This window comes from Myxococcus sp. CA040A, from assembly GCF_013336725.1.
Classification (GTDB): Bacteria; Myxococcota; Myxococcia; order Myxococcales; family Myxococcaceae; genus Myxococcus; species Myxococcus llanfairpwllgwyngyllgogerychwyrndrobwllllantysiliogogogochensis.
In genome coordinates, this window is the sequence record NZ_JABUMR010000005.1 from 181877 (window position 1) to 238107 (window position 56231).

A 56231-nucleotide genomic window follows, 5' to 3' on the forward strand; every position below is an offset into this window, starting at 1 on the left:
GGCCACGTCGCTGCTCACCGAGGACGCCAAGGACGGACAGGTGAACTGCCTGGACGTCGCCGCCGACTGGGCCGACAAGGCCACCCCGGAGCTGCGCGCGAAGTCGGACATGGTCTTCCTGAAGGACACCCGCGCGGGCAAGGAGGGCGAGTCCGGCCACGTCGTCATCCGGCAGGGCGACAAGGTCCTCGACCCGACGACGAACAAGTCCTACGAGTCGATGGACGCCTTCAAGAAGGCGCAGCCGCACTACCAGGAGGCGGGCAGCCTCTCCGCCAGCAGCGTCAAGCGCATCCTCGACACGAAGCCCGGCTCGCCCGAGCGCGCCGCCGCCCTGGACAAGGCGAAGGTCCCCGCCGAGCTGCAGAAGATGATGGTGGCGGACGAGACCAGCCCTCGCAACCCGCGCGTGGCCGAGCGGGAGCTGGCGCAGACCTCGCTGACGGACGCGAACACCGCCCTGAAGGAGGCCAAGGATGCGGCGCAGAAGGCGGCGACGCTGCCGCCGGGGCCCGAGGCCGACCAGGCGAAGAAGGCGGCCCTGGACGCCGCCACCCGGGCGCTCGAGGCCCAGCGCAACGCGAACGGCGCCGCGAAGGGCGTGGGCGAAAAGCTGCCCTTCCCCGACGCGGACAAGGCCAAGGTGACGAACGCGGTGGACGCGGCCATCCTGCTCTCCCCCGAGGAGCAGACGAAGTTGTTCGGCGCGGCCCTGCCCGCCACCCCCGACGAGGCGATCCGCGCCAAGGCCCAGGAGGTGCTCGACGCCACCAAGGGCTGCTCGCCGAGCGGCCCCGGTGCCGCGGCGCTCCAGGAGGCGCTCGACGGCCCCTATCCCCCGGAGACCAAGAAGAAGCTGCTCGCGGCGCTGGCGCCGGGCCTCGGTGAGATGGCCAAGAAGGCCCTGTCGTTGGACCCGGGGCAGGACGTCCGCCCGATGCTGGATGCCCTGACCGTCGCCGCGAAGGCCGACCCGGCCTTGAAGAACAGCATCATCTCGGGACTGGCGGAGGGCGTCTCGACGAAGGGCCTCCCCGACGAAGCGAAGGAGGCCCTGTCCGGCCTGATTTCGAAGCCCGGAGGCGCGGAGCTGGGCGTCGGCCTCGCCCAGAAGCTGAGCGAGAGCAACAAGACGCTCGCCGTCGCCGACGTGTCCAGGGCAGTCAGCGGAGGCATCGAGACGGAGCGCAAAAACTTCGAGGAGAGGCAGAAGAAGGTCAAGGAGCTCGACGAGGTCCTGGCCAAGCACATCGGCGGGATGGGTGACTCCCTCACCGACACGCAGCGGGATGTGGCCATCCGCGACTTCCGGGAGCGTCACCAGGAGTACGGAGACCTCGAGGCGGCGGCCGGAAAGCTCCAGGGCGTCGTCGATGCGGGCCTGGCCTTCGAGCCCCCTGGCAGCGTGCGCGACCCCAACGCCAAGCGCCCTGAATGGGAGACGAAGCTTCGCAATGAAATCGGCGCGGTCAAGGAGCAGGTGCCCGACTTCATCAACACCAGCTCGGGTCAGGCGTGGCTCCAGAAGGAGCTGAACAAGCAGTTCGAGGGGCAGCCTTCTCCCGCCATGGAGCACTTGTTGGACGTGGCGAAGCTGGGCAAGTTGGGCTCGGACGTGGGGACCAAGATCGCCTCGGCCATGACGAGCGCGATTGGCGAGTTCGTGCTCCGGAAGGCCGCCAACAAGGACATGGAGGGCGCGAAGCGCCTCCTGGGCTCGCTGGAGCAGAAAGCAGCGCTCTTCGGTACGACTCCCGATCAAATGAAGAAGATCTGCGACGGCCTCAAGGCCGTGATGGCCGGCGAGAAGGATGCACAGACGAAGCTCTCGGACGACATCGGCGCAATCCCTGGGGGGCAGGCGCTCCGTGGACTGGGGATGGCTTGCACGCTCGTCCAACTGGTGGAGAGCGGCGGCAAGCTGGATGACGCCAAACTTTCGGAGAAGATCACCACCGCGGGAGACGCGCTGGCCCTCACGGGAGATGGCGCCGCGATGTTCCTCCGGATGACAGGGCCGGCGGCCAACGTCCCGGCGCTGTTGGGGCGGCTCTCCGGCGTCGGTAATGCCGTCGTCGCGGTGGGGGAGGGCTTCAAGGCCATCGAGGCCTTCAATGAGAAGGAATACCTCCAGGCGGGCTCCAAAACCCTCTTGTGCGGAGGGGGCCTCGGACTCGCCATGGCCTCGGTGGTGGCGGTGCCGCTCTGGGGGCTGGCGATCGCGGGCGGGGCCTTCGCGGTGGGCGCCCTCGGTTCCTTCGTCGCGGACGAGCTGAAGGAGGGCAAGGACAAGGACGACGTGAAGAAGTCCCTCGAGGCGGCGGGCGTCAAGGACCCGGTCGCCTCGGTCATGCTCGACGCCGACCCCAAGACGTTGAAGCAGCTCGGCAAGGACCTGAAGCTCCCGCCGGAGCAGGTCCAACAGCTCGCGGTGAAGTACCCCAAGCTGCTCGACACCTCGGCCACCGCGCTCACCAAGATGAAGGACATGATGGAGGCCTACGGACATCAGCCCGCGGAGCTCGTGGCGATGCTCGACGCCTACACGCAGGGGTCCAAGGACCCGGAGCAGGACATCGAGAACTTCGTGCGCAGGTGCCGTACCGACCTGACGAGGCCGATGAAGACCCGCGAGGACTGGGACCGGTTCTTCGACAGAGCCAAGTATCCCAATGGTCCGAACGTGCAGTTGGACAACCTGCGGCGCTACCTGGACACGAAGCCCTAGCGAACGGCTTCACGCGACGACGAGGCCCCACGCCCCGCGTGGGGCCTCCACGAGGAGGGGCCCAGGCTCCCCGCCCAGGCCTGGGCTCCTTCGGTTGTCGTCGCGCCACGCGGCGCTCCGTGGCGGCACGCCGGCATTGGCGCTAGAGAGGCACCTCGGGACGGGAGCACTGCCGGGCAAGACAGGGGACTGACGGCTTCGCGTAGGATGCCCCTGTGAACGAGCCAGAACCGTCTGACTTCGCGACGATGCAAGTCGCGACCCTGCGCGGACTCGCCGAACAGGCATTGCTCGCGCAGCAGGGTGAGGCAACGCTCGACGTCGAGGCGCTGAGCGCGAGGCTGCGAGAAGTCGTTGGGCGGGGCGGGCCTCCCGCGCTGGGCGAGGTCCTGCTGGGACTGCTTCAATCCCGGACGTTGACGCATGTGCGCGACCGCCGTGGACAGTCGTGTCGGAAGCTCGCGGTGGAGGCGCTGCGCTCACTCGATGTTCCCGAGGCACGCGAGGTGCCCGAGGAGGACCTGGCCTTCGCGAATGCCCGGCCTCCACGGCTCCCTCGCTGGCTGGTCCCCATCGCGGCCACGCTCACCGGGCTCGGCGGTGCCGCCGCCCTGGTGCTGGGGCTCATCCTTCCCGTCGTGGTGGATTTCCTCGCCAATCGCTACGGGTTCCCGCCCGTCGCCAATCTGATGGTGGGTCTGCTCGGAAGCGCGACCTTCTGGCGTGCCGTCAAGCTGGTCCTCAACGCGGAGAGCCAACCCGAGGACGTCCGGGCATTGATGCTGCTCGCGGCGGCGAGCGTCGTCCTCTTCTTGCTGGACCTCCCCTACTTCCTCAATGGAGGTCCCGGTCTCCTCATCGCGCCGCTGCTCGCCGGGGTTCCCTCCGCGCTGACGGCGCTGCTCCTCGGGGCCATGGGCGTTCGGCCCGCCTGGCGTTCGTGAGCCTCACCCAGCTTGGAGAAGACCGAGCTGGCGGAGCGGTGGGAGATGCGTTGATAGCGGGCATACGCCTCCACGAGCGCGGTGCGCATGGCCGTGGGCTCCGTGGGCCCATGCCGCGCCACGGTGGTGGCCAGCGCCTCCAGGAGATAGGCCTCCGGTGCCATCAGCGTTCGCGTGAGGGCGACGGGGCTCGCGCCCAGCGTCTTCAGCACCGGGCCAAAGAACTGCTCACTCATGCAGGCCAGGACGACGACGGGCCTTGGCGTGGCACCCGGCGGCGTGTCCACCTGGGGAGGCGCGCGGTCCATCAGCCGGTCATGTCCGGCCCACACCAACAGGTCGGCCTTGCTCGCGCCCGCCGCCGCCCGCAGGAAGTCCTCCAGCGCGGTGTCAATCCGGTCGCCTGCATAGGCATGGAGCCGCAGCCGCACGGGCCGCTCTCCCCTGGCGGCGGTCCGCTCCAGGACGAGCACGCGCAACACCGCGGACTCCGCCGGCCCCGCCTCGCGGCTCACCACCTTGAATCCCGAGGCCCGTGAGAGGAACCGCTCCGCGCCATACATCGCGCCCCAGTAGAGGTTCGTCTCCAGGGCACGAGGCGCGCCCGCCGGTGTACGACCGCACTGAATCAAGGCGTTGTCACACAGCGGGACGAAGACCTCGACCTCCACCGCCGCCACGGGAGGCACGGCGAGCAGGCTCAGCAACACGAGGGTCAGCAAGCAGGGCCTCCAGGGGTGACTCGAAGAGACACCCCCGGCCCTCCCAGCCGTTCCATCGAGCGTGAAGTTCGCCCACGCTCCTACCCGTCCGTCACTGCCACTTGTAGACGAGGCCCTGCGCGTTGAGGCCCCACACGGAGCCATCCCCCGCGGCGGAGATGTTGCGCAGCGCGCCGGGCACCTTCTGCCAGGCCGTCCCACTCCACTGGTAGACCTGGTCCGAGCCGTCCAGCGCCCAGATGTTCTTCACGTTGCCCACGGACACGAACGTCATTCCGGCGGGGATGTTCCAGGTCCACTTCGTGCCGTCCCAGCGGAGCACGCGGTTGGAGTCCGCGGGATTCGTCGCCCACAGCTCGCCATCAGCGCCCACGGAGAGCTGGCTGACGCAGCAGCCCTTCTTCTCCCACGCGGAGCCGGTCCACCGGAACAACGAGCCACCGGTGTCCAGACCCCAGGCCGTGGTCGCGTTGATGGCGGTGACCTGCTTCATGCCCGTGGGCATGTTCCAGGTCCACTTGTTGCCCGTCGCATCCCACTTCAGCACGCGCAGCGAGTCCGGGGGATTGGTGGCCCACAGCGTCCCATCCGAGGCCGTGGAGATGTTCGTCACCGTGCCGCCCATCTTCTGCCAGGTCGCGCCCGTCCACTTCCAATTGAAGCCCGCGGTATCAAGACCCCAGACGGCGTTCGCGCTCCCCACGGAGATCTGCTTGAGCGTCGCGCCCTGGGGGCCCGGCTGCAGCACCCACTGCTGCGTCGGAGACGCCAGCAGGTCACTCCACTTCATGGTGATCTTCGCATCCGACTGGCCCGCGAACGTCACCGTCTTGTCCGTAGTGTTCACGGTGATGCCGTACACGTAACGCGCACCCGGCTTCTCCCACTGCGCGACGACCTTGCCCGCGGCGTCGTACGCGACGATGCCCATGCCGACGCGGTTGTCCGTGTAGCTGAAGGCCCAGATGGTGTAGCCCTTCCACTTGATGACCGGACAGGTGGCGGCGGCCGCTCCGGTGCCAGGCCCCTGCGTACACGTGACCTTCATCCCGGAGGGAATCGCGGGCGCAGGCACGGGAGGAACCAGGACGACCACGGGAGGCGGCACCAGCTCGTCCCAGGTCATGGTGATCTTCGCGTCCGTCTGCCCGGCGAACGTCACCGTCTTGTTCGTGGGGTTCACCGTGATGCCATACACATAACGCGCGCCCGGCTTCTCCCACTTCGCCGCGAGCGCGCCCGTGGCGTCATACGCCGCGATGGTCATCCCGATGCGGTTGTCGCCGTAGCTGAGCGCCCAGTACGTGTAGCCGTCGTACTTGAGCACGGGACACGTGGCGGCCGCGGCCCCCGTGCCGGGTCCCTGCGTACAGGTCACCTTGGTGCCAGCGGGAAGCGCGGGAGGGGGGCTCGGCGGGACCTGCGCGATGGCGGGGAGCGGCTGCGCGACCGCCTGGGAGCTGGCGGTGACAGACATCAAGCCCAGACACAGGGCCGCGAGGTTCGCGAACTTCAATGAGGGGTTCATGGGGGCGTGTCGCTTTCGGGGGGTCGAAGTGACTGCGAACAGCCCGAGAGCAACAAGCAGGCCAGTCAGGCTCCATCCATTCCAGAGGGGCGAGGCCCACCCGATGCACGGGGTCGGGTGTGTCAAAAGTCGCTCCTCGCGCTTCTTGACGTGTCCGTTGACGTGTCAGCGCGGTGGGCCGTCTCGACAGCCCCTGGGTTGACCACATCTGCTTCTCCACGCCCACTCCCCCATGGCCTCACGGGTCATCGTCGGCGATGGTCCAGGGATGGGGCGAGCAGGACTTCGCTCCACGGTGAATCTGGAGAGCGCACCATGTCGCGTATCGTCGAGCTGTGGGATGCGTGGAGCGCGCGCCAGACACACGCGGGCCTTGGCGCGCTCTTCGGCGCGGAGCCACTCTCGCGAGAGCAACTGGAGCGCTACGAGGCCGCGTTCTGGCGGCGCGGGTTCGAGCTGCGGGGCGACCTGCGCGAGCTGCTCGAAGCACGGGGCCTCGTGTGGGTCTCTCCCATCGAACTCGACGACGGTGACGAAGCTCCAGGACTGCGCCTGCTCAGCGCGCCGAGGCTGCTCGACGAACACGACCGCCACCTGGAGCTGGCCGAACTCAACGGCGTGCCCCGTGCCGAGCAGTGGATGTTGTTCACGACGGAGCGAGACCTCGAGCCCGCATGGGCGCTCGATGCCCGCTTCGGAGGGATGAGTGGCCCGAGCGTCGGCCAGTACCATCAAGACCTCGTCTGCACCCAGCCCGTGGGCCCCACCGAACCGCTGCCGCTCGCATCCCCCGACGTCCACTCCTGGCTCGCCGAGAGGCTCCAGGACATCGAGGCCCGGTGGCGGAGCCTGCCGCGCGAGGGGCTCGAACAACGCATGCCCCCTCCCTCAGGCGCGGAGTCCTTCGAGGCACAGCAGGCAGCGGCCCTCACGGCGGCCGAGGCGCGCATCGCCAGAGGAGGGCTCCGCTGGGAGAAACTCGACGTCGACTGGCGCCGCGTCGCGAGCGGCACGCGCGACACCGCGCTGCTCCAGCGGGTCCTCGAAGGCGTGCGGCAGGACCGCCGTCGAGGACGCCCTGGCATTCCCTTCGACCTGATGGCGCAAGGCGTGGCCTGGCCCTGGGACTACCCAGGTCCGGGGCAGCTCGCGGCACGACTCGATGAACCGGAGCGAAGAAAGCTCATGGGCTGGGCCCTCGAACGCGCCGGTGCTCGCTCGCTCGGCGGTGAGGGGCTCCGCTCCGCGCTCGACACGTTGCACTCGGGAAGCCCTGGCTCCAGAGACCTGCTGCGACAGGTCTCGCTCGAAGGGTGGACGGAGCGCGCCATCAACCTCACGACCGCCGGGGGACGCGGTCGGCTCCTCGCGCGTGCCGCGGCACTCGCGATGTCGGACCCGACCGAGAACAACGTGGAGCGCGTACTGACCTTGTGCGCCTGCGTTGGTGCGGGGACGCATGGGGCGTGGAACCTGCTCGATGCATGGGACCACCTCGACGCGGTGCTGAACGGGCGGACCCTGCCAGGCGTCGAGGCACGGCTCACACCAGCAGTCCCTGATTCGGCGCTCGTCACCGAGCTGCGCGCCTGGTTGCTCGCGCACCCCGGTCCCCAGCGCAAACTCGCGGAGGAGCTGGGCACGGAGTGGGCACTCCGGCTGAGCGCCGCGTCACCCGTTGAGCATGAGCCCCTCACCCGCCTCCTCAAGAGCGCGCTCAAGTCCCCGAAGCTCACGGGCGAACTGGCGGCCCTGCTCGCGCGCCTGAACTGAAGCGAGGACAGGGCCTACCCGGAGCGCTACAAGGACCGCCATGCAAGAGCCCCGGCCCCCACGGACCCTCCACCGAGGCGACCTCTACTGGATGGAGTCCGATGAAGCGCGAGGGTCGATTCCCCCCATCCTGCATCCCCACCTGGTGATTCAGGAGGACGTCTTCAACCACTCGCGCATCCACACCGTGGTCGTCTGCGCGGTGACGTCGAACCTGAAGCGCGCGAACGAGCCGGGCAACGTGCTGCTCGACGTGGGTGAAGGCAACCTGCCCAAGCACAGTGTGCTGGTCGTGTCGCAAGTCTCCTCCGTGGAGAAGACGCGACTGGGCGAGTACATCGGCACGCTCTCCGCGCAGCGGGTGGAGCAGGTGCTCGCGGGCCTGCGATTCCAGCAGGCCGCGTTCTTCAACGGCCGATGACTCGCCACACGGACGACAGCCGCGCTCAGGGGCGCTTGCCACCAGCGGGCGCTCGGCGGTCCGCTTGCAGCCAGCGGCTCACTTCGTCCAGGTACTCACGCGGGAGCGCATGACCACTGTCGAAGGTCTTGTGCACCTTGCGACGAGACGGGGCCGCGTCGAACAGCGCACGGCTTTCCGCGACAGGGGCGAAGTCATCCTGGTTCGCCGTCAGCAGCAGCCAGTCCTGGTGAATCCGTGACATGTGTCGCGAGGGAGCAATCTCCTCCATCGTCGGCTCGATGTGGGGCGGCACCATCGTGACGAGGTGGGTGACACGAGGCTCACGCGCCGCGAGCACGAGCCCCACCTGGGCGCCCATGCTGTACCCGGCGACGAGCACCCTGGGCGGCTTGCCCTTCGCCAGCACGGCGGTGAGCAGCGCGTGGGCGTCCTTGATGGTGTCGGCAATCATCGCGATATACGGGCCGGGCTCGCCACGGTGAGCCTGCTTGGCGAGCGCCCCAGGCTTCGCCTCGGGGGTGGCCCGCTCCCCGTGTCGTCGCGCATCCATGAGATAGACGCGGTAGCCGGCCCGCAGCAGCGCGTCCTTCAACACACCGCCATGCGTGGGGGCCGCGTCCGACAGCCAGTCCTCCTTCTTCCGGGTGAGGCCGTGCAGGAGGATGGCCACTGGCGGGTTCGCCGCGCCGCCCTCGGGCTCCAGCACCTGGGTGGGGATGCGTTCTCCGTCCGCGCCCCGCACGTCCAGCGGGGCCCCCGGTTCGGCGGCGTGGGCCAGGGAGGCGGACAGCAGCAGCAGGCACAGCGAGAGCAGGCGAGTCATGTCGGGATTCCTCGAAGTGAGAGGCCCCGCCACCTTGCCAACGCCCACGTCAGCCACGCGTCAACGCCGGCTTGACCTCCGGTTGACGCGGCGACTGATAACCTGGGGCCCTCTCCTTCCAAGGTCCCCTGCCCTCCCGGGCATCCCCATGCGAGTGCTCATCGTCGAAGACAACCGCGACCTCCAGGCGAACATCGCCCGGTTCCTGGGAGCGGACTTCCAGTTGGACTTCGCCACCACGGGGCCGCAGGGACTCACGCTCGCGCTGGGCCATGAATACGACGTCATCGTCCTGGACCTGATGTTGCCGGGTTTGAACGGCATCGAGCTGTGTCAGCGCTACCGGGAGCTCGCGCCCCGGCTGGTCCCCATCCTGATGCTGACCGCGCGGGACACGCTCGAAGACAAGGAGGAGGGCTTTCGCGCGGGCGCGGATGACTACCTCGTGAAGCCGTTCTCCCTGCGCGAGCTGCGCCTGCGCCTCGAGGCCCTGGCGCGACGCCCCGTGCCTCCGAGTGGACGACGGCTGACGGTGGGACAGCTCACCCTGGAGCCGGACACCGGCTACACGCGGCTGGGCGAGCGCACCGTGCGCCTCAACAGGACGGAGGCGCTCATCTTGAAGCTGCTCATGGAGGCCGCGCCCAAGCCTGTCTCCACGGAGAAGCTGGCCCACCAGCTCTGGGGCGACGAGGCCCCGGAATCCAGCGCCCTGCGCACCCATGTCTATGCCCTGCGAGGCGCGCTCGCGGAGCTGGGGATGAGCCCCTCCATCACCACCCGACGCAATGAGGGCTACAGCCTGGATGCGCCCCAAGACTAGGTCGGTCCGAGGCCTCCTGCTGGGCGCCATGACGCTGTCCGCGGTGCTCGCGCTCGTGCTGATGGGAGCGTTCTTCACCGTCTTCAGCTACGACCTGGAGGACGCCATCTTCGGCCGGCTGGTGGCCACCGAGGCAGACCGGCGCCCGGGTGAAGCCAGCGTCGTCCCGTCCGGCATGACGACCTATGTCGGCCACGCCAGCCTGCCACCGTGGATCCAGGAGTCGGTGCCCAAGGACGCTCCACTCAGCGAGCGCGAGGTGTTCACCCGGGACCATGGCCACTTCCATGTCGCGGTGCGCCCGGACGAATCCCAGGGCCCCACGCGCTACGTGGTCTTCAACACGACGGAGCTGACGAGCACCACGCGCCATCTCCAACGGACAGCCAACCTGCTGGTGACCAGCGCCCTGCTGGCCCTACTGGGCGCCGCGCTGCTCTCGCGCATCGTCGCGAGACGACTCAGTCGTCCCCTGGAGCAGCTCGTGTCGCGGGTGCAAGCGGATGCGACCCCGCGCCCGGAAGAAGACGGCGGCATCGCCGAGGTGCGCGCGCTCGCGGCGGCCCTGCGCGACCGGGACACCCGCATCCAGGAGTTGCTGGAGCGCGAGCGGGCCTTCAACCGCGATGCGAGCCACGAGCTGCGCACGCCGCTGGCCGTGGCCCAGGGCGCGGTGGAGATACTGGAGCAGGACCCACCGTCGGACGTGGAGACCTTCGAGCGGCTGCGTCAGGCGGTCCACCACATGGGCCTGCTGACCGAGGGCATCCTCTGGCTGGCCCGCGCGGGCCGCACCGACGAGGACTGCGAGCTGGTGCGCATCTCCCGCGAGATGGCCGCGCTGTACGGCGGCCCCCGCCAGCGCGGCGACGTGGAGCTCGTCATCGAGGCGGAGGGCGAGGTCTTCGTGTCGCTGCCAGGGTCCGTGGCGCGGGTGATGCTGGGCAACCTCATCAAGAACGCGCTCGCCTACACGAGCCAGGGACGCATCGTCATCCACATCTCCCCCGACAGCTGGAGCATCCGCGACACGGGTGTGGGCTTCGGCCGGGTCGAACCCCGACACACGGGCTTCGGCATCGGACTGTCGCTCGTGGAGCGGCTGGCGCGCCGGTTCACCTGGGACATGGCCATCAGTCCCCTGGAGCCGCACGGGACGCAGGTGCGGCTCACATGGCCCCGCGAGACCTGACGGCCGCGCGCGTCAGGCGTCAGTCGTCGCGGACATTCCGGACGTCCGGCTTCTTGCAGCCCGGCGTCATGCACAGCCCGCCGGTGACGGTGCCGCCACCGAAGCCGGGCTGAAGGTCCAGTTGGCTCGCATGGATGCGAATCCGGACGAAGGGATGGCCACAGCCGAGGTCCTGGTCCAGGTCGGTGTCATGCGACTCCAGCACCAGCGGCAGCCCTCGAAGCTGGAGCGCGAGCGGCTTGCCTTTCACCTGTCGGGACACGAAGCGCTCGTGGCGCCATCTGACGAAGCCCTCCGGCAGCGGCCGCTTGACCTCATGCGCGTTCTTGAACTCGAGGAAGACACGCGCACGGGCCCTCGTCGAACGGGCCGGCTTCACGGCGCGGGCGAACAGCGTGGCCCTGTCACACGGCTCGCATTCGTAGAGCCGGAGGGTGCGCGCCTCCGTGTCGGTGTCGAGCGAGGGGATGTGGAACACCCGCGTCGGCTTCACGCGCCGATTGCACTCGGGACAGGCCGCCCGGGCCTTGAGGTCCTCGTCGGAGAGTCGCGCCGGCTGAACGTCCCAGCACCGGGCTCCCGTGAGGCCGAAGGGCGCGGGCAGGCGCCGAGCCTCCTCCGCGCGCTGGAGGATGACCTTCGGCAGGGCCTTCGAGCGCCTCAGCGCCTCGAACTCCCGAACGAGCCAGTCGCCATCCACGTCCTCCACCTCGGGTCGACGGCCATCCACCAGCCACTCGACCACGCCACGGGCCAGGTTCTGGAACGCATCTGGCACACGGTCCTCGGCGTCGGGGTCTCCCGCCTGCTTGAGCGCCGCCGCGAGCGCATGGGTGTTCGACTTCGCCTTCGCGCCCCGCCGCTTCAAGTAGTCCCCGAAACCAACGCCCGAACGAATCGCGCGCTCATCCAGGTACTGCTCGCCGCGCTTCAGCTCCTTCGCGGTGAGCAGGTCCGGAGCGACGTGCTGGAGGGCCGGCAGATACTCGTCGGGCAGCTCCACCCGGTCGCCACCGAAGCGCCGGATGAAGTCCAGGGCATGGGCGATGGCTTCTTGCTGGAAGGAGGCGGGCAGCGAGCTTCCACTGACTTCTCCCGCCGCCATCCAGCCCGGCTCATCGCGGACGACGGCCTTGACCTCCTCGAACAGGTCCCCCTGCTCCCTGGCCAGTCGCTCCAGGACCTTGCGTGCCGAAGGGCGAAGCTGGCGCACCAGGCCCACGCACCACTGCGAGAAGCTCCACTCGCCCGACATCCCCGGGAGGGCGTAGCGCTTCGGCCAGCCCTCGAGTTCGGACAGCAGCTCGACACGGCGCTTCATCTCGCGGCGGCTCAGCAGCTTGACGCCCGCCAAGGGGAGCAGCTCCTCGTGCGTCACCGCCTCGAACGCGTTGCGCGGTCGGAACACGTTCGCCAGGAAGACGTCCCCTTCGGGCAGCGGAATCCTCAGCTCCATCAGCCGGTCGCGCATGGGCCGCAAGCGCTCCAGGTCCTCGGGCCGAGACTCGATGCCGATGGGCGCGGTGAAGTCACGCTCGCAACTCGCGCAGGCCACGGCCTCTGGTGCGACGGGCACACCACACGCGCAGCGCAGGGCGTCTGTCCGGGGAGGAACGTACCGCAGCGCCGCTTCCCGGCGGTGCTTCCGCAAGGTGACGAAGTCGGTCTTCACACGCGGGTCGGAGTGACGCACGGACAGCGCGCGCTTCGTGCCTTCCCAGAGGAAGCACCGCACGTCACCGTCGAGCGCGAAGACCGCCAGCTCTCCCCGCCCACCCTTCCGCACGGCCAGGTCGAGGAGCGCCTCCAGGAACACGCGCTCCGCCGGAACCTCCGCGTCGGCCACGGCATAGCAGAGCTCGATGGGGCTGGAGAGCCATCCCAGGTCGACCAGCGGACGCTGACGCAGCTCTTCGAGGCGCTGGGCGACGGAGCGCTTCTGCCCCTCCAGCCGGCTTCGCAGCCAGGCCGCTTCCTTCCTCGGCGCGTTCTTGAATTCGATGCGGACCGCCAGCCCTGTCAGTCCCTTGATGTTCACGCTCACGCTCCCCGAAGTGAAACGCAGCCGCACGGATTACCCGATGGCAACTGTCACCGTCCATCCAAAGCCACTCACGTGCCGCCATCGCGGCGCGGGAGTGAAACCCCGGGAGGTGCCGTGCGCGTCGCACGAGGCTTCGGCATGGGCGCATGCTGACGACAGCGGCCAGGCCGAGGACCCTGCTCCATCCGCGTCACCACCAGACCCGAGTAGGTGTCCGCGTGCTCCTTCAAGTAGGTCACCAGGTCCACCTCCACCACCTCGCCAGCGAAGTGGTCACCGACAATCCACTTCCCGTTCCCGCTGTAGAGCCCGGTATGCCAGACCCAGACAGGGCGGCCCGACAGCTCGCCCACGGCAGCCTCCGCGGGATTGGCGTCGAACCCCACCAGCCACAGCACGTCACCGGGCAGGAGCCGGGACACCTCGAGCGAAGAGGACGCCATGGGGGACAGGCCCGACACCGAGGCCCCCAACTCCTCCGAGGGCACCGACACCGTGGGCAGCACGGAGAAGGACTTCCAGCCACAGCGCCCCACCCGCTCGGCGGCGTAGAACAACACGCCCTGGCAATCGAGCCCCGCGCCGCCCTCCCGCAGGCGCCCACCCAACACATAGGGCACGCCCAACACCTCTCGCGCGGCGAGCACGAAGCGCTCCGCGAGCCGCACCCGCTCCTCGCGGGGAGTCTCCACCTGGGCATGCACGCGGAGACTCAGCCCCAATCCCATGGCAAGAGCCCACCGAGGAATGAATCCTCTCAGGCTCGCGCCGAATCCCTTGCACTCGAAGGCCATGTCCGGAGCGTGGCACGTCGCGCGGCGGCGCCGCAAAGCGACACACGCGCGGCACATCCCCGGCGCCACGGAAACGCGGGCGGCTTTGACACCGGCTGCCGCTCACGCGTTCCCAGCAACGCGGCTAGAGAAACTTGTCCCAGCCGGTCTTGAACCAGTTCTTCACGGCGTCGGCCCTGTCGCCCCAGCTGTTCCCATGGGGTCCGGCGATGTCGATCATCCCGTTGACGCCTCGGGCCTTCAGGTCCTCGGCGGCCTTCACGGGGTCCTTCGAATCGCCCCACACCGAGATGGTGCCGGCGGCGGGGCTCCCAGCGGGCAGGAAGGTCTTGATGGCCTCGTCGGTCAGCTTGTCGTGACGCACCACGAAGGTGGCGGGCCCGCCCAGCTCTTTCGCCAGGTCGACCATCTTCTGTGCATCCGTCCCCTTCACGTCTCCCCCGGTGGGCGGGTTGATGGCCAGGATGGCATTGGGGAAGCGCTCGCGAATCTTCGGCCCCCACTCCTGCATGTCCTCGAAGCCCAGGTTGAGCATCAACCGGTCCTCGGAGATGCCCACCTTCTCCAGCTCGTCGAGGACGGCCGGCATCTGGTCGGCCTCCTTGATGTCGAGCTTGAGTCCGCGCCCGGACTCCTTCCCCATCGTCAGCCACTCGTTGAGGGTGAGGTTGTCCCCATCCTCGTGGTTCTTGTCGTGGCGCATCTCCGGAGAGTCCTTGTTGATCTCCTTCCGGACGTCACCCTCGAACCAGTTCGCGCCGCTGTTCAGCGCGTCCTCGAACTGCTCCTTCGTGTTGGTGCGATGCGCGTTGCGCGCCTCGGAGAGCGGCTGGGTCCCAGACCAGGTGTTGTCCACTGGTGCGGGGGACTCGGCGGACTTCGCGCTGGCGGTGGTGGCCTGGAAGCTGTCCACCTGGGAGTGGCCCTTGGCGACAGTCGCCGGAGCGACGGCCTTCACTTCGGGCGCCGGGGGCGGAGGAGACGGCTTGGGGAGCGGGACGACCCTGGGACCAATCCGACCGCCGTGCTCAAAAGGCATGGTGCATCCTCCGATTCTCAATTGTCGGGGAATGGCACGAAAAGGTGCTTGGGATGCGCCGCCCCCGCCGCTCACAGGTGAAGGACACCGCTCGCCGGCTGCGCGCGGGCCTTCACAGATGCGGCCGCGATTGCGCCCCGCCACGCCCCTAACCTTCTCCTCGCGCTGAGACGTCCACCCCATTCAGCGCCGGGAGAATCGACGTGTCCCACTTCCTTCCCACCCGCAGGGCCCTCCTCGCCGGCGCCGCGGCGACCACCGCCGGATTGGCGCTCCGGCCCGAACTCGCACGGGCCGCCCCCGCGCCCAGGCGCGCGCCGGGCGAGGACCCCGTCCGCCTCTTCTCCAACGAGAACCGCTACGGCCCTTCTGAAGGCGCGAAGCGAGCCATCCGCGAGTCCCTCCACCTCAGCAGCCGCTACGCCACGACCGACAGCGTCAATGCCCTCAAGCGCCTCATCGCCGAGCAGGAGGGCCTGACGCCCGAGCACGTCCTGCTCACCGCGGGCTCCTTCGAGGCGCTGACGATCATCGCGGCGGAGTACGCCTCCGGTGGGGGCGGCGTCGTGTGCGCGGACCTGACCTTTCCCGTCCTCGCCAACTACGCCGAGCGCGTCGGAGGGAAGGTGCAACGCGTTCCGCTCGACGCCACGCTGACGCATGACCTTGCGGCCATGGAGGCCCGCGTGGGCGCGGGCACCAAGCTCGTCTCGGTGTGCAATCCCAACAACCCCACGGGCACCGTCGTCGACCCGGCCCGCTTGCGCGCCTTCTGCGAGGCGGTGTCTCCCCGCGCCACCGTGCTGGTGGACGAGGTGTATCTGAACTACCTGGAGCCCGCGCCGGGCCAGTCCATGGTGGACCAGGTGCGCGCGGGAAGAAGCGTCATCATCGCCCGCTCCTTCTCCAAGATTTATGGGCTGGCCGGCATGCGCGTGGGCTACGCCCTGGCCCAGCCCCAGGTCGTCCAGCGGCTGTCCGAGCTGCGGATGTCCCTCCCCAACTCCACGTCCATCATGGCCGCGACGGCGAGCCTCCAGGACAAGCCCTTCCTCGCCCGCATGCGCAAGCTCACCGCCGAGTCTCGCGAGGTCACCACCCGCGTCCTGGACGAACTGGGGATGAAGTACATCGCGGGCCACGGCAACTTCCTCTGGATTCCGCTGACCCGGCAGCAACTGGACCTGCCCGTGCGCTTCGCCCCCCATGGCTTCCACCTGATGACGAACCCGAACGTCCCCATCTCCCTGGACGACTCCGCCTTGCGCCTGACGCTGGGCACGGTGGAGGAGATGCGCGCGTTCGGAACGCTCCTGCGCTCCATGCTGAAGACCTGAGAGCAGACAGACAGGCGCACGCATCCCCGAGGCGCTCGCGCGTCGTCGGGCTGGATTCACTCTGGTAGGTTCCCGCGCATGAAACACCGCCTGGCCCCCGCTCCAGCGTTCTGGACCCTGCAGCTCGGGGGCTGGGGGCTCTACGCCATCCTGCTCATCATCACCTTCTATCCGGCCATCAACGCGGATGGCGGCGCGCTGCACCTGGTGGTGGCCAAGGCGCACCGCGCGCTGTACGGCCTGGCGCTCACCAGCGTGATGAGGCTGGCCTACCGGCGCCTCTTTCCAGGCACCTTCCGGCGGCAGACGCTCTGGGCCATGGTCACCAGCGCGGCGTTCGGAGTCCTCTGGACGGTGCTGGGTGAGCTGTGGGCCATCTGGCTCTATCCCACGTACGACTGGCATCGACACCAGATGTCGCTTCCCCGGCTCTCGCTGGAATACGGCGTCACGCTGCTGGGCTGGAGCGGGCTCTACTTCGGAATCAAACACGCCCGAGCCTGGCAGGAGGAGCGCGAGCGCGCCCTGCGAGCGGACACCCTGGCGCAGGAGGCGCGGCTCGCGTCCCTGCGTCACCAGATGCACCCGCACTTCCTGTTCAACGCGCTCACCTCCGTGCGCGCCCTCATCGGGGAGGACCCCGCCCGTGCGCGGCGCATGGTGACGGAGATGGCGGACTTCCTGCGCTTCTCGCTCCAGAAAGGGGACTACCCACATGTCCCGCTGGAGGAGGAGTTGTCCATGGTGCGCAGCTACCTGAGCATCGAGTCGGTGCGCTTCGAGGAGAAGCTGGACGCGAGCCTCTCCGTGGAGCCCGGCACCGAGCAGCTCACCGTGCCCGCGTTCCTCATCCAGCCGCTGGTGGACAACGCGGTGAAGCACGGCCTCGCGTCCGGCGTGCTGCCAGTGCGCGTACGTGTGCGGGTGACGCGGGTGCGGGACGTACTGCGCATCCAGGTGGACAACACCGGCACGTGGGCGCCCGCGGCGCGCGAGCTGGGCCCCCAGGGCACGGGCACCGGGCTCCGCAACGTGCGCGAGCGACTGGCCCACCTCTACGCGGACCGCGCGAAGCTGGAGACGTCGGAGACGGAGGGCTGGGTCCACATCGTCGTCGAGCTCCCCGCCATGGAATGGACCCCGATACTCGCGGAGGAATCGCATGACGCTGCCCCTGCGCGCGTTGCTCGTGGATGACGAGCGGCTCGCCCGAGTCGAGCTGCGCGAGATGCTGTCATCGTCTCCCCATGTGAAGGTCGTGGGCGAGGCGGACAGCGTGAAGTCCGCGCTGGAGCGAATCGAGGAGCTGCGGCCGGAGCTGCTCTTCCTGGACGTGCAGATGCCCGGAGAGGGTGGCTTCGAGCTGCTCGCCCGCCTGCCCGAGCGGCCATTCCAGGTGATTTTCGTCACGGCCCACGACACGCACGCGCTGCGGGCGTTCGAGGTCAACGCGCTGGACTACCTGCTCAAGCCCGTGCATCCGGACCGGCTGGCGCGGGCCGTGGAGCGACTGGTGGAACGGGAGCAGGGTAAACCGGCGCCCGCGCAGGGCCCCACCCGCCAGAAGCTCACCGAGGCGGACGTGTTGTTCCTGGAGAACGGCGCGAAGTCGCGCTTCGTGCGGGTGGAGCAGCTCGTCTGCCTTCGCGGCGCGGGCGACTACGTGGAGCTCGTCACGGCGGACGGCCAGTGCACGCTGTCGCCGCGCCCCTTGAAGGAGTGGGAGCTGCGCCTGCCGGAGCGGACCTTCGCGCGCATCCACCGCTCCGCGCTGGTCAACCTGACCTACGTCGAGCGCGTGGACCGGGGCTTGAGTGGCGGGGGTGACGTCTACCTGCGCGGGCTGGAAGCGCCTCTGCCGCTCAGCCGGAGCCATGCGTCGGCGCTGCGCGAGCGGTTCGGCTGACCGGCTGCGCCCGTGAGCGCGCGGCGACTACCTGCCGCGCTGCTCCTGCTCGCGACAGCGCTCCACGAAGTCCAGCACCTCGCGCGACACGGAGCCCTCCGGCAGCGCGAAGTAGCGCGAGACGATATCCACGGTGGCGATGTACTCCGGCAGGTTGTAGCCGTAGAAGACCAGACGCCCGAGCCGCGAACCCTCTCTGGCGCTCAGGTGCTCGCTCAGCGTGGAGCACGCCAGGTCCACCGACTCACGCAGCGAGAGCCCTCCGGTGCCAGCCCCCAGGGCGACCATGGCCACGGAGAGGTCCGCTTCGTCCAACTGCTCCAGCGTCTCCCACAGCTTCACGCAGGCCGCGCGGATGCGCTGCGAGTCCGGGAACGAGCCCCCGTGAATGCCCTCGCGATAGTCCATCACCGCGACGTGGGCCACCCACTTGGCCGTGGGGTGCGCGCCCGCCTCCGTCACCAGCACCTCGCCTGGCGACATGGGTCCACCGAAGCGCGCATTCAGCGCCGCGAGGATGTGCTCCTGGAAGCCTTCGCCGCACGCCCGGCGGATGGCGCCGGAGACACCCGAGCCGAGCTGGCCATTCGTGTTGGATGCATTGACGAGCACCCGCTCGCGTCCGCTCACCAGACTGCCTTGCACCACTTCGACAGACGACAGCCGTGAGCCCACGTCAGGGCTCTTCAACACCACGTTCGACAAGCGCATGCACGACCTTCCCAGGTCCACTCAAGACAAGCGGGACCCGCCAGAGCACCGGCCGGTCCCGCGAAAAAATTGTAAGGGATTCCGGTGGAGCGGACCTTGGGCCCGCTCTACATCCGGCTCACTCCACGGCGCGCTTCGCCTCGGGGTCGATGACGCGGTTGCCCTTCCACCAGTCATGCTCGCCGTAGCGCTGCTGGGCCCGGTCCACTCCGCCGTAGTTCCCGGTGACGATGTCCGCCAGGTTGGCCAGGGACTCGGAGCCCTCTTTGTAGTACTTGGAATGGTCGCCCATGTTGCTCTTGTCCCCGCGGTCCTTCGCCTCCGCGGTGAACCGGTTGGCGCCGAACTTGTTCTCGGACGGGTCCTGTCCCAGCGGGTCCCCGGGCAGGTTGCTGCCATTGAGCCAGGACACCACGTCCCGGCTGGCCGAGCCGGACCACACGTGGCCGTTGGCGAGCGCGCCGTCGTAGTCCTTCACCGACTTGGCGCTGCCCGCACCGGGGCTGCCGATGAGCACCAGGTCATCCGCCTGGAGGCCGTTCTTGTCGGCGGCGATGGAGGCGGTGGTGCTGCCATAGCTGTGGCCAATGACAGTCAGGTGCGGCTGGTTGCCGTCGCGCGCGGCGCGGATGCCGGCCACGTCGGCGGCCAACAGCTTGGCGCCATTCTCCGCGGCGTTGTCGGACGCCACGTTCTGGAAGCCCGGCGCGTCGTAGCCCATCCAGGCCACCGTCGCGACCTCACCCTGCTGCGTGCCCGAGGCCTTGTGGAGCTTGAGCGCGTCGCTGGTGATGTTGTCCATGTAGCCGCGCACGTCCGAGTTCAGGCCCGGCACGCTCACCGACACATGCTTCGCGGTGTCCAGGTTGCCGGCGACGATGGCCGCACGGCCCTCGCCATTGACGAAGGTCGAGTCATAGACGAGCAGCTGCGCGGAGCCCGCCTCCTTCGCCACCCGGTCCAGCTGCGTCTGCACGGCCCGCGCGTTCTCCAGCTGGCGCTGTTGGTCCTTGGAGGGTGACTTCTCCGCGCTGAGCTGGGCGATTTCATTCTTCAGCTGCGTGCGGTTCGCGGTGTCACGCACGGAGGCCGGCAGGCCATCCATGGAGCCGAGCTTCTTGGGGTCCGAGCTGACCACCTGCGACTGCTCCGTGGGCGACAGCTGCTTCCACCAACCGGCGCGGGCCTTCGGGTCCGCGGGCGCGCTGTCCAGCGGCCCCTTGGCGGCGAGCGGCGCATTCTCCCCGGTGAGCTTCTCCGCCCCCGTCTTGCGAGGCCCCTCGAACGCGGAGACCGTCTCCACCTTCTCCACGGGCTTCGCCTTGGGCTTTTCCTTGGCCGCCGTCTGCTGCTCGGCCGCGACGCGCGCGGCCTCCGCTCGGCGACGGGCGGACTCGGCTGCGCTGCTGTTCACAGAGGAGATACCGGCCATGACAGCGCCTCGTGTTGAAGGGGGGATACCTACATCTTCGCGAATCAGCCGAAAATGTTTCCTGACGCCTAGGAAAAACCGAGGGGCGTGATGTGACGCAGGACGTCACACCTTTCGGCGGCGACCCGGTGTGCCCCGCGTCATGTCGGCGTCTGCCCCGCGCGAACCCGGACGCCAGAAAGCAGAAGGCCCGGGGCCGCTGTTCGCGACCACCGGGCCTTCGTCAACGACCGGGGGCGGGATTACTTCGTGGGGTTGTCCACGCCGTTGTTGGTCCACACGTAGCGCTGAATCCAGTCACCACCGACGCCCAGGCCCGTCTCGCGCTGGCGGTCCTGGACGAGCGCGGGGGGCAGGCCCTTGTCCTGGAAGGACGCGGGCACGCGGGTGCCGGACTCGAGGTGCGAGTTGTTGACGACCTCGTACTGGAGGTTGGGCTTGCCGGTCTTCTCGTCGATGCCGGTGCACGTCACCTGCGTGCGGTAGGAGCCGATGAACCACTCCAGCGAGGTGTACTTCTCCTTGCTCTTCTCGTCGGTGCCCGGGCCCGTGAAGCGGTACAGGGCCTTGTCCTTCTGCGCGTCGGTGGCCTCGGCGGGAGGGAACACGTCGCCGGGCTTCGGGTTCGGGTACATCTTGAAGAACTCTTCGGTGACCTGCTGCTGGTGGGGGCGGCCCGCCAGGTCTTCGGTGTACGCGTTGTCGCGCACGGTGACGCGCTCGGTGCCGTTGTCCGTCTTGTCCCAGGTGCCCAGGTCCTTGGGCTTCTCCTCGAGCAGCCAGGTGCCCCACAGCTTGGGCCAGTCACCCTGCAGCTTCTGCCCCGTCACCGGGTCCGTCGTCCGGGTGATGCCTTCCAGGTCCACCTTGCCCAGCGTCTTCAGGCTCTGGGTGATGGAGGAGTCCTTGCCGACGAGCAGCTCCGACGTCTTGGCCAGGGCATCCATGCCGCCCTCGGCCGCCTTCACCAGCTGGTCGGCGGCGCCGTCCGGCAGCACCTTCGTGACGCCGTGGTAGGCGGTGCGCAGGCCCGTCTGGAACACGTCGCGGGCCAGGTCCTTCGGGTCGGTGATGGCCTTCTTGAACGCGTCCGTGACGGGGTTGTGCTTCACGTCCTCGAACACGTCCTTGGTCGTGTCGACGACGGCCTTCTTCACGTCGTTGGTCGTGTCGACGACCGCCTTCTTCACGTCCGTCGCCTTGTCGACGACCGTGTCCTTCACGTCGTTGACGGTGTTCGTCACCGTCTTCCGAACGTCGTTGAAGCTGGGGATCTTGAAACCCATGTGGGTGGGACCTCGGGGGGTGTGGGCGGCCAGACTTCGGCTGACTCTGGAGTTATCGGCCCTGGAACGTCGATTGTTTCTTGTAGGCTGAGAACCACGCCCCACCCTTGGATTGCCCCTGAATCCAGGGGGTTGCGAGGACCTTCATGCAGCCACACTCCGACTGGCGCCCCCACGCGCTCGATGGCGCCCTCCTCTGGTTCCACCGGATCACCGGCACGAACCTCCGCGTGGACGGACCCCGGACGCGCCACCTGCGGCGAAGGGCGCCCCGGCTGGTCCTCTTCGGCATCACCAACGCGTGCAACCTCGCGTGCACCTTCTGTTCGCGAGAGCGGGAAGCGAAGAGCGAGTGGACGGTGGACTCCGCCTTCGACGTGCTGTCGGGCCTGGCCCGCGCGGGCACGCTGGAGGTCTCGTTCGGTGGCGGCGAGCCCCTCGCCTTTCGTGGCTTCGATGAGCTGGTGCGGCGGCTGTCGAACGAGACGCCGCTCGCCATCCACTTCACCACCAACGGGATGCTGCTCTCCGACGAGCGACTCGCACGACTCGCGCCCCACCTCGGAGAGGTTCGCGTGTCGCTCTACGACGACAACGACTGGGAGGCGTGTGTCGAGCGGCTCGCCCGCGCCGGACAGACGTTCGGCGTGAACATCCTCGCGACCCCGGAGCGACTGCCCACGCTGCCCGCACAGCTCCGGACGCTTCACGCGCTGGGCTGTCGAGATGCCGCGCTCCTGCGCCACGTCGGCGACGACGCGAAGCTCCGACTGAGTCCTTCGGACGAGGCACGCCTCACGGAGGTGCTCGCGGACAGCCCGCTGCGCACGCGCCTGTCGGTCTGCTTCGGAGACACACTGACGGAGGTCCCCCGCCTCTTCGGTGGCGACTGCGGCGCGGGGCTCGACTTCGTCACCCTGACGTCGGACCGACGGCTGAAGGCGTGCTCGTTTCAGGGCGGGGGACTTCCCATCACCTCGGCGGAGGATGTGCTCGCGGGATGGAACGGGCGGCGAGACGTGCTGTCCGCGCCGTCGCCCCTGGCGGGCTGTGCGCGCGCGGGGGCACCTTTGGGAGAGGCGCTGTCCGACGGCGTTCGCGTGTGGCGCGGGTTCTCCGGAAACAACAGCGGAGACTGCGTGCTCGTGGGGCGCTTCGAGACGGCTGAAGAGGCCACGGCCTACCTCGACACGCTCCTGCCAGACTGGAAGTCGGGACGCGCCTACCCGGAGCGATGGAAGGAGCTGCTCGCGGCGGAGGGCATCCCGGTGGGCGCGGAGGAGCGCGTCCCCGATTTGATGGCCTCGCTGGGCCGGGTGGTGATGCTGCACACCGAGATGACGCTGGATGACGACTTCCCCGCGCTGCGGACCCTCTTGTGGAAGCGCAAGGGGCGCATGGTCCACTCGGAGATTCACGGGCACGGCAAATTCGAGCTGGCGACCGCGTTTGGAGTGCGGGACACGGCGACCCTGGGCGCACTGGAGCGCGTGCTGGAAGAGGAAGTGCACGGCTCTTTCATCCGCCATGCGAACCAGCTCCACGGGCTCGTGGGCTACTGGGGCGCCCCTGGCGGCAAGGAGTCCCTCGACACCGTGGTGGCGAGGCTGAAGACACTCGCCCAGGAGAACGGCGCGGTCGTCGCGGCGGAGCTGGTGGAGGTCCCCAAGGACCTGCGCCTCGAACAGCGCCTCGCCTCGCGCGGCCCTCACGCGGGGCGGCTGCGCCTGTGGGTCCTGTTCCAGTCCGCGGAGGTGGCGAGCCGCTATGGGAAGGACCTGAGCGGCGACGTCACGGTGGCGGGCCCGCACGTCCTGCTGGAGGAGGACCACTTCGGACCCCGCCTGGGTTACCTCGCCCAGCGCCAGGGTGGCACCGCGCTCATGCTCACCAGTCAGCGCGTCATCGTGAGGGGCTCCTTCTCGCAGCCGAAGCGCGGCCCGCCCGACGTCGTCCCGCACCTTCGTCCGTACCTGACCCCAGACGACCGCGTGGACTCGACGCCCGGGAACGACAGCCTCTCGGTCCGGGTCAACACGCTGGAACCCGGACGCGTGCTGAAGGCGCTCGTCGAGCTGGAAGCCGTGCTGGGCCTGCACGCCTGGGTTCAGGTGTACTCCGACGACCCGCTCGCGGAGGCACTGCACCGCCTCCGCGAGGACGTGAACGAAGAACTCCGTCGACGGTAGCGACGGCCCTACGCCTGCTCGGCCCGGGGGACTTCTCGCCGCGGGCCCAGGTGCCATCCCTTGGCCCGCTCCTGCTCACGCCAGAGCGCCGCATAGGGCCCCTCGCGACGCACCAGCTCGTCGTGAGTCCCGCTCTCCGCCACGCGTCCGCGCTCCAGCACCACGATGCGGTGCGCGCGACGCACCGTCCGCAGCCGGTGCGCAATCACGACCACCGTCTTGTGCCGGACCAGCTCGTCAATCGCCCGCTGAATCTCCGCCTCCGCGGACGCATCGACCGAAGCCGTGGCCTCGTCGAGCAGGACGATGGGCGCGTCCTTGAGGATGGCCCGCGCGATGGACAGCCGCTGCCGCTCGCCTCCCGAGAGTGAGCCACCGTCCTCGGTGAGCACGGTGTCGTAGCCCTGGGGGAGCGCCTGGATGAAGTCGTGCGCCCTCGCGGCCCTGGCGGCGCGCTCGACGTCCTCCCGGGACGCATCCGCGCGGCCCACGCGCAGGTTGTCGAGCACCGTCCCGGAGAACAGCACCACGTCCTGGAACACCATCGCGATGTGCCGGTGCAGCTCCTCGAAGGGCAAATCCCGGATGTCGACTCCGCCGATGCGAATGGCCCCCTGCCCTCGCGGCACGTCCCACAGCCGCGCGACCAGATGCACCAGTGTCGACTTGCCCGAGCCCGAGGCACCGACAATCGCCGTGAGCGACTGCTCGCGGAACTCGACGGAGACGTCCTTCAGCACGTGCTCCCCTTCGTACGCAAAGGAGACGGCCTCCACCTCCACGTTGAAGCGGGTGACGGGCGCCGCCGGCGAGGAAGGCTCGCTCAGCGGCTTCTCGGCCATGAGCCGGTCCACGCGCTCCAGCGCGCGCTGGGAGCCTCGGAGCATGAGGAGCGCCACGCCCAGCTCGGCCACCTGTCGCGTCACGCCCACGCTCACCACGAGGAACACCAGGAGCGTCCCCGGAGCCAGCGTCCCCTGGAAGGCCAGCGTGCTGCCCACGAACGCCACGACGACGAAGCTCGCCTCGACCAGGAAGCCGAAGACGGACAAGAGCGGCGACGGCGCCACCTCCGCGCGGATGAGCGCGTCACGCAGCCGCTCCATCGCCTTCACGAAGCGCTGGTACACCTCACCGTGTCGGCCGAAGGCGCGGAGCACGGCGATGCCCTGCACGTACTCGACGATGCGCGCGTTCACGTCCGCCGTCGCCTCGAGCACGGAGGTGATTTCCCGCACGAAGAGGGGCGTCGTGGCCGCCAGGACAGCGAGCGCGACGGGCAACATCGCGAGGACGGCGAGCCCCAGCCGCCAGTCGAGGAAGCACAGCCCGAGGCCCACCAGCATCGGCAGGGCGAAGCTGGCGGCGAAGACGCCGATGATGTGCGACCAGATGTCCTCGACAAGCGCCAGGTCCGTCGTGAGCACGCCCATCAGCTCGCCGCTGCGGTGCTGGGTGAAGAAGCCCATGGGCAGCCGCCGCAGGTGGTCCGCCGTGCGGATGCGGGCCTGTCCCATCAGCGCATGGGCCGCGGTGAAGATGTTCGCCATCGCCGACCGGGTGAACACCATCCGCAGGAGCACCGCGAGGACGATGCCGCCCGTCACCTGGCCCGTCAGCTCCAGGGTGAGCCGTCGCTCCAACGCCGCGCGGACGAAGAACAGGACCAGCGCATAGGGCAGCGCCGTCGACACCGCCTCACCGAAGGCGAAGAGGAAGCCGCGCCGCAGCCGCGCGTCCTTCTGGCCCGCCAGCCGCTCTCCGAGCGTGAAGAACTCTCCAATCATGATGCCACCTCCACACCACGCGGGGCTTCTCCCTCGGCACCGCCGAGCGACCAGTCCCGTGCATCCGAGTGACTCGCCCACAGTCGCTGGTAGAGCGCGCAGCGCGAGAGCAGCACCTCATGCGGACCCTGGTCCTGGACCCGCCCTCCGTCGAGCACGACGATGTGGTCGGCGGTGGCGATGGTCGACAGCCGGTGGGCGACGACCACGACGGTCCTCCCCTCGCACAACTCCGACAACGCCTCCTGGATGCGCGCCTCGTTCTCCGGGTCCGCGAACGCGGTCGCCTCGTCGAGCAGGAGCACGGGCGCGGCCTTGAGCAGGGCCCGCGCGATGGACAGCCGCTGCTTCTCTCCACCGGACAGCCGCGCGCCACGCTCACCCAGCATCGTGTCGTACCCCTGGGGCAGCCCGAGGATGAAGTCGTGCGCTCGCGCGGCGCGGCATGCGGCCTCCAGCTCCGCGTCCGTCGCCTCCGCGCGCCCCAGCCGCAGGTTGTCGCGGACGGAGCCATGGAAGAGGAACACGTCCTGGAACACCATGGAGACGCGCGAGAGCAGCGTGTCGAGGGGCAGCTTGCGCACGTCGACGCCTCCCAGCTCCACCGTGCCGCCGTGGGCCTCCCACAGCCTGGGCACGAGCTTCACGAGCGTCGACTTGCCAGCGCCCGAGGGCCCCACGAGCGCGGTCACCTTCCCGGCCGGCGCATCGAACGTGACGCGGTGGAGCACGTCCTTCCCCGCGCTGTCGTAGCGGAAGTCGACCTCGCGGAAGGAGATTCCGTCATGTCGTGGCGACTCGGTGCCCGCGACGTCTTCCAGGTCGGGCGCCAGGAGGATGTCGTGGATGCGCTCGTTGCCCGCTGTGACGCGCTCGACGTTGCCCCACGCGAACATCAGCCGCATCAGCGACATGAGGAGCTGGGGTCCCAGCACCAGGAACAACACCAGCGACTCCAGCGAGAGCCCGCCTCGCACGTACAGCCAGCCCCCCAGGGGTACGAGGACGACGAGGCTGGAGCCGATGAGCGCGCCGAAGGCGCCATAGCCCCGCCCGTTGGTGCGCATGAAGCCCTCCATCCACGCCAGGCCCTCCTCGATGGAGCGCGAGAGGTCCCCGAAGCGGGCAGCGGAGAGGCCAAACGTCTTGATGACCTTGATGCCCCGGAAGTACTCCAGGAGCGACGCGTTCATCCGCTGCTGAATCTCGTTCCACCGCGCATGCGCCTTGCCGACATCGCGCATCGCGAGCGCCATGGCGCCCACGGCCAAGGGAGCGACGGCGATGCTCGCCAGGGCCATCCGCCAGTCCACCCACAGCAGCGCGACAGCCGTGGCGAGCGGAACCACCATGGCGGCCACCGCGTCCGGGAAGTTGTGCGCGACGAACGACTCAATCTGATTCACGTCGTCCATCAGCGTCGTCTTCAGCGAGCCCGTGGACCGACGGCTGAAGAACGACAGTGGCACCGCGCCGAGCTTCCGCGCGATTCGCAGGCGCAGCGCATGGAGGATTCGGAATGCGGCGATGTGCGCGGCCATCGTCGCCCCCGCGACGAACAGGTAGCGCAGCACCAGCGCCCCCACGGCGACGAGCGCCAGCGTGCGGACCTCGTCCAGCTTCGGCGGCTCCGCGTAGATGGCCGTGGCCATGCGCGCGACGATGAAGAACGGCACCAACCCCAGCGCGGCAGCCACCGTCGAGCTGAGCGCCGCGAGCCCCACCAGCGGCCCCTGCAAACCCAGCAGCGACACCAACCCTCGCAGGCCAGGCGGCGGATGACTCGGCGACTCCTCGACGACACTCACGGACGACCTCCCATTGACTTGATTTCGATAATAGTATTCATTATCGACGCCTGACCAGCGGCATCGACGAACCGGGGCACAGGTCCCCACCCGTTACGCGCGGGAGGGCAGGACACCGTGCCGCAGCAGCTTCAGGCAGAGCGCCAGGTACGCGCGTTCCCGCTGAGCGCGGCTGCCCAGGTGACGCAGCCGGTGGGCATGGCGCTCGCTGTAGCTGACCCAGGCCTTCATGAGGCCCGCCATGGCGATGAGGAGCAGCTCCGGGTCCACGTCCTTCGCGACGGCGCGGTTGCGCTGCGCGGCCCGGACCTGGGCGGCTTGTCGTTCGACGAAGTCGTCCTCACCCGGCCACATCTCCAAGTCCCCTTCCAGCGCGGCCCAGGCGGCCAGGCGGGACCACTCCGGACTCGCCCTGAAGAAGCCGACGAGCTGTTGGAGCCCCTCCTCGGTGAGCAGCCCCAGTCCGTCATCATCGGGAGCCGGGGTGTGGGCCCGCGCGGAGTCCTCCACCGCGTGGGCCTTCACGATGGCGTAGAGCGACTCCTTCGTCCCGAAGTGGTGCTGAATCAGGCTCACGGACACGCCCGCCGCGTTGGCGACATCCCGGAAGGACGTCCCGGCGAAGCCACGCTCCGCGAACAGCCGCGTGCCCTCCGTGAGGATCCGCTTCCGGACCCCCTCCGGGTCCCTCGTCAGCACGGGCTTCTTCTTCGCGGCGGCGACCATCGTGAACTTACTGTACGACCAACAAGTTCAACATTCAAGTCTCCGGGCGATAGGGACCGCCAGGGACACCCCAGCCCCAGATGGGCATGGGCCCGTCCAGCGTGACGCTCGCGCCGGGCTGGGAGTTGATGACGGCGAGCCGGGAGCCCCACTCGACGTAGGCGACGAAGGCCGAGCGGAACTCGGGGTCCGCGGGCAGCTCCACCTCGTTGGCGCTGTCGAGCAGCAGGTCAGTCCAGCGTCGCCGCTGCGCCTCCGTCAGGTGCCGTTCCAGGTGGTGACGCAGCATCCCGGGATGTCCGCCATGCGCCTCGCTGTAGGCACGAGGCCCGCCCAGGACTTCACCCAGGAAGAGGGCGACGTGGGACGGGTGTTGCGCGGACATGCGCTCGAAGACGGGGCCGAGCAGCGCGTCGGTGCGCACCCGGGCATAGAAACACTCGGTCAGCCGCGCCAGGGCCTCCGCCCCACCCGCCCACGCGTAGAGCGTGGGCACCGCGGACGCATCACCGCTGTCGCTCACGGCCGGGTCCACGCCGTGTCGACGTCGTAGTGCTTCATCTCCTGGATGTCGGAGACGAACGGCCGCACGAGCACGAAGAACTTCTGGAAGGCCGCGCTGCCCCGGAACCCCTTCATGTGTCCTTCGAGGGAATCCCACTCGATGCGGACCACGAAGTGGTGGGGCTCCTCGGAGCCTCGGCTCACTTCGTAGCGCAGGCAGTGCGGCGAGGCGCGCAGGTGCTCGCCCGCGGCCCGGTAGGCCTCGAGGAACGCGTCGGCGCGCTCGGCCGGGATGTCATAGCGGATGTATTCGACAATCATGGACTGCTCCTTGTTCGATGAGGACTTCGACGGACGGGGTGCGGCGGCAATCCCCGCGACGCCCAGGGCGGCGACGAGGAGGAACAAGCCGACACGACGAGACTTCCCGGACACGGACGACCTCCAGGGCGGGGCCTGGTTTCGAGGGTGCATTCCCGCCCAGCCATGCCACTGTAAGGACGGCGGGAGGACCCCCGCTTTGTCGGCCGTTCCGATTCGTGGGCCTCGCGTTCCAAAGGGAGGGATGGGGATGGAGCCGCTGTCCGCGGTGCTGCGTGGGATGAACCTGAAGGGAAGCATCTACGCGGCCTGGGAGCTGCGGGCCCCCTGGGGCATGGGCCTGCCGGAGGCTCCCTTCGCATCCTTTCACTGGATGGAACAGGGAAGCAGCTGGCTGCGCGCCGGCGAGGACGTCCTGCCCCTGGAGGCCGGCGAGCGGGTGGTCCTCTTCGGCGGCCAGGCGCATCAGCTGCTCTCCTCGCGGGCGGCCTCGGTCACGACTGCTCGTGCGGCACCCACCCGTCGCGGGGGTTCATCACGTCGAGGGCCCGGGTGCGCAATCCCGACGTAGCCGGTTCGTACAAGCGCCAGGGAACACGCGCGTCCCACACTCGCGCCATGAACCTCGCCCAGAAAATCGCGGCCTTTTCCGCCGGTGGCTTCCTGCTCGCGGGCCTGCTCTTCGGCGTCTGGAAATATCTCCAGATTTCCCAGAGCCCCAAGGCCCAGGCCTCGCCCTACGTCGACATCGCCCACCGGGCCGCGCTCCTCTATTCGTTCGCGTGCCTCGTCGTCGAGCGCTTCGTCGTCCTCAGCGCGTTGGATGACACCGTCGAGCTGATCGCCGTCATCGCTCAAATCGGCTTCTTCGCGGTGGGCCTCTCGACCTACGTCATCCACGGCCTCCTGAAAGACACGGACAATCAATTCGAGCGCCCCCACAGGCTCGGGCGTGCAGTGCTGCCTCCCGCGGTGATGGTGGCCTCCATGGTCGCCCTCATCGCGGGGGAACTCGGAGGCTTCGCGGTGCTGTTCTGGGGCGCCGTCACAACCTGATTGTGACAAGCAGGCAGGCGACTCAGGGCTTCCGCCCGTGCTCCAGGCAGGGGCGGGGTCGTCACGGACCTTCAGGATGAGCCCGGAGCCGAGAGGCGTTTCCCTCCGCTGGGGGCTCATTCTTCCGCCCTCGTGGAGTCCTCGCCCCCCCGCGCCTCGAAGAAATTGTCGGGTAGCACTTCGCGCCGCCACCGGAGTTTCATGACAAACTCCGCGACACTTCACGCGCCCAGCCGCCTGCTCAGGGAATTCATGTCATTTCTGGACCGCATCCTCGACCCTCCGAGCTACGGCTACGAGAAGAACGGCGCGCTCTACGTGCCGACCCACCGGGAAATCTTCTCGGAATTCTTCGCGCGGCTGAACATCTTCCGGACGCGGAAGAACTGGCTGGCGCTCATCGGGTGGACCACGACGCTGGGCTTCGGCATCCCACTCGCCCTCTTCTTCACCCACCATTTCAGTTGGTGGCTGCTGCTCGTGGGCTTCGTCTACAGCATGGTGGTCCTGGGCACACACGGCACCATCTGGTTCCACCGGTACTCGACGCACCGGGCCTTCCAGTTCAAGAACGCCTTCTTCCGTGAGCTCTGCCGCAACCTGGTGGTGAAGACGATTTCGGAAGAGGCGTATGTCATTTCCCACCACGTCCACCACGCCAAGGTGGAGACGCCGGGGGACCCCTACAACGCGAAGGCCGGCTGGCTCTATTGCTTCCTGGCGGACGTGAATCACCAGGGCATCCGCAGGGACTTGAGCGCCAAGGACTACTCGCAGCTGTGCAAGCTGATGGAGCACACGGGCGTGCACCTGAACAGCTATGAGCAGTACCAGAAGTGGGGCTCGCTCTGTCACCCCGGCTGGACGGTGGCGCACTTCCTGGCGAACTGGGCGGTCTGGTACGGCGTGTTCTTCCTGCTCGGCGGACACGCCCTGGCGCTGGCCCTCTTCGGCTGGTCCGGCGTGTGGGCCGTGGGCGTGCGGACGTTCAACTATGACGGGCACGGGGGCGGCAAGGACCGTCGGCGCGACGGCGTGGACTTCAACATGAAGGACCAGTCCATCAACCAGCTCTGGCCGGGACTCATCACGGGCGAGTGGCACAACAACCACCACCTCTATCCGCACGGAGCCCGCGCGGGCTTCCTGTCCTACCAGTTCGACCCCGCCTGGCACTTCATCCGCGGGTGGTCCTGGATGGGCGCCATCAGCTCGTACCGGGACTTCAAGCCGGAGTTCATGGAGCGCCACTACCTGCCCTGGGCGGAGAAGCAGAAGGCCAAGGCCGTCGTCGTGGGTGGCTAGAGGTCTCTTCGGAGCGGGGAGAGGCACCGCTATGCCTCCCCTGCTCCCTGCGATACGCTGAAACACGAATGGCGACAGAGAAGGCGCTGCTGCTCATCGCGGATATCGGCGGCTACACCCGGTTCATGAAACACCACCGCTTCAGTCTCGCGCACGCGCAAGACACGGTGGCGCAGTTGCTCGAAGCCGTCATCGACGCCTCCGGCAAGCTCAAGCTCGCGAAGCTCGAAGGGGACGCGGCGTTCTTCTACGCCGTCGGCGACGACTGCAGCGTCCTGGCCCGGCAAATCGCCGACATCCGCCGCGCCTTCCTCGCCCGACGCGAGCGGCTCATCGTCGACCGCATGTGCAAGTGCGAGGGCTGCATGCAGGTCGGCGGCCTGACGCTCAAGTTCGTGGCCCACTCCGGAGAGGTCGCCTTCCAGCGCGTGAAGCACCTCACCGAGCTGGCGGGCGTGGACGTCATCCTCGTGCACCGGATGCTGAAGAACGACGTCCCCGTGTCCGAGTACTTCCTGATGACCGACTCGGTGCACCAGCGGCTCCAGCCGGAGCTGCGCCAGCTCACCCGGGGGCTCGAGCACGAGTTCGAGGGCCTGGGCCGCACTGCCACGCACTACCTGGACCTGAACGAGAGCGCCCAGGAGCTGCCCGCGGCGATTGGCCCCAGCCTGCCCCGCAGGTGGTGGCACAAGCTGACGCAGGAGGCGCGCTCGCTGAAGTACGTGCTCGGCTTCCAGCAGGCCTGCCAGAACTTCCGCAACGTCGAGGTGGTCGACGCCCAGGAGGCCGCGCCCTCCTCCGACGTGCCGCGCTCCTGAACAGAGAGCAGCTCAGGCGGGCGCGCCCGTGGCACTCGACGGGGTCTGCTGACGGATGAACCGCCGGAACTCTCCCGGCGTCCGCGCGTGGACGCGCTGGAAGGCCCGATTGAAGGCCCCGGCGGACTCGTACCCGACGGCGTCAGCGACCTCCGCGAGCCCCAGGTCTCCGTCCCGCAGCAGGCAGCCCGCCTTGTACATCCGCCAGCGCGTCAGGTACTCCAGCGGCGTCTCACCCACCTTCGCCTTGAAGTGCAGCGCGAAGGCGGAGCGCGACATGCCCGCGATGCGGGCGAGCGCCTCGACGGACCAGGGCTGTGCGGGCGCGTGGTGCATGGCCCGCAGCGCGGCCCCGAGCGGTGCGTTCCCCAGCGCCGCCAGCCACCCCAGCTCCCCCGCGCCTCCCGACGTGTAGTGCGCGCGAATCATCTGCACGAAGAGAATCTCCGCCAGCCGGTTGATGACCACGGGTGAGCCGATGGCGGACGTCGCGGTTTTGAGCGCCAGGAGATTGAGCGTGGCCCCCAGCGCGCTGGCCTGCGCCTCGTCACCCCGCACACAGAGGACGCTCGGCAACAGCTCGAAGACCGACTGGCCGCTCCACGCGTCGAACTCGAACAGCCCGGTGATGACCTGGGTCGCCGCGCCGCCACCGCCAAAGCGCAGGAGGTCTCCCGTCTTCGTGCGGATGAGGGCCTCCCCATCCTGGGCGCGCGTGCGCGGCGCATCGCGCACCGTGACGCCCAGCCCGGCCGCGACGACGTAGCAGTCCCCGCCGCGCAGGGGGATGGCCTTGGGCTCCCCTGTCACCTCCAGCCAGCAGCTCCCCCGCGTCACCAATCCGAACTTCGCGTGCGGTGAGCCAGGGAACCGCACGCCCCAGGGCGCGGTCGCCTCCATCCGGCAGTACAGCGCGCTCCGGACCCGCATCGCGGTGAACACGTCGCTGAAAGGGTCGACTCCCGATGGAGCCGCTCCGTCTGGACGATTGGACACTTCATCTGGAGTTCCAGGCACTGAAAGTCCTCCGCTCGGGACGTACTGTACTTCGCGAAAGAGAGGTTCCCACATGATTCTGGTCACTGGCGCGAATGGAACGGTCGGCAGCCTGGTCGTTCAGCAGCTCGTCGAAGCGGGGCAGCGAGTGCGCATCCTGGTGCGCGACACGGCGAAGGCGTCCAAGCACGGCGGCGCCGTGGAGGTCGTCCAAGGAGACCTCGCGAGACCCGAGACACTCGGCGCGGCCTTCGCGGGCATCGAGAAGCTCTTCCTGCTGACGACGGGGCCCGCGCGAATCGAGCTGCACGGGCTCGACGCGGCCAGGGCCGCTGGCGTGCGCCACGTCGTGAAGTTCTCCTCGATGGGTTTTGGTCCGACCCGCGACGCGCTGGCCATCGGCAACTGGCATCGTGACGTGGAGGCGGCGCTGGAGTCCTCCGGGCTCGCGTGGACCGTCCTGCTCGCGGGCGGGTTCAACACCAACGCGCTCGGCTGGGCGCACACCCTCAAGACGCAGGGCACCGCGTTCGCCGCGACGGGAGAAGGAAAGGTGGCGGTGGTGGACCCCAGGGACCTCGCCGCCGTCGCGGTCGCCGCGCTCACCCAACCGGGGCACGAGGGCAAGCGCTACGAGCTGACCGGCCCCCAGGCGCTGAGCTTCGACGAGCAGGTGGCGCTCATCGGCGCGGCGGTGGGAAGGCCCCTGCGCTTCGTCGACGTGCCTCCCTCGGCGGCACGCGACGCGATGTCGCAAGCGGGCATGCCCGCGCCGCTCGTCGAGGGGATGCTGGAGGTAATGGCGACCATCAAGGCCGGCGGCGCCGTGACGGTGTCCCCCGCCATCGAGCAGGTGCTGGGACGCAAGCCCCGCACCTTCGCGGCCTGGGCGAACGAACACGCCGCCGCGTTCAGGTAGCCCCGCGACAGCGGTCCTCCTTGGGCTCGCCGCGCGCATCGCCGCCAGCGAGCCCCCTCACCTCGTCTTCCGGAAGAACCCCCATGCCCCTCGAATCACTCCGTCCCAACGCCCCCATGACGTGGACGCGGCCCCACATCCTCCACCTGCTCCAGTCGGGCCTGCGTGCCTCCGTGCCCACCGTCCTCCTCGCGACGCTCGCCATGGAGGCACGGCCCCATGCGCACGGCCTCTCCTTCTTCCCGGAGCTGCGGTACGCGGTCCTGGCTCCCGTGTATGTCCTCGTCGCGGTACTCGCCGCCTTCGGCCACGGCTGGCTCACCGGGCGAGTCTCCCGGCCCCGTTCGATGCTGGCGACCGCCACACTGGGACTGGCGCTGGTGCTGCTCCTCGGGATGGCGGTGCTGGGCCGTGACGGACTCGCCGTCGCGGCACTCCCCGCCTTCATCACCGTGGCGTTCGCCGTGGCCTGGCTCGCTCCACGCGCGGTCGAACAGCCCTCGCGCTCACGCGTGCGGACAGTCGCCCTCGTGCTCCTCGGCACGCTCGAAGCCGCGGGCGTGGTGACGGCGCTCGCGGGGGAGCACGAACTGCCCCACGGCCCGGAGTCCCTCGTCGGCGAGATTCCTCGCGCGATGTTCGACGCCGAGCACCGGTTCGTCGACCTCCCCAGTGGCGCGCGCATCCACTACGTGGACGAGGGCACGGGCGACACGCTGCTCTTCCTGCACGGCAACCCCTCGTGGTCCTTCCAGTGGAGGGATTTGATTCGAGGACTGCGCGGCTCCTACCGCTGTGTCGCCCTCGACTACCCGGGCTTCGGCCTGTCGACAGCGCCTCCCGGCTTCGGCTTCACGCCCGGCGAGCAGAGTCGCGTCCTGGAGGAGTTCGCGGAGCACCTCGGCCTTCGCGACGTGACGCTGGTCATGCAGGACTGGGGCGGTCCCATCGGCACGCACTTCGCGGCGCGGCGCCCCGAGCTCGTCCAGCGCGTCATCCTGGGAAGCACCTGGGCGTGGAAGACGAGCACGAGCGAGCCCCGGGGGATGTGGTCCGTCATCGCGGGCGGCCCCATTGGCGCGTTCGCGCAGCACCACTTCAACGCCATCGCCTCCTTCGGGCTGAAGGACAGCATCGTCCGGGAGCTTCCTCGCGACGTGCGCGACGTCTACCTGCGGCCCTTCCAGCCACTCGAGCGCCGTGGCATCGCCACTTTCTATCCAGGGCAAATCACGAAGGCGCACACCTTCTTCGAGGAGGTCGAAGCGGGCCTGCCTGCCCTCGTCCACAAGCCGGCGCTCATCTTCTGGGCGCTCGACGACCCCGGCTTTCCTCAGGCGGACCGTGTCCGCTGGGAACAGACGTTTCCGAGCCACCACACCATCGAGCTCGCCAACGCACACCACTTCTTCTTCGAGGACCACGCGGACACGGTCGTCTCCGAGATTCGCGCGTTCATGTCGTCGGAGCTCGCGAGGAACACCACCGTGCCTTGAGGAGTCACACGCTTCATCGAACGAACCAGCGCTCGCGTCGGATGCGGAGTTGAGCGGCCTCGGGTACCTTGCCGAACAGCCTCTCGCCCGACGAGATGCACCAGGGGGATGTTCGTGAAGCTTTATTTCATGCCTGGAACTCGAGCCACCCGCCCGCGAGCGGCTCGTCCTACCCAGGGTCGCGCTTCGCTGAGTCGACCTTGAAGTGGAACCAGGAGGACAGATGATGAACCAGCTCGCATGTGGCCATGCCGCACCTCTCGCGGGACAGTGGTGTGCGCACCTCGCGGAGGACGAGGACGCGGGCTACCACGTCCGCTTCACGGGTCAGGGCGTCCACCACGACCTGCTCTGCGAGGACTGCGCGCGGGTGGCCCTGCCTGGCCAGGAGTTCCGGAGCATCTGCGCGGCCTGCCAGCACGTGAGGTTGGGGAGGACCTCCGCGCTGATGGGCATCATCGGCCGCCCCGGCGTGCGCACGCGGGCGACCGCGCTCCACTTCGAGCACCGGGAGCACTCCCTCCCCGCACTCGCGGGCCAGACGCTTCGCGGCCTCATCGCGCTGGGCACCGAGCCTCGCTCGCAGTGGCTCGCGGTGAACGAGCAGGGCGAGCTGCTTCGCCTCGACCTCGAAGAGGGCTCGCTCACGCGCACAGGCGTCGTGGGCACGGGGACGCTCGACCTCTCCGCCGAGCTGGCGCCGCACGTCTCGCCGTGCGGGCGCTACGTGGCGGTGGTGAACTCGCGCGGCGCGAAGGGCCTCGTCATGGAGCTGGCCTCCGGCAAGGTGACGATGCCGCTGGACCGGGGCTCGTACCATGAGAAGCGCTGCGAGTTTCCCGTGGCCTTCTTTCGCGACGGCACCAGGACGCTGCTGGCGCACGCGACGGCCTGGAACCGACTGGACGTGTCGGACCCGGCCACCGGGGAGCTGCTGACACCGCGAGAGTCCACCCGGCGAGGCAAGCCCGGCGAGCCCCGGACACAACACGAGCTCGACTACTTCCACTGCGGCCTGACGGTGTCTCCGGATGGGAACTGGCTCGTGGACGACGGGTGGGTCTGGCACCCGGTGGGCATCCTGACCGCCTTCTCCCTGCGGCGCTGGGTCCACGAGAACGTCTGGGAGTCCGAGGACGGCCCCTCCCTGAAGCAGTTGCGCGAGTGCTCGTACCACTGGGATGGCCCGCTGTGCTTCGTGGGCCCGCGCACCCTGGCCGTCTGGGGCTTCGGCGGGGATGTCGACACCCTGCTCGACGCCGCGATGCTCTTCGACGTCGAGACCGGGAAGCTGGTGCGCTGGTTCCCGGGACCGCGCGGAGCGTTCAGGTGCGATGGGAACCTGCTGCTCGTGAGCGCGAAGGACACGGGCACCACCGTGTGGGATGTGGAGACGGGCGAGCGGCTCCTCCAAGACTCCACCGTGGTGCCCACGGCGTGGCACCCGGCGGCCCGCCGCTTCCTGACGGTGCTGCCCGACGGCCTGCTCCGGGAGAGCAGCTTGAGCGGCGCGGCCTGGTGACGAGCGCCCCCCGGAAGTCGACGCGGCTCAGGCCGGGAACACCGCCAGCTCCAGCCGCCCCAGACGCTCCGGGTCGAAGATGGATTCGAGGGCGCGGACCTTCCCATCGCTGATGGTGAAGACGAGGACAGAGAGCAGCCGTCCTCCCGGAGCCACGATGAGTCCGACCTTTCCGTTGATGAGCCCCAGTTGAGCGAAGCCGCCCCGGGCCGCGTTGATCTGCGCCTGCCGGGCAACCTCTCTCGCCCCGCGAGCCTCCCTCGGTGCTCCCGCGGGCAGGACCCGCGCATCCGTGCGCGCGACGATTTCGGGGTCCAGCACGGCGAGCAGCGCGTCGAGGTCTCCACTGCGCGCGGCGGAGAGAAAGGCGGCGACGACGTCTCGCTGCGCGGTGAGGCCCCCCTCCGGTGACAGGGCCGCGCCGTGTACGCGACGACGCGCGCGGCTGGCGAGCTGCCGGGTCGCCGTCGCATTGCGCCCGACGATGGGCGCTATCTCGTCGAACGTCAGGGAGAACATGTCGTGCAGCACGAAGGCGATGCGCTCGGGAGGGCTCAGGGCTTCGAGCACCACGAGCAGCGCGAACCCCACCGAGTCCGCCATGAGCGACTCCTGCTCGGGGTTGCCGCTGGCCGCGTGACTGGCGAGCAACTCCACGCCCTTGCTTTCCGCAGGCTCCTCACGGCGCGACTCGCGTGAGCGCAACTGGTCCAGGCACACGCGCGAGACGACCGTGGTCAGCCAGCCCCGCAGGTTCGCGACGTCATGGGTGTCCGCCCGGCTGAAGTGCAACCAGGACTCCTGGACGGCGTCCTCCGCGTCGCTGAGTGAACCCAGCATCCGATAGGCCACGGCTCGCAAGTGGACCCGGTGTGCCTCGAAGCCCTCGGCCCGCAGATTCTTTTCGTCCACCGGTCACACTCTTTCGCTGAGGTCCGTCACCGCGGCGCCGAACGTAACGCAGCCGGAATGACACGCACGCGGATGTTCGGTCCACCCATCAGCCAGGGCCCTGGAGGCCCTTGGAGCGTCCTCACCATGAACTCCCGCATGAAGAACCCCGCGATGGTCGTCCCCGAGGCCATGAATGCACTGCAGGCTCTGGCAGCGGCCACCCACAAGGGCGGCGTGCCGCAGAAGACGCTCGACCTGGTCCACCTGCGCGCCAGTCAAATCAACGGCTGCGGCGTCTGCGTGGACATGCACCCGCGCATGGCCAAGAAGGCCGGGGAAACCGATGACCGCCTCTTCGCGGTGGCCGCCTGGCGCGACACGACCTACTTCACCGACGCCGAGCGCGCCGCGCTGGCACTCACCGAGTGCGTCACCCGGCTCAGCGACCGCTCGGACCCCGTCCCCGACGACGTCTGGAAGGAAGCGGCCCGGCACTACGACGAGACGGCCCTGGGGACCCTGGTGATGTCCATTGGCCTGGTCAACCTCTGGAATCGGCTCAACGCGACGACGCGGCAGGTGGCCAACCCCCACGCCCGCTGGTAGCGCGGCGTCGGCTCGCCGCGCTCCCGGTGGAATCCGAGGTTCAGGAGGCGACCAGGACCTCGGAGAGCGCGGCGCGGACTCGCTTCAGCAAGTCGGCGTGCTCCAGGGGCGCGCGCAGACTTCTCGCCGACACCGTCAACGTCGAGAGGTCGAGCCTCCGGTCTGGCGGAACGGAGAACTGGTCCGACAGCCGCCTCAGCGCGGGACCGAAGTAGTAACCCACGCGCGTAGAGAAGACGCTCGTGGGGGTTGCCTGGCGCGCGTTGCGCCGACAGCCGAGCATGAGCTGATAGGACATGATCCGCTTGGGACCGGTCGGGCGCGGCCCCAGGGTGAGCAGCACCTGCTCACCCCTCTCGTTCGGCGAGGCGAACCGGACCTCGAACTCGATGGCCTTGGCCTTGGTCATCAGCCTGTCGAACGCCAGGCATGCGGAGCCGGGCTTTCCGCCTGGGGGCGGACGGTAGTTCCTGGCGCCCTCCATCTTCGCCTTGTCGGCATGCTCCGGGGGAATCAAGGCCTTCGTGAGGTTGGCGCCGTTGAAGATGGCGCCCTTGAGGTTGCACGACAGGAACCTCGCGTGGCGGAGGTCGGCCTGGGTGAAGTCGCAGTCACGCAGGTCGCACTCCTCGAACTCGACCCGGAACAGCTTCGCGCCCTTGAACGAGGAGCCCTTCAGGTTCCAACCCTGGAGGGTCGTCGCTTCCTTCCACGGAGGAGAACGCGTGAGCCGGGCCTCCGTGAAGTCACTCTTCAGGGCCTTCACGCCGCTCACGAAGCCGGCCTCCACGAGGTTCGTCCGCCGGAACGACGAGCCACTCACGTCGTGGACACCCAAGGAGGCCGAGGCCCAGAACGAAGCCTTCAGCCGCGCACTGGAGAAGTCACCCTTGCGCCGGGCGACCAGGGGCTGCTTCACCAGCTTCGGCTTCTTCGCCGACACCTTCTTCTTTGGGGGCAGTTGCTTCTCTATCCAGGCATCGTAGGCCGTCGTTCCGAAGACGTGCCCCTCCACGAGGTGCTGGAGGTACTTCTCATCCGTCACTTCCACCGAGACGTCGAAGTGATGAAGACGCGCCCAGGCGGCGTCCAGGAAGAGCCCCTTCCCCTTCTGCTCGAGAGGGGAAATCTCGTCGATGATCTTCTGCAGCCGCCCTTCGCCGACCGCGTTGTGCCGCGCGAGGAGGCGAGAGCGCGCCACGAAGCGCGGCGTGTGTTCGGCGTGCCACGCGGCTTCCCAGACAGGGGGGCCGCCCAGCTCCGCATGAAGGGGCGAATCCGCCTTGCTTGATTTCTTCGCCAGGGCGACCCGTTCCCTCGCCACGGCCTTCGGCAAGCCCCTCACCAGAAACCCGGTAGGGTCAGCGCGTCTCCTCGCGTCCAGGAGCAGCATCAAGCCGAAGGCGCGACCTGAAGCGTAGTCCGTCAAGCCGCCACCAAAGCCGGTCAGACAGTGCAGGGTGACTTCCCGCCCCGCTGTCTTTCCCACCCGCACATAGTAGTTATCCGTGGACACGAGGTCCTCCGCTCGAGGCTGCTGTCAGCAACGGCCCTCATCTGCCCACGGAATGTCAGCGATACAAAGCGGTATCTCCGATGTAGGTGCCATTCAGTCACCGGTGCCGTGATGACGCGGCGACTTGTCCGGGCCGTGGGCTCGCCATCAGCCGAGCGCGGGGTAGTCCACGTAGCCTTCCGCGCCCGGTGTGTAGAGCCGCTGGAAGTCAGGGGCCGCGAGTTCGGCATCGCCCTTCATCCGTGCGACGAGGTCAGGGTTGGCGATGAAGGGCCGGCCGAAGGCAATCAAGTCGGCGCGTCCCGCGTCGAGCGCGGCCTGCGCGCGGTCACGGGTGAAGCCCCCGTTGAGGATGATGGGCCCGCCGAAGGAACGTCGGATGGCGTCCGCCGTCGCGGTGAACCCCTTCTCCACGCTCGCGATGAGGTGAACGTAGACCAGGCCGCGCAACTCCCGCGCCAGCACCGTGTACTGCTCCTGGACACCCTCGTGGGCGGGCAGGTCGTTGTAGGTGCTGTAGGGCGAGAGCCGGATGGCCACGCGCTCCGCGCCGATGGCCTCGGACACCGCCCGCACCACCTCCACGACGAAGCGGGCGCGGTTCTCCGCGCTGCCACCGTAGGCATCCTCGCGACGGTTGGTGTGCGGGTGGAGGAACTGCTCCAGCAGGTAGCCATTGGCGCCATGGAACTCGACGCCGTCGAAGCCCGCCGCGATGGCATTGCGCGCCGCCTGGACCAGCTCGTCGCGAGTCGCGCGGAGGTCCGCCTCGCTCATCGCCTCCGGGGACGGATACGGCTGCAGGCCCGCCTGGTCCGTGTACATGGTGCCCTCGGGACGCACGGAGCTCGGCGCGAGGATGCGGGCGTTCGCCGGGAGGTTGTGCGGATGCGCGATGCGCCCCACGTGCATGAGCTGGGCGAAGATGCGCCCGCCCGCCTCGTGGACGCTCCGGGTGATGGCGCGCCACCCGTCGACCTGCTCCGGAGTGAAGAGGCCCGGGATGCGGGCATAGCCCAGCGCGTTCGGAGACGGCGCGATGCCCTCGGTGATGATGAGCCCGGCGGAGGCACGCTGCGTGTAGTACTCGCGCATCAGCGCGTTGGGCAGCGCGCTCGGCGCCCGGCTGCGAGTCATTGGCGCCATCACGACGCGGTTGGTGAGTTCGGTGGGGCCCAGACGGTAGGAAGAAAAGAGGTTCATGAGTCCGCTCCTTGGCGGGGTGACGCCAGGGAATGTGCTCCCGTGGAGCATTGTGGCCAATCGAATGATTTGGGAAGTACTGTCCGGCCATGCGGACAATCCGTCAGGCGGACCCCAACGCCGTCATCGCGTTCCTGGAGGTCGCCGAGCAGGGCAGCTTCCGGGGCGCCGCGCGCAAGCTGGGCATCCCCAAGTCGACGCTCAGCCAGCGGGTGGCGGGGTTGGAAGAACACCTCGGCGCGCGGCTCTTCGCGCGGACCACGCGCAGCCTGACGCTCACCGACATTGGCGCCAGCTACCAGCGCGAGGTCGCCCCGGCCATCGCCGCCTTGCGCGACGCAGAGTCCGTGGTCGGCAAGCTCCAGGCCCATCCGAGCGGGCGCCTGCGAATGACGATGCCCTTCGAGATGGGGCAGAACGTGCTCGACACCCTGCTCGCCGTCTACGCCTCCCGCTATCCCGAGGTGAAGCTGGAAGCGGACCTCACCGACCGGCGCGTGAATCTGGTCGAGGAGGGCTACGACATCGCGGTCCGCGCAGGCACCCTGGACGACTCACGCCTCATCGCCCGGCGCCTGGGCGCGCCCCAGCAGATAGGGGTGTTCGCGAGCCCCGCATACCTGCGTCGCGCGGGCACGCCCAAGGAGCCTCGGGAGCTCGTGAAGCACCGCTGCCTGGCGATGACCGGCTCCAATACGCCGACGACGTGGACCTTCCGGGGAGACAAGAAGCCGCTCTCCGTGTCCATCGTCCCGAGCGTCGCGGTCAACAGCTTCCGGGTGCTGGTCGCCCTGGCCGTAGCCGACGTGGGCCTCGCGCGACTCTCCCAGATTCACTCCGCCGAGGCGGTGGCCGCCGGAACACTCCGTGAAGTGCTCCAGCGCTTCGCGCCACCTCCCGTGCCCCTCTTCGCCGTGTACCCGAGCGCCCGTCACGTGTCGCCGGCCGTGCGCGCGCTGCTGGAGCTGCTCACCGAGCACTTCCAGTCCCATCCCTGGTCACCCACCTCCCGATGACCCACGGGAGGCGTACGGACGTCGTGCGGGAGACGGCGGCTCGTGAACGCGGGCCCCTCCCTTCAGCCCGTATTGGCAGTCCAGGTCAGGCACCCCACCCTCCCGTGCCTTTTTTCGGGCTGGAGAGGAGAAGACATGCGGGCAAGACTTGGGTGGGCCCTGTTGGCGCTGGGACTCGCGGGGTGCGGAGTATCCCCTAGCACCGAAGGGATGCAGCCGGACTCGGATGGGCGTGGCGTCCGGGAATCGGCGTGTCCGGCCGGGGTCGCCTCGCGCCTGAAGGTCATCACACCTCCAGGCACGGGGCCCGTCATCATCAGCGGGCAGCTCTTGGGAACCGAACAGCTCGTCAACGCGAACGGGGTGCTCTACTTCGGCACCAACTTTCACGATGGCAGCGCCGTCCTCTGGCGCACGGATGGAACGTCATCCGGCACCACGGTGGTGAGAGCCTTTCCACCGTCCATGCGAGGCCCGCCTCGTCTGGGCGGACTGGTGGCCGTGGGCGACCGGGTCTTCTTCGAACTCGATGACACGGCCACCGGAAACGAGCTGTGGGTCAGCAATGGAACGGAGAGCGGAACCCGGCTCGTGAAGGAGCTGGTGCCCGGCATGGACGGCGTCTACGTGCATCACCTCACCTCACTCAACGGTCTGCTCGTCTTCGTGCGCACCGTGTCCCTCCCCTCCCCGATGGTGCTGCGACGCGAGGTCTGGCGCTCGGACGGCACCGATGCGGGCACCTTCCGGGTGGTCGTCCTCCCCTCCGATGTCGAGGTGCGCTACACCTCGCTGAAGGTGGGGCAGGCGCTGCACCTGTTCCTGTCCTCGGAGGCCCAGGGCACCACGCTCTGGCGCACCGACGGCACCTCTTCGGGGACGTTCGCCGTGAAGAGGCTGGACGCGCGCAGCACGTACGTCCACCACGTGGGCCATGCGGGAAACCTGGGGCTCTTCGTGCTGGATGACGGCCCCAACGACGAGGTGTGGAAGACGGATGGCACCGCCGCTGGAACCGTCCGGCTGGAGTCGTTCGGCAAGTCCACGGGACTGATTGGCGCGCTGGGCTCGTCCGTCTACCTGACCACGCTGTCCGCGGACACGAAGCGGCTGCACGTCGAGCGCATCTCCCTGAATGGTGGAGGCAAGACGCGCATCATCACCCTGCCCAATCCCTACGCGCACCTGCCGGACGCGACGCCCTACCTCCAGAGGACGACCCTCTCCGGAGGGAAGCTCTACTTCACCGTGGCCATTGGCGGCAGCGGCCCCGCGCCTCGGGACGTGTCGCTGTGGGTGTCGGATGGAACGGCGGCCGGCACCCAGTTGCTCCACCACCCGTTGGACTTGAGCGACGAATCCAACTCACCCCTCTTCGCCACCGGCGAGGGCACCGTCTTCTTCAGTGCATCGCAGGATGGCCTCTACACCGAGCCCTGGTTCACCCGAGGAACCCCGGCGACCACGGGCCGGCTCGCGGACATCAACCCCGGCACCTGGGGCTCTTCACCAGATGGCTTCGCGCGGCTGGGCTCGCGCGTCTACTTCTTCGCGAGCGACGAGACGGGCGAATACCAGCTCTGGTCCACGCCCGTCGGTGCCCACTGTCCCCCAGGTGTGGCCGCCGAGAAGTAGCCACGCACGACGAGGTCTACTCCCGCCTCCGCGCGACGTCGGGCACCAGCCCCAATGCCTTCGAGGTGGCCTGGGCCTCGGCGAGCAGCCACGTCCTGAACGCGACGACGTCCCTCCGGCTCGACAGCGGCCGCGGGTGGACCAGCCAGTAGCCGAAGTCGTTGGGGAGGACCGTCGCGAAGGGCCGCACCAGTCGCCCCGCCTTCAGGTCATCCGCGGCGAGCAGCAATCGCCCGAGCGCCACGCCATCGCCCTGCCTCGCGGCCTGGAGCACCAGCCCGGCATCGTTGAACGCGAAGCCCTTCCCCGTGTCCACGCCTTCGACGCCGGCGGCATCCAGCCAGCGGCGCCACCCGTCCTTCGGCGTGTCATGGAGGAGGCGCACCTTCCCCAGGTCCGACGGCGCGCGCAGCTTCCTGGCGAGGGCCGGGCTGCACACGGGCGCGAGCACCTCCGGCGCGAGTTGCTCCGCCTTCAGTCCCGTCCACCGTCCCAGCCCGGAGCGGATGCCCACGTCGAAGCGGTCGTCGAGGAAGTCCCACAGCTCGGACGCGCTGCTCAGGTGAAGCTCGAGGTCGGGATGGAGCCGGCGAAATCCCTCCAGGCGCGGCAGGAGCCAGGACGAAGCGAACGAGGGCAGCACGGTGAGCCGCAGGGGCCCCTGCTCCGCCTCGTACAGACGCGTGGTCGCTTCCGACAGGCGCTCGAACACGGGCGTCAGCTCGCGCAGGTACGCCTTGCCCTTCGTCGTCAACGTCAGCGCATGTCCCCGGCGCTCGAAGAGGGAGACGCCGAGCCAGTCCTCCAGTTGGCGCACCTGGTGGCTGATGGCCGCCTGGGTGACACGCAACTCCGTGGCGGCGCGGGTGAAGCTCAGGTGCCGCGCCCCGGCCTCGAAGGCACGAAGGGCGCCGAGCGGTGGAATGCGGCGCATGCTCGATGAGCTCCCTTTATCGAGCGCGCGAGGATAGCTCGCTGGGTGCCCGGCTCGAAATGGAGTTTGTGTCCCTGCTCGCGCCCCATCACCACCACGAGGGCGCGTGGGGGCTTTCGCCATGATTCCCGCTGAAGTGTGGGTGATGTTCCTGGGCTACACCGTGCCGATGGTGTTCAGCCCCGGGCCCGGCAACACGGTGCTCGCCACCGCGGGCGGACGCTTCGGCATCCGGGGCTCGCTGCCGTTCTGGACGGGCTTCGAAGCGGCCAATGTCGCCCTCTGCCTGCTCTACGGACTGGGGCTGGGCCGGGTGCTGCAAGGGATTCCCTCGCTGCACCACGTGCTGCGCTGGTGCGGCGTCGTGTACCTGCTCTACCTCGCGTGGGGCTTCTTCCGTGCCTCCAGCTCGCCCTCCGGAGCGGAGGACGAACCGGAGCGGCTCGGCTTCGTCGACGGCCTCCTCACGGTGGCCCTCAACCCCAAGATTCACTCGATGGTCCTGGTGATGTTCTCCCAGTTCCTGAACCCGGCGGGAGCCCTGCTGTCGCAGGCCGCGCAGCTCACCGCGGCCTTCCTCGTCGTCTGCGTGGCGTGCCACTTCCCCTGGATTTACGGAGGGAAGCTCATCCTGGGACGCTTCCGCTCCGAGCGCGCCCTGCGCATCCAGGGGTGGACGTTCGGCGCCTGCATGGTCGCCGTCGCCGCCTATGTGGCCGTCGCCTGAGTCGCTAATCCGACCAGGTCATCACCTCGATGTAGCGGACGGAGTCTCGCGTGTTGTTGACGGACGCCACCACGTAGCCGCCGATGTCCCCGGGGCCCGTGCGGCCGTACGAGTCATGCCACGACGCGACGTAGTAGCGGGCCCCGGTGCCCGCGTGCGCGCTCAGCCAGGCGAGCGCGCCATTGACCTCGGCCGCGCTCGGCGCCTGGCCGAAAATCGTCGAGCCGAGCTTCGCGCTCAGCTCCGCATACGTGACGGGTGCGAAGGTCGACGGCTGCGGACCGAAGTAGCCGTAGTAGGTCCACATGAGCGTCGTCTGGTTCGCCACGCCCTCGTCACCCAACATGCCACCCTCCTGAATCCACGCGTTGCTCGCCAGCCGGCCGCTCGCGCCAAAAATCTGCGCGGGCGTCTGGGCCGGCGAGGCCACGTCCAGCGGTGACGTGGTCGCCGCCCCGTCATTCAGCTCGTGATAGCGGAACAGGTAGTCCCGGGCCGAGGTGTCGATGCCCGTGAGGAACGTGGGGCTGGCCACCTTGCCCGCGAGATAGGTGTACTCGGCGGCGTCCGTCTGTCCGTCGTCGGAGCTGAGGAACGACTCCAGCGCGGTCTTCATCTCCGAGCGAATCACCGTCGTCCCACCCGTGCTTCCACTCGCACGGGCCGCCGTCATCCGCGACTCGAACAAGGGGATGGAATAGGTGCTGCCCCACGCGAAGGCGACGGGGGAGGCGAGGGCTGACAACACACAGAGCGCGGCACGCAGCGAGGAGGGCTTCATGGGTGTGGGACCTTTCTGGCCGTCCGGGCGCCGGACGGGCTAGAGCTGTTATCCGAGCATATCTGACTAGTCTTGGATAAATCCGTATCAGTGGTGCAACACCTGCCACGCGGACACCCAAGACTGGAGTTGTTCATGCTCACTCGAAGAACCGGCTTGCTCCGGTTGGTGTTGTTGACGTTTTCCTCTGTGGCGGTCCTGGGCTCGACGCCGACCTGGGCGCAGACAGTGCTTGACCTGTCGCCGGCGAATCGCAGGGTGCCCATCTCCGGGCTGCCGGACTGGTCCAAGGCGGGCTACCGGGGCGGGCAGAACCTCCCGGGTGAAGGGGACATCAATCCGGACGCCACGTGCCGGGTGACTCCGGCGGAGCTGGCGACGACCTACGGCGTGATTCCCAATGATGGCGTGGACGACACCACGGGTCTGCAGGCCGCCATCGACCACCTGCGCACGGCGTGCACCCCCAGCGCCTCGTACACGAAGCTCTCCCTGCTCTCACTTCCCGCGGGCCAGCTCGACGTGTCCCGACAGTTGGGCGTGGACGCCAGCTACCTCATCATCCGTGGCGCGGGCTCCTCGCCGGTGACGGGCACGAAGCTGGTGTTCCGCCCCGATGTGAACACCCGCTACGACACCCTGACGTCGGACGGTGGCGACTGGGACGAAGACGGCATGACGCACGGGGAGGGCAAGGGCGGCTGGCTGTGGCCCGGACGGGGCCTGTTCCGCGTGCAGTCGCGCGGCGTCCACACCGCGTACGACGAGGACGAGAACGACGACTACCAGACGGCGCCTCCCAACCGGGCGGACATCTTCGAGGGCACCGTGAATGTCCACTGGAAGGTCGGCGTGAAGCTCCGCGTGAAGCCGGGTGACACCGGCTTCGCCGCGCGCGCGGGCGACACCGTGGTGTACCTGGCGGCGAACTCCGCCGCGCTGGCCGTGGGCAGGCTCGTCAACATCCGCGCCGCCAACTCACGGGCCTTCTACGCCGAGCAGCAGGCGCTGCCCACCCAGCACGCTCTGTCCAACCTGCACATGCGTCAGCAGCTCTTCCGCATCGCCGCCGTCGACACGGGCAACAAGACGCTCACCCTGGACAAGCCGCTCGAATACGACGTGCCAGTGACGTCGACCTCGGACGGGTCCACCGCCATCGACGGCTCGGTGTACGACTCCAAGGCGGCCCCGCTCGTCGACCCCATCGTCGGCGTGGGCATCGAGAACCTGTACTTCACGCAGGAGGTGCCGGGAGTGAGCGCCTCGGCCGCGCTCCACAACTACGGCAACCTGGCGCCCGCGTACGAGATGCACGGCATCGTCTTCAAGTGGGCCGCGGACTCGTGGGTGCGGGGCATCCGCGCGGAGATGACGGGCTCGCATCCCATCGTCACGGAGGAGGCGAAGAACCTCCAGATTGTCGACAACGTGCTCGACGGCGCATGGAACAAGGGCAAGGGTGGCAACGGCTACTTCCGAGGCTCCCGCGTCTGGGACTCGCTGTACGCCGGCAACACGTCCCGCAACCTGCGGCACTTCACCTTCCAGTGGTCCGCGTCCGGCAACGTCGTCATCGGCAATGACTTCGACTCCGACCTCAACCTGCACGGCGGCTGGGAGCGACGAAACCTCTTCGAGCGCAACATCAGCACGGTTCCGTACGCGCACCGCTCCGGCAACTGCAGCTCCCACTGCGGAGAGGAAGGCGGCGGCGGCCCGGATGACTCCAACTGGTATCCCATCTGGTGGGGCGCCGGGAAGAAGGCCGTGAAGTGGTCCGGCGCCACGGGGCCGCAGAACGTCTTCTTCAACAACGTCCTGCGCAAGCAGGTGGGCACCGACACGTCCCCCTACGCCGACTTCTATTCGGAGCCCTCGCGCATCTACCAGTTCGGCTGGTCGGGCGCGGCGTACAAGCACCTGGACATCAACGGGACGCCCATCGCCGACTGGGCGCACGCGGAGACGCTCGACTACTCCGGTGGCCATGGCGTGGACACCACGAGGACGGACACCGCGCCCTCGCTGTTCCTCATCAGCGTCGGTGCGCCGCCGCCTCCGGACACCACCCCTCCGAGCGCGCCCTCCAACCTCCGCGTGACGGCGGTGACGTCCACGAGCGTCACCCTGGCCTGGGACGCGGCGACCGACGACCGGGGCGTCTCCGGCTACTCCGTCTGGCTCGGCGGCAACGTGGCCGCCACCACGACGGGCCTGGGCGTGACGTTGCTGGGGTTGAGCCCGGCCACGGCGTACACCTTCACCGCCACCGCGAGGGATGCGGCGGGCAACGTGTCCGCGCCGAGCGCCCCGGTCATCGCGACCACGGCTCCGCCAGCGCCCTCCGGGCTCGTCGCCCACTTCGCCGTGAGCTCTTCCTGGGCCAATGGCTACACGGGCCGCTACACGGTGGAGAACCTGGGCACGGTGAACGTCACCGGGTGGCAGTTGGAGTTCGACCTGCCCGCCGGGACGACGGCGCAGAATCCGTTCTCCTCCACGATGACGCGCAACGGGGACCACTACACGTTCCTTCCCGTCAGCCACAACACCACCATCAAGGCGGGCGCGAGCAAGGAGTTCGGCTTCACGACAGTCGGACTCGGGCAGCCCTTCAACTGCACATTGAACGGCAACCCCTGCGAGTGAGGCGGGCGCGTCGCTGACGCGTGGACAGGGATGGCCCGGTGCTCGTTCAGGCCGGGCCGTTCCTGCTTCATGAGGCCATGCGGCGGAATAATCGCGAGGTGCCCGGGTTGCTGGCCGGCCGCGCGAACACACCCCGCCACCTCGCCTCGGAGTCCTTCGTGAAGCTGTCGCTCCTGCTGCTCACCTGCCTTGTGTCCCTGCCCGCCTTCGCCGAGGAGAAGCCCAAGGACACCGCCGTCGCCCGGCAACAAATCACCGCCGTGGTCGACGACTTCCGCGAGGCCATCATCCAGAAGGACCGGAAGAAGTTCCTCGGCTTGTTCCTGCGCGAGGACGCCACGTGGCAGTCCGTCGATGGAGAGGAGCTCCTGAAGCGCCGCCTCCAGAAGAACCCAAAGGCGACCCGGCTCAAGCTCGATGCACGGCAGAACCCGACGACGTTCATCGATGAAATCGTGGCGGACGCGGAGCGTAGCGAAGAGAAGTTCACCCACGTCCGCATCGACACGGACGGCGCCATCGCCTCGGTCTCCTTCGAGTTCACCTTCCACCTGGGCGAGCGCGTCATCAATCGCGGCCAGGAGAGCTGGCACCTGGTGAATACGGGCACCGGCTGGAAGATTGCCTCCGTCATCTGGTCCAACAACTAAGGCCCCACGCCCGACATGTCCTCCCGCGCCCCGCTCCTCTCGCTTCTCGCCGTCGCGTGCTTCGCCTCCCAGGCGCCAGGCGCCCCCCAGGCCTCCATCGCCGCGAAGCTGGATGCCCATCTCCAGTCCTATGTCGACAAGGAGGGCTTCCGAGGCGCGGTGCTCGTCGCGAAGGACGGGAAGGTGCTTCATCGTGCCGCCTACGGCCTGGCGGACGAGAAGGGCCGGCGCGCAAACCAGGTCGACTCCCAGTTCCTGATTGGCTCGCTGACCAAGTCCTTCACCGCCGTGACGGTCATGCAGTTGGTGGACGCGGGCACGCTGGACCTGAACGTCCCCATCTCCCGCTATCTGCCGAAGCTCCGCGCGGACCTGGGCAAGAGCCTGACGCTCCACCTGCTGCTCAAGCACCAGTCCGGCCTGCCCACGCATCTGGACTCGCTGGTGGAGCGTGAAGCAGAGACGGATGTCTCCTCGGCGGAAATCCTGCGGCTCATCAACACCGCGCGCGTCTCGTTCAAGCCCGGAGCGAAACACGAGTACTCCAACCTGAACTACCACCTCGCGGCCCTCATCATCGAAGCCGTCACGGGCAAGCGCTACGCGGAGGTGCTCCAGGAGAAGACTTTCGGCCCGCTTTCGATGACGGACTCGGGCATCGAGCGGAGCACGAACGTTCCGCCCAAGCGGGCCTTCGGCTACGCGAAGGAGCTGCTGGGCGTTTCGCGCGACGAGAACAACGTCTCCTATGCCCTGGGCTCCGGAGACATCTATTCGACGGTGGATGACCTGTACGCCTGGGACCAGGCGCTCTTCGGTTCGGGGCTGGTGTCCGCTCCGAGCAAGAAGCGGCTCTTCACGGCAGAGAGTCGCGCGCTCGGCTACTACGGCTACGGCTTCCGGATTCAGCAGTACCAGCGGAGCCCCGGCAGCAAGGAGCGCGGCGTGCTGGTGCGGCACGGCGGCTCCATGGATGGGTTCCTCTCCAACCTCCACCACTACACCGAGGACCAGCTGACGGTGATTGTCCTCGGCAACGTGCGGCCCTTTCCCATCCGGGAGCTGACCTTCGAGCTGAAGGAGATTGCCCTGGGACTGGAGCCCAAAAGCCGCTCGCGCGCGGAGCTGGACGAGTAATCCCGCCCTGTCAGGCGCCCTTGTCGACGGGCACGCCCAGTCGCGTGAAGGAGAACACCAGCGACGTCTCGATGCGGCTCACCTCGGGACGGTTGGTGAAGGACTGGTTGGTCAGCACCCGCAGGTGCTCGGTGTCGCGACACACCACGTGCACCAGGAAGTCCGTCGTCCCGCCCAGGCAATAGACGGCCACCGTCTCCGGCAACGAGCGCAGGTGGTCACCGATGTTGCCGAAGGCCTCGCCCACGTGCTGGCGCAGCTGCACGGCGATCAACGCCTGGAGCCCCAACCCCATGGAGCGCACGTTGAGCTCCGCGCGGTAGCCCTGGATGATGCCTTCCGTCTCCAGTCGCTTCACGCGCGCGAGGCAGGAAGAGGGCGCGAGCCCCACCTGCGCGGCGAGCGCCTTGTTGGACAGCCGTGCATTGTTCTGGAGGGCCTCCAGAATCGTGCGATCAATTCGGTCGAGGGGGGTCATCTGGGGTTCCTGGACGAATTTCATTCGATGGATGCGACCCGAAGCTGCCTCTTATTCTGTGTCAATGACACGATACCGAATTGGAGCACTCGTTGTCCTGCTGGCGGGCGCGGCCGTCGCCGCTCCTGAAACCCCTCCCGGCAAGGGCGCCACCCTGCTCGCGCCCTGGTCCGGCCCTCACGGCGGAGCGCCTCCGTTCGACCGGGTGAAGCTGGAGGAGTTCCGTCCCGCGCTCGAGGAAGCGATGGAGCAGGAGCGGCGTGAAGTGGCGCGGGTCGCGGACTCAACCGAGCCGCCCACGTTCGAGAACACCATCGCCGCGCTGGAGGACACGGGCCGGGGATTCACTCGCGTCTTCGAGGTCTACAACGCGTGGTCCTCGTTCGTGAACACACCCGAGTATCAGGTCATCGAGCGCGAGATGGCGCCCCGGCTGGCCGCGTTCTGGGACGAGAGCACCCAGAACCGTCGCCTCTTCCGGCGCATCAAGGCCGTCCACGACTCGGCCGCGAAGGCGAAGCTGACGCCCGAGCAGCGGCGGCTCGTCGCGCATTACCACGACGTCTACGTCCGCTCCGGCGCGAACCTGGGCGCGGCGGCCGGCAAGCGCTTCACCGCGATCAACCAGCAGCTCGCCACGCTCTACACGACGTTCAACCAGAACGTGCTCGCCGACGAGAAGCGCTTCACCCTCCTGGAAACGGAAGCCGACCTGGCGGGCCTGCCGGAGCCGCTGCGCAAGGCCGCCGCCACGGAGGCGGAGGCGCGCGGGAAGAAGGGCCAGTGGGCCGTGGCCAACACGCGCTCGGCGGTGGCGGACTTCCTCACCTATTCGGACCGCCGCGAGCTGCGCGAGAAGGTGTGGCGCAACTACGACAGCCGGGGGGACCACGGAGATTCCCACGACAACAACGGCGTCATCACCCAGATACTCGCCGCGCGCGCCGAGCAGGCGAAGCTCCTGGGCTTCCCCACCCATGCCCATCGGCAGCTCGCGACGTCCATGGTCAAGACGCCCGAGCGCGCGATGCGACTGCTGGAGCAGATGTGGACGCCCGCCGTCGCCCGCGTGCGCGAGGAAGTCGCGGCGATGCAGGAGATTGCCCGGCGCGACGGACAGCCGGAGACCATCGCCCCCTGGGACTACCGCTACTACGCGGAGAAGGTGCGCAAGGCGAAGTACGACCTCGACGACACCGAGGTTAAGCCGTACCTGCGACTCGACTCCCTGCGGGACGGCATGTTCTGGGCCGCCGGCGAGCTGTTCGGCTACACCTTCACTCCCGCGCCGGACGTGCCCGTCTACCACCCGGACGTGAGCGTCTTCGCGGTAAAGGAGCGCACGAGCGGGAAGCCCCTGGGGCTGTTGTACTTCGACCCCTACGCGAGGCCGGGCAAGTACAACGGCGGGCAGACCGAGACGTACCGCGTGCAGGAGCGCTTCCGGAGCGAGGTGACGGGCCTGGTGGCCATCAGCATGCCCTTCGTGAAGCCGGGGCCCGGAGGAGTCGCGCTGCTGGGTTGGCGCGACGCGCTGACGCTCTTCCACGAGTTCGGCCACGCGCTGCACTCCCTGAGCGCGAGCGTGACGTACCCGACGCTCGGAGGTGGCCGCGTGGTGCGCGACTTCGGGGAGTTTCCCGCCGAGCTGTTCGAGCACTGGCTGTCCACTCCGGAGGTGCTCAGCCGGTTCGCCGTGCACCACGTGACGGGCAAGCCGATGCCCGCGGACCTGGTGGCCCGCATCCAGAAGGCCGCGACGTTCAATCAGGGCTTCTACACGGTGGACTACCTGACCTCCGCGCTCGTCGAGATGAAGCTGCACCTCGCGGGTGCCCGCCGCATCAACCCCGACACGTTCGAGCGCGACGTGCTCCGCCAGATTGGCGCGCCGGAAGAGGTCGGCATGCGCAGCCGGTTGCCCCACTTCGGGCATGTCTTCGCCAGCAACGGGTACGCGGCCGGCTACTACATGTACCTGTGGGCGGAGATGCTGTCGGCGGATGCCTTCGAGGCGTTCACCGAGGCTGGCGGTGCCTATGACCCGAAGGTGGCCGCGAGGCTTCGCGAGCACATCCTGTCCGTGGGCAACACCGTGGACCCGTTCGAGGGCTACCGGGCCTTCCGGGGGCGGGAGGCGAGCCTGGACGCCTTGATGCGGGAGCGCGGCTTCCCCGCGCCTCAGCGGCCGTAGCCATACAGGAAGACCCGGACACCGGACGCCACGTGCTCGGCGCGCTCCTTCCTGGTGAGCGTGAGCCCTCCGTCATGGGGGCCTGGGACGGAGACCAGGCGGGTGAAGTGGAGGGCCGCGCGCTCCGGGTCCTCGACTCGCAACAGCCCCTCGTCCGCCAACCGTCGCAGGTGGCGGGCGAGCTCCCGGCGGACCCGGAGCGGCCCGGCCTCGCGCCACGCCTTGATTGCGGGCGCGGGGATATGGCCCGCCTCCGCGTTGACCTGTCGCACCAGGGCGAAATGTTCGGCGGAGTCCGGCATCGGCGTCCCCCAGGCCAGGGCGAGTTCGATGAGGTCCGTTTCCAGGTTCGTGACTTTTCGCAGGTGCCTGTCCAGGAGGGCCGTCTGCGCCTCGGCGACCCGTGACGCGCTCTCCTGGATGACGGCCTGGAACAGCCGCGCCTTGTCCTGGAAGTGGTTGTAGAGCGTACGCGTGGACACGCCCGCCTCGTCGGCAATCATGTCGATGCTGGCGCGGGTGTAGCCGTCCCGGGCGAAGACCGTCAGCGCCCCCGTCAGGAGGGCCTGACGCTTGTCCCCCTGCCCTCCACGCGGCTTCGTCCGGTCTGCTCGGGGCATGTTCGTTCCTTTTGCACGGGTACAACCATCGTTTTACTCAGTACAACGTACGTTGTACCCTGGCGCTCGTTCTCGCGCACGCATCAAGGGAGGCTGAAGTTGACCCGGCTCGGCATCGTCATTGGAAGCACCCGCCCCGGACGCAGGGCGGAGGTCGTCGCCCGCTGGGTCCATGCCGCCGGACAACGGCATGCCGCCGTCGTGGCGGGGGACGCGACCCTGGAGGTCATCGACCTGGCGGACCACGACCTGCCGCTGCTGGATGAGCCCGTCCCCGCCATTCGCGGGAATTACCGCCACGCGCACACGCGGAAGTGGGCCGCCACGGTGGGCGCGTTCGACGGCTTCGTGTTCGTCACGCCGGAGTACAACCACTCATTCCCCGCCGCGCTGAAGAACGCCATCGACTTCCTCTATGCCGAGTGGAACGACAAGGCCGCGGGGTTCGTGAGCTATGGGGGACTCGGAGGCGTCCGCGCGGTGGAGCATCTGCGCACGACGCTGGCCGAGGTGAAGGTCGCCACCGTGCGCGCACAGGTGTCGTTGTCGAAGTACACCGACGTCGCGCTGTTCACGGACCCGGGCAACTGGTCGCCCGCGCCCGCCCAGGAGGCCGCGCTGCACACGCTGCTGGACGAAGTGCTCGCATGGTCCCGGGCCTTGAAGACCTTGCGCGCGCCGGGCTGAAGCAGACCTATTCGACGGCGAGCGCCACCGAGGAAGCGTTGGCGAACACCCGCGTGAGCCAGTCGATGAAGACGCGCACCCGGGGCGACAGCTGGCGGCTCCGCGGATAGAGCAACGAGACGGGCGTGGGCGACGGGGGATGTTCGGGCAGCAGCTCCACGAGCGTCCCCGCGAGCAGCTCGCTCTCCACGTGGTAGCGCGGCAGTTGAATCAACCCGAGCCCGAGCTTCGCCGCCGACGCGTAGGTCTCCGCCCCCGTGACGGTGACGGTCGCCGGGAGGGTGACGTTTCTCGGCGCGCCGTCGACCCTGAACTCCAGGGGAATCATCGACCCCGTGGCCGACGAGATGAAGCCCACCGCCACGTGGCCCTCGAGTTCCTCCAGCCGGGAGGGTGTCCCGTGGCGGGCCAGATAGGCGGGGCTCGCGCAGGTGACCTCCTTGAGCAGCGCCACGCGCCGCCCCACCATGGCGCTGTCCTGGAGGTCGCCCACGCGCAGGACGCAGTCGATGCCTTCCCGCACCAGGTCGACCAGCCGGTCTCCTTCGCCAAGGTGGAGCTTCAGGTCCGGGTATTCGGCCAGGAATGAGGGCAGCGCCGGCAGGACGAAGTGCCGCGCCAGGGTGCCGTGGACGTCGACGCGGAGCTGTCCCTTCGGCTTTGCGCCGCTGAAGGCGGAGTCGGCATCCTCCACCTCGCCCAGGATGGCGACACAGCGCCGGTAGTAGGCCTCGCCATCCAGCGTGGGCCGGACATGGCGTGTCGTGCGCTGGAGCAGTCGCACGCCCAGCCGGGCCTCCAGTTGCTTGATGGATTGCGTGGCCGTCGAGCGCGGAAGCTCCAGGTCCTGAGCAGCCACCGTGAAGCTGCGGCGCTCCACGATGCGCGTGAACAGCCGCATGACGTCCAACCGGTCCATCCCCGCCTCCTCACGGTCCGCTGGGGCCGAGCAGTGACTGGCCTGCTCGGCCTCAACGAGCCGCGGGGCACGTGGCCCCGCGACTCCGAGCACACCGACTCACCGCTTGATGACGAACTCCACGCGGCGGTTCTCGCTGCGTCCTTCCAGCGTGTCGTTCGTCGCGATGGGCTGGGTCGGACCGTAACCCCGGGCCTCCAGTCGCGAGCCGTCGACACCTCGGCGGATGAGGTAGGCGCGCACGGCCTCCGCGCGGTCCTGACTCAAGGTGCGGTTGAGGTCCTCGGGACCGGTGTTGTCCGTGTGCCCCTCGATGCGCACCGCGACTTTGGGCCGCGCCTTCAGTTGCTCGGCAATCTCGTCGAGCACCTTCGCGCCCTCACCCTGAATCTCGGACGTCCCCACCGGGAAGGTGACGCGACGGTCCGCCAGCGAGAGCCGCTCCTCCGTCGGCGCCTTCGCCGGCTCGGGGCAACCCTCGTTCTCCACGGTGCCCTTCTCCTCCGGGCACTTGTCGGAGTCGTCCGGCACGCCGTCCCCATCCGTGTCCTTCGGGGCGGGGCAGCCTTCGTTCTCCACGGTGCCCTTCTCCTCCGGGCACTTGTCGGACTCATCCGGCACGCCGT

At 68.6% G+C, this 56231-nt stretch carries 50 protein-coding genes (2 of these 50 running past the window's edge); 26 read left to right on the forward strand and 24 right to left on the reverse strand.

What is annotated here, in order from left to right:
* Together HUA75_RS22650 and HUA75_RS22655 are read left to right on the forward strand one after the other, a co-directional pair.
* On the forward strand, nucleotides 1-2728 hold the 3' portion of the coding sequence (locus HUA75_RS22650) for a hypothetical protein (protein ID WP_174487586.1). The gene continues 236 nt to the left of window position 1, outside the view; the window shows 2728 of its 2964 coding nt (coding positions 237-2964); the start codon falls outside the window, past its left edge; its stop codon occupies nucleotides 2726-2728.
* Nucleotides 2729-2943: 215 nt separating this feature from the next.
* On the forward strand, nucleotides 2944-3672 hold the full coding sequence (locus HUA75_RS22655) for a hypothetical protein (RefSeq protein ID WP_217446231.1): 729 nt from the start codon (nucleotides 2944-2946) through the stop codon (nucleotides 3670-3672).
* Here the strand turns inward: HUA75_RS22655 and HUA75_RS22660 are convergent.
* The gene (locus tag HUA75_RS22660) at nucleotides 3555-4394 is read right to left on the reverse strand and encodes a hypothetical protein (protein ID WP_254627710.1); all 840 of its coding nucleotides are present in this window, start codon (nucleotides 4392-4394) and stop codon (nucleotides 3555-3557) included. The genes HUA75_RS22655 and HUA75_RS22660 overlap by 118 nt on opposite strands.
* A 91-nt stretch (nucleotides 4395-4485) precedes the next feature.
* Nucleotides 4486-5922, reverse strand: a complete 1437-nt coding sequence (locus HUA75_RS22665; RefSeq protein ID WP_174487588.1) for a tectonin domain-containing protein — start codon at nucleotides 5920-5922, stop codon at nucleotides 4486-4488.
* 315 nt (nucleotides 5923-6237) lie between these two features.
* Between HUA75_RS22665 and HUA75_RS22670 the strand changes: the two genes are divergently transcribed.
* Nucleotides 6238-7695: a hypothetical protein gene (locus HUA75_RS22670; RefSeq protein WP_174487589.1), complete on the forward strand. Its 1458-nt coding sequence runs from the start codon at nucleotides 6238-6240 to the stop codon at nucleotides 7693-7695.
* A gap of 40 nt (nucleotides 7696-7735) precedes the next feature.
* A complete protein-coding gene (locus tag HUA75_RS22675) occupies nucleotides 7736-8116 on the forward strand; it encodes a type II toxin-antitoxin system PemK/MazF family toxin (protein WP_174456358.1) in 381 nt (126 codons plus the stop codon).
* 25 nt (nucleotides 8117-8141) lie between these two features.
* On the opposite strand, the gene HUA75_RS22680 is transcribed toward HUA75_RS22675, so the two are convergent.
* Nucleotides 8142-8942 (reverse strand): alpha/beta hydrolase, encoded by an 801-nt coding sequence (locus tag HUA75_RS22680; protein WP_174463956.1) that lies wholly within the window; start codon nucleotides 8940-8942, stop codon nucleotides 8142-8144.
* 148 nt (nucleotides 8943-9090) lie between these two features.
* Here HUA75_RS22680 and HUA75_RS22685 point away from each other — a divergent pair, with 148 nt between their 5' ends.
* Both HUA75_RS22685 and HUA75_RS22690 read left to right on the forward strand, forming a co-directional pair.
* Nucleotides 9091-9765: a response regulator transcription factor gene (locus HUA75_RS22685; protein WP_141641457.1), complete on the forward strand. Its 675-nt coding sequence runs from the start codon at nucleotides 9091-9093 to the stop codon at nucleotides 9763-9765.
* Complete coding sequence (locus tag HUA75_RS22690) at nucleotides 9749-10957, forward strand: HAMP domain-containing sensor histidine kinase (protein ID WP_254627711.1); 1209 nt, start codon at nucleotides 9749-9751, stop codon at nucleotides 10955-10957. The genes HUA75_RS22685 and HUA75_RS22690 overlap by 17 nt, the downstream gene beginning before the upstream one ends.
* Nucleotides 10958-10976: 19 nt before the next feature.
* Here HUA75_RS22690 and HUA75_RS22695 read toward each other — a convergent pair whose 3' ends face one another.
* From HUA75_RS22695 to HUA75_RS22705, 3 genes are all read right to left on the reverse strand, one after another.
* A complete protein-coding gene (locus HUA75_RS22695) occupies nucleotides 10977-12995 on the reverse strand; it encodes a hypothetical protein (protein ID WP_217446287.1) in 2019 nt (672 codons plus the stop codon).
* A gap of 74 nt (nucleotides 12996-13069) precedes the next feature.
* Nucleotides 13070-13729 (reverse strand): hypothetical protein, encoded by a 660-nt coding sequence (locus HUA75_RS22700; RefSeq protein ID WP_174487590.1) that lies wholly within the window; start codon nucleotides 13727-13729, stop codon nucleotides 13070-13072.
* A 190-nt stretch (nucleotides 13730-13919) separates the two neighbouring features.
* Nucleotides 13920-14834 carry an FAM151A/B family protein gene (locus HUA75_RS22705; protein ID WP_174487591.1) on the reverse strand — a complete coding sequence of 305 codons (915 nt, stop codon included), beginning with the start codon at nucleotides 14832-14834 and terminating at the stop codon, nucleotides 13920-13922.
* A gap of 203 nt (nucleotides 14835-15037) precedes the next feature.
* Here HUA75_RS22705 and HUA75_RS22710 point away from each other — a divergent pair, with 203 nt between their 5' ends.
* From HUA75_RS22710 to HUA75_RS22720, 3 genes are all read left to right on the forward strand, one after another.
* On the forward strand, nucleotides 15038-16171 hold the full coding sequence (locus HUA75_RS22710; protein WP_174487592.1) for a histidinol-phosphate transaminase: 1134 nt from the start codon (nucleotides 15038-15040) through the stop codon (nucleotides 16169-16171).
* 78 nt (nucleotides 16172-16249) lie between these two features.
* Entirely contained in the window at nucleotides 16250-17368 is a 1119-nt protein-coding gene (locus tag HUA75_RS22715) for a sensor histidine kinase (protein ID WP_141641461.1), read from the forward strand.
* The gene (locus HUA75_RS22720) at nucleotides 17334-18077 is read left to right on the forward strand and encodes a LytTR family DNA-binding domain-containing protein (protein WP_141641462.1); all 744 of its coding nucleotides are present in this window, start codon (nucleotides 17334-17336) and stop codon (nucleotides 18075-18077) included. Before HUA75_RS22715 ends, HUA75_RS22720 begins: the two co-directional genes overlap by 35 nt.
* 27 nt (nucleotides 18078-18104) lie before the next feature.
* On the opposite strand, the gene HUA75_RS22725 is transcribed toward HUA75_RS22720, so the two are convergent.
* From HUA75_RS22725 to HUA75_RS22735, 3 genes are all read right to left on the reverse strand, one after another.
* A complete protein-coding gene (locus HUA75_RS22725; RefSeq protein WP_174487593.1) occupies nucleotides 18105-18788 on the reverse strand; it encodes a macro domain-containing protein in 684 nt (227 codons plus the stop codon).
* Between the two features lie 118 nt (nucleotides 18789-18906).
* Entirely contained in the window at nucleotides 18907-20220 is a 1314-nt protein-coding gene (locus tag HUA75_RS22730) for an alpha/beta hydrolase (protein ID WP_141641464.1), read from the reverse strand.
* Between the two features lie 242 nt (nucleotides 20221-20462).
* Nucleotides 20463-21506, reverse strand: a complete 1044-nt coding sequence (locus HUA75_RS22735) for a hypothetical protein (protein WP_141641465.1) — start codon at nucleotides 21504-21506, stop codon at nucleotides 20463-20465.
* A gap of 146 nt (nucleotides 21507-21652) precedes the next feature.
* Between HUA75_RS22735 and HUA75_RS22740 the strand changes: the two genes are divergently transcribed.
* A complete protein-coding gene (locus tag HUA75_RS22740; protein WP_174487594.1) occupies nucleotides 21653-23695 on the forward strand; it encodes a radical SAM protein in 2043 nt (680 codons plus the stop codon).
* An 8-nt stretch (nucleotides 23696-23703) separates the two neighbouring features.
* Here the strand turns inward: HUA75_RS22740 and HUA75_RS22745 are convergent, their stop codons facing one another.
* The 5 genes from HUA75_RS22745 to HUA75_RS22765 form a co-directional block, all read right to left on the reverse strand.
* Nucleotides 23704-25482, reverse strand: coding sequence for an ABC transporter ATP-binding protein (locus HUA75_RS22745; protein WP_174487595.1), 1779 nt, complete (start codon nucleotides 25480-25482; stop codon nucleotides 23704-23706).
* Complete coding sequence (locus HUA75_RS22750; protein ID WP_174487596.1) at nucleotides 25479-27290, reverse strand: ABC transporter ATP-binding protein; 1812 nt, start codon at nucleotides 27288-27290, stop codon at nucleotides 25479-25481. The genes HUA75_RS22745 and HUA75_RS22750 overlap by 4 nt, the downstream gene beginning before the upstream one ends.
* Nucleotides 27291-27383: 93 nt before the next feature.
* Nucleotides 27384-28016, reverse strand: coding sequence for a TetR/AcrR family transcriptional regulator (locus HUA75_RS22755; RefSeq protein ID WP_174487597.1), 633 nt, complete (start codon nucleotides 28014-28016; stop codon nucleotides 27384-27386).
* Nucleotides 28017-28050: 34 nt separating this feature from the next.
* Nucleotides 28051-28539, reverse strand: a complete 489-nt coding sequence (locus HUA75_RS22760; RefSeq protein WP_174487598.1) for a group II truncated hemoglobin — start codon at nucleotides 28537-28539, stop codon at nucleotides 28051-28053.
* Nucleotides 28536-28955 (reverse strand): putative quinol monooxygenase, encoded by a 420-nt coding sequence (locus HUA75_RS22765; RefSeq protein ID WP_371746169.1) that lies wholly within the window; start codon nucleotides 28953-28955, stop codon nucleotides 28536-28538. The genes HUA75_RS22760 and HUA75_RS22765 overlap by 4 nt, the downstream gene beginning before the upstream one ends.
* 136 nt (nucleotides 28956-29091) lie before the next feature.
* Between HUA75_RS22765 and HUA75_RS22770 the strand changes: the two genes are divergently transcribed.
* From HUA75_RS22770 to HUA75_RS22785, 4 genes are all read left to right on the forward strand, one after another.
* Nucleotides 29092-29412, forward strand: coding sequence for a cupin domain-containing protein (locus tag HUA75_RS22770; protein WP_174487599.1), 321 nt, complete (start codon nucleotides 29092-29094; stop codon nucleotides 29410-29412).
* A 47-nt stretch (nucleotides 29413-29459) separates the two neighbouring features.
* Nucleotides 29460-29897: a hypothetical protein gene (locus HUA75_RS22775; RefSeq protein WP_174487600.1), complete on the forward strand. Its 438-nt coding sequence runs from the start codon at nucleotides 29460-29462 to the stop codon at nucleotides 29895-29897.
* A gap of 252 nt (nucleotides 29898-30149) precedes the next feature.
* Complete coding sequence (locus tag HUA75_RS22780) at nucleotides 30150-31202, forward strand: fatty acid desaturase (RefSeq protein ID WP_141641473.1); 1053 nt, start codon at nucleotides 30150-30152, stop codon at nucleotides 31200-31202.
* 68 nt (nucleotides 31203-31270) lie between these two features.
* Entirely contained in the window at nucleotides 31271-32023 is a 753-nt protein-coding gene (locus HUA75_RS22785) for a DUF2652 domain-containing protein (RefSeq protein ID WP_174462712.1), read from the forward strand.
* Between the two features lie 12 nt (nucleotides 32024-32035).
* Here the strand turns inward: HUA75_RS22785 and HUA75_RS22790 are convergent, their stop codons facing one another.
* Complete coding sequence (locus HUA75_RS22790) at nucleotides 32036-33094, reverse strand: AraC family transcriptional regulator (RefSeq protein ID WP_174487601.1); 1059 nt, start codon at nucleotides 33092-33094, stop codon at nucleotides 32036-32038.
* Here HUA75_RS22790 and HUA75_RS22795 point away from each other — a divergent pair.
* From HUA75_RS22795 to HUA75_RS22805, 3 genes are all read left to right on the forward strand, one after another.
* Nucleotides 33093-33938: an SDR family oxidoreductase gene (locus HUA75_RS22795; protein WP_174487602.1), complete on the forward strand. Its 846-nt coding sequence runs from the start codon at nucleotides 33093-33095 to the stop codon at nucleotides 33936-33938. The two genes, HUA75_RS22790 and HUA75_RS22795, sit on opposite strands and share 2 nt — an antisense overlap.
* 83 nt (nucleotides 33939-34021) lie before the next feature.
* Nucleotides 34022-35434, forward strand: a complete 1413-nt coding sequence (locus tag HUA75_RS22800) for an alpha/beta fold hydrolase (protein ID WP_174487603.1) — start codon at nucleotides 34022-34024, stop codon at nucleotides 35432-35434.
* Nucleotides 35435-35657: 223 nt separating this feature from the next.
* Complete coding sequence (locus tag HUA75_RS22805; RefSeq protein WP_217446233.1) at nucleotides 35658-36956, forward strand: WD40 repeat domain-containing protein; 1299 nt, start codon at nucleotides 35658-35660, stop codon at nucleotides 36954-36956.
* A 27-nt stretch (nucleotides 36957-36983) separates the two neighbouring features.
* Here the strand turns inward: HUA75_RS22805 and HUA75_RS22810 are convergent, their stop codons facing one another.
* The gene (locus tag HUA75_RS22810; protein ID WP_174487605.1) at nucleotides 36984-37868 is read right to left on the reverse strand and encodes a sigma-70 family RNA polymerase sigma factor; all 885 of its coding nucleotides are present in this window, start codon (nucleotides 37866-37868) and stop codon (nucleotides 36984-36986) included.
* Nucleotides 37869-37994: 126 nt separating this feature from the next.
* On the opposite strand from HUA75_RS22810, the gene HUA75_RS22815 reads away from it, so the two are divergent.
* Nucleotides 37995-38456, forward strand: coding sequence for a carboxymuconolactone decarboxylase family protein (locus tag HUA75_RS22815; RefSeq protein ID WP_141641480.1), 462 nt, complete (start codon nucleotides 37995-37997; stop codon nucleotides 38454-38456).
* Between the two features lie 40 nt (nucleotides 38457-38496).
* Here HUA75_RS22815 and HUA75_RS22820 read toward each other — a convergent pair whose 3' ends face one another.
* Together HUA75_RS22820 and HUA75_RS22825 are read right to left on the reverse strand one after the other, a co-directional pair.
* Nucleotides 38497-39972: a pentapeptide repeat-containing protein gene (locus HUA75_RS22820; RefSeq protein ID WP_174487606.1), complete on the reverse strand. Its 1476-nt coding sequence runs from the start codon at nucleotides 39970-39972 to the stop codon at nucleotides 38497-38499.
* A gap of 147 nt (nucleotides 39973-40119) precedes the next feature.
* The gene (locus HUA75_RS22825; RefSeq protein ID WP_174487607.1) at nucleotides 40120-41175 is read right to left on the reverse strand and encodes an alkene reductase; all 1056 of its coding nucleotides are present in this window, start codon (nucleotides 41173-41175) and stop codon (nucleotides 40120-40122) included.
* Between the two features lie 89 nt (nucleotides 41176-41264).
* Here HUA75_RS22825 and HUA75_RS22830 point away from each other — a divergent pair, with 89 nt between their 5' ends.
* Both HUA75_RS22830 and HUA75_RS22835 read left to right on the forward strand, forming a co-directional pair.
* The gene (locus tag HUA75_RS22830; RefSeq protein ID WP_174487608.1) at nucleotides 41265-42191 is read left to right on the forward strand and encodes a LysR family transcriptional regulator; all 927 of its coding nucleotides are present in this window, start codon (nucleotides 41265-41267) and stop codon (nucleotides 42189-42191) included.
* Between the two features lie 135 nt (nucleotides 42192-42326).
* The gene (locus tag HUA75_RS22835) at nucleotides 42327-43826 is read left to right on the forward strand and encodes a hypothetical protein (protein ID WP_174487609.1); all 1500 of its coding nucleotides are present in this window, start codon (nucleotides 42327-42329) and stop codon (nucleotides 43824-43826) included.
* Between the two features lie 16 nt (nucleotides 43827-43842).
* On the opposite strand, the gene gcvA is transcribed toward HUA75_RS22835, so the two are convergent.
* Complete coding sequence (gene gcvA / locus HUA75_RS22840; RefSeq protein WP_174487610.1) at nucleotides 43843-44760, reverse strand: transcriptional regulator GcvA; 918 nt, start codon at nucleotides 44758-44760, stop codon at nucleotides 43843-43845.
* A 121-nt stretch (nucleotides 44761-44881) separates the two neighbouring features.
* Here gcvA and HUA75_RS22845 point away from each other — a divergent pair, with 121 nt between their 5' ends.
* Nucleotides 44882-45487, forward strand: a complete 606-nt coding sequence (locus HUA75_RS22845) for a LysE family translocator (RefSeq protein WP_141641485.1) — start codon at nucleotides 44882-44884, stop codon at nucleotides 45485-45487.
* Between the two features lie 4 nt (nucleotides 45488-45491).
* Here HUA75_RS22845 and HUA75_RS22850 read toward each other — a convergent pair whose 3' ends face one another.
* The gene (locus HUA75_RS22850) at nucleotides 45492-46268 is read right to left on the reverse strand and encodes a hypothetical protein (RefSeq protein ID WP_141641486.1); all 777 of its coding nucleotides are present in this window, start codon (nucleotides 46266-46268) and stop codon (nucleotides 45492-45494) included.
* A gap of 135 nt (nucleotides 46269-46403) precedes the next feature.
* Here HUA75_RS22850 and HUA75_RS22855 point away from each other — a divergent pair, with 135 nt between their 5' ends.
* The 3 genes from HUA75_RS22855 (at nucleotide 46404) to HUA75_RS22865 (ending at nucleotide 50707) form a co-directional block, all read left to right on the forward strand.
* Nucleotides 46404-48920: a cellulose binding domain-containing protein gene (locus tag HUA75_RS22855; protein WP_174487611.1), complete on the forward strand. Its 2517-nt coding sequence runs from the start codon at nucleotides 46404-46406 to the stop codon at nucleotides 48918-48920.
* 77 nt (nucleotides 48921-48997) lie between these two features.
* Nucleotides 48998-49570: a nuclear transport factor 2 family protein gene (locus HUA75_RS22860; protein ID WP_254627712.1), complete on the forward strand. Its 573-nt coding sequence runs from the start codon at nucleotides 48998-49000 to the stop codon at nucleotides 49568-49570.
* Between the two features lie 15 nt (nucleotides 49571-49585).
* Nucleotides 49586-50707 (forward strand): serine hydrolase, encoded by a 1122-nt coding sequence (locus HUA75_RS22865; RefSeq protein WP_174487612.1) that lies wholly within the window; start codon nucleotides 49586-49588, stop codon nucleotides 50705-50707.
* A 10-nt stretch (nucleotides 50708-50717) separates the two neighbouring features.
* Here the strand turns inward: HUA75_RS22865 and HUA75_RS22870 are convergent, their stop codons facing one another.
* Nucleotides 50718-51185: an Lrp/AsnC family transcriptional regulator gene (locus HUA75_RS22870; protein WP_141641489.1), complete on the reverse strand. Its 468-nt coding sequence runs from the start codon at nucleotides 51183-51185 to the stop codon at nucleotides 50718-50720.
* A 64-nt stretch (nucleotides 51186-51249) separates the two neighbouring features.
* Between HUA75_RS22870 and HUA75_RS22875 the strand changes: the two genes are divergently transcribed.
* Nucleotides 51250-53379: a M3 family metallopeptidase gene (locus HUA75_RS22875; RefSeq protein ID WP_141641490.1), complete on the forward strand. Its 2130-nt coding sequence runs from the start codon at nucleotides 51250-51252 to the stop codon at nucleotides 53377-53379.
* On the opposite strand, the gene HUA75_RS22880 is transcribed toward HUA75_RS22875, so the two are convergent.
* Nucleotides 53367-53999: a TetR/AcrR family transcriptional regulator gene (locus tag HUA75_RS22880; RefSeq protein WP_174487613.1), complete on the reverse strand. Its 633-nt coding sequence runs from the start codon at nucleotides 53997-53999 to the stop codon at nucleotides 53367-53369. The genes HUA75_RS22875 and HUA75_RS22880 overlap by 13 nt on opposite strands.
* A gap of 99 nt (nucleotides 54000-54098) precedes the next feature.
* Here HUA75_RS22880 and HUA75_RS22885 point away from each other — a divergent pair, with 99 nt between their 5' ends.
* The gene (locus HUA75_RS22885) at nucleotides 54099-54686 is read left to right on the forward strand and encodes an NADPH-dependent FMN reductase (RefSeq protein WP_174487614.1); all 588 of its coding nucleotides are present in this window, start codon (nucleotides 54099-54101) and stop codon (nucleotides 54684-54686) included.
* 7 nt (nucleotides 54687-54693) lie between these two features.
* On the opposite strand, the gene HUA75_RS22890 is transcribed toward HUA75_RS22885, so the two are convergent.
* Both HUA75_RS22890 and HUA75_RS46880 read right to left on the reverse strand, forming a co-directional pair.
* The gene (locus HUA75_RS22890; RefSeq protein WP_174487615.1) at nucleotides 54694-55605 is read right to left on the reverse strand and encodes a LysR family transcriptional regulator; all 912 of its coding nucleotides are present in this window, start codon (nucleotides 55603-55605) and stop codon (nucleotides 54694-54696) included.
* 99 nt (nucleotides 55606-55704) lie between these two features.
* Nucleotides 55705-56231 carry the end of an OmpA family protein gene (locus HUA75_RS46880; RefSeq protein WP_254627713.1) on the reverse strand. It continues 1330 nt past the right edge of the window, so 527 of the gene's 1857 nt are visible here — the last part of the coding sequence; the start codon falls outside the window, past its right edge; its stop codon occupies nucleotides 55705-55707.

Excerpts from the sequence above, each read along its gene's own strand:
- HUA75_RS22665 (WP_174487588.1), bottom strand. The coding sequence starts at position 5,922 with ATGAACCCCTCATTGAAGTTCGCGAACCTCGCGGCCCTGTGTCTGGGC.
- HUA75_RS22670 (WP_174487589.1), top strand. The coding sequence starts at position 6,238 with ATGTCGCGTATCGTCGAGCTGTGGGATGCGTGGAGCGCGCGCCAGACA.
- HUA75_RS22675 (WP_174456358.1), top strand. The coding sequence starts at position 7,736 with ATGCAAGAGCCCCGGCCCCCACGGACCCTCCACCGAGGCGACCTCTAC.
- HUA75_RS22680 (WP_174463956.1), bottom strand. The coding sequence starts at position 8,942 with ATGACTCGCCTGCTCTCGCTGTGCCTGCTGCTGCTGTCCGCCTCCCTG.
- HUA75_RS22685 (WP_141641457.1), top strand. The coding sequence starts at position 9,091 with ATGCGAGTGCTCATCGTCGAAGACAACCGCGACCTCCAGGCGAACATC.
- HUA75_RS22690 (WP_254627711.1), top strand. The coding sequence starts at position 9,749 with ATGCGCCCCAAGACTAGGTCGGTCCGAGGCCTCCTGCTGGGCGCCATG.
- HUA75_RS22700 (WP_174487590.1), bottom strand. The coding sequence starts at position 13,729 with ATGGGATTGGGGCTGAGTCTCCGCGTGCATGCCCAGGTGGAGACTCCC.
- HUA75_RS22705 (WP_174487591.1), bottom strand. The coding sequence starts at position 14,834 with ATGCCTTTTGAGCACGGCGGTCGGATTGGTCCCAGGGTCGTCCCGCTC.
- HUA75_RS22715 (WP_141641461.1), top strand. The coding sequence starts at position 16,250 with ATGAAACACCGCCTGGCCCCCGCTCCAGCGTTCTGGACCCTGCAGCTC.
- HUA75_RS22720 (WP_141641462.1), top strand. The coding sequence starts at position 17,334 with ATGACGCTGCCCCTGCGCGCGTTGCTCGTGGATGACGAGCGGCTCGCC.
- HUA75_RS22725 (WP_174487593.1), bottom strand. The coding sequence starts at position 18,788 with ATGCGCTTGTCGAACGTGGTGTTGAAGAGCCCTGACGTGGGCTCACGG.
- HUA75_RS22730 (WP_141641464.1), bottom strand. The coding sequence starts at position 20,220 with ATGGCCGGTATCTCCTCTGTGAACAGCAGCGCAGCCGAGTCCGCCCGT.
- HUA75_RS22735 (WP_141641465.1), bottom strand. The coding sequence starts at position 21,506 with ATGGGTTTCAAGATCCCCAGCTTCAACGACGTTCGGAAGACGGTGACG.
- HUA75_RS22740 (WP_174487594.1), top strand. The coding sequence starts at position 21,653 with ATGCAGCCACACTCCGACTGGCGCCCCCACGCGCTCGATGGCGCCCTC.
- HUA75_RS22745 (WP_174487595.1), bottom strand. The coding sequence starts at position 25,482 with ATGATTGGAGAGTTCTTCACGCTCGGAGAGCGGCTGGCGGGCCAGAAG.
- HUA75_RS22755 (WP_174487597.1), bottom strand. The coding sequence starts at position 28,016 with ATGGTCGCCGCCGCGAAGAAGAAGCCCGTGCTGACGAGGGACCCGGAG.
- HUA75_RS22770 (WP_174487599.1), top strand. The coding sequence starts at position 29,092 with ATGGAGCCGCTGTCCGCGGTGCTGCGTGGGATGAACCTGAAGGGAAGC.
- HUA75_RS22775 (WP_174487600.1), top strand. The coding sequence starts at position 29,460 with ATGAACCTCGCCCAGAAAATCGCGGCCTTTTCCGCCGGTGGCTTCCTG.
- HUA75_RS22780 (WP_141641473.1), top strand. The coding sequence starts at position 30,150 with ATGTCATTTCTGGACCGCATCCTCGACCCTCCGAGCTACGGCTACGAG.
- HUA75_RS22785 (WP_174462712.1), top strand. The coding sequence starts at position 31,271 with ATGGCGACAGAGAAGGCGCTGCTGCTCATCGCGGATATCGGCGGCTAC.
- HUA75_RS22795 (WP_174487602.1), top strand. The coding sequence starts at position 33,093 with ATGATTCTGGTCACTGGCGCGAATGGAACGGTCGGCAGCCTGGTCGTT.
- HUA75_RS22790 (WP_174487601.1), bottom strand. The coding sequence starts at position 33,094 with ATGTGGGAACCTCTCTTTCGCGAAGTACAGTACGTCCCGAGCGGAGGA.
- HUA75_RS22800 (WP_174487603.1), top strand. The coding sequence starts at position 34,022 with ATGCCCCTCGAATCACTCCGTCCCAACGCCCCCATGACGTGGACGCGG.
- HUA75_RS22805 (WP_217446233.1), top strand. The coding sequence starts at position 35,658 with ATGATGAACCAGCTCGCATGTGGCCATGCCGCACCTCTCGCGGGACAG.
- HUA75_RS22815 (WP_141641480.1), top strand. The coding sequence starts at position 37,995 with ATGAACTCCCGCATGAAGAACCCCGCGATGGTCGTCCCCGAGGCCATG.
- HUA75_RS22825 (WP_174487607.1), bottom strand. The coding sequence starts at position 41,175 with ATGAACCTCTTTTCTTCCTACCGTCTGGGCCCCACCGAACTCACCAAC.
- HUA75_RS22830 (WP_174487608.1), top strand. The coding sequence starts at position 41,265 with ATGCGGACAATCCGTCAGGCGGACCCCAACGCCGTCATCGCGTTCCTG.
- HUA75_RS22835 (WP_174487609.1), top strand. The coding sequence starts at position 42,327 with ATGCGGGCAAGACTTGGGTGGGCCCTGTTGGCGCTGGGACTCGCGGGG.
- gcvA (WP_174487610.1), bottom strand. The coding sequence starts at position 44,760 with ATGCGCCGCATTCCACCGCTCGGCGCCCTTCGTGCCTTCGAGGCCGGG.
- HUA75_RS22845 (WP_141641485.1), top strand. The coding sequence starts at position 44,882 with ATGATTCCCGCTGAAGTGTGGGTGATGTTCCTGGGCTACACCGTGCCG.
- HUA75_RS22850 (WP_141641486.1), bottom strand. The coding sequence starts at position 46,268 with ATGAAGCCCTCCTCGCTGCGTGCCGCGCTCTGTGTGTTGTCAGCCCTC.
- HUA75_RS22855 (WP_174487611.1), top strand. The coding sequence starts at position 46,404 with ATGCTCACTCGAAGAACCGGCTTGCTCCGGTTGGTGTTGTTGACGTTT.
- HUA75_RS22860 (WP_254627712.1), top strand. The coding sequence starts at position 48,998 with ATGCGGCGGAATAATCGCGAGGTGCCCGGGTTGCTGGCCGGCCGCGCG.
- HUA75_RS22865 (WP_174487612.1), top strand. The coding sequence starts at position 49,586 with ATGTCCTCCCGCGCCCCGCTCCTCTCGCTTCTCGCCGTCGCGTGCTTC.
- HUA75_RS22870 (WP_141641489.1), bottom strand. The coding sequence starts at position 51,185 with ATGACCCCCCTCGACCGAATTGATCGCACGATTCTGGAGGCCCTCCAG.
- HUA75_RS22875 (WP_141641490.1), top strand. The coding sequence starts at position 51,250 with ATGACACGATACCGAATTGGAGCACTCGTTGTCCTGCTGGCGGGCGCG.
- HUA75_RS22880 (WP_174487613.1), bottom strand. The coding sequence starts at position 53,999 with ATGCCCCGAGCAGACCGGACGAAGCCGCGTGGAGGGCAGGGGGACAAG.
- HUA75_RS22890 (WP_174487615.1), bottom strand. The coding sequence starts at position 55,605 with ATGGACCGGTTGGACGTCATGCGGCTGTTCACGCGCATCGTGGAGCGC.